Genomic DNA, 57,671 nt, shown 5'->3' with positions numbered 1-57,671 from the left:
GGGCCTTGTCACTCATACGTCGTCCTCGTCTCGTCGTCGGGAGGCCGACGGGCCGCCCCGGTCACCAGAGATGACGTCTTCCGCGCCGCCCGGGTTCCCCGCCGCCCGCCTTCCTGACAGGAGACATGCGGGACGGATCCCGGCCCGGTGGGCACTCATAGGGCGTGGCGGACATCGATGCCTTCTTCGAACGGCTCAATCCCGAGATGTGCGTGGTCACGGCCGCGGTGGGGGAGGAGCGGGCGGGCTGCCTGGTCGGCTTCTGCGGGCAGTGCTCCATGCGGCCGATGCGGTACGTGGTGTGGCTGTCCAAGGTCAACCACACCTACCGGGTGGCCCGCGCCGCGGACTGTCTGGCCGTCCATCTGCTGACCCGCGACCAGCACGAGCTGGCCGAGCTGTTCGGCGGGGAGACGGGCGACGAGGTCGACAAGTTCACGCGGGCGGGCTGGCGGCCGGGACCAGGCGGCGCGGTCGTCCTGGACGACGCGGCCGCCTGGTTCGTCGGTACCGTGCAGACCCGCGTCGACGGCGGCGATCACGTCGGTTTCGTGCTGGAGCCCGTGCGGAGCGGGGAGCGCGGCGACGGGCGCCCGCTGCTGCGCCTCCAGGACGCCCTCGACATCAGCCCCGGTCATCCGGTGGACTGACCGGCGGGCGGCGGGCCGTGGTCACGGCACCCGGGCCGTCCACTCGGGGGAGGCGAACTTGGTGCGCGCCAGCTCCTCCGCGCGGGCCAGTTCCTCGTCGGTCACCTTGCCCTGCGACAGCCCGTACCGGCCGCGGAACGACTCGATCATCCGCTCGATGACGGCTTCGCGTGGCAGACCGGTCTGCCGGCGCAGCGGGTCCACCCGCTTCTTCGCGCTCTTGATGCCCTTGTCGGACAGCTTCTCCCGGCCGATGCGCAGCACCTCGAGCATCTTGTCGGCGTCGATGTCGTACGCCATGGTCACGTGGTGCAGCACGGCCCCGGGGTGTCCCCCGGGCCCCACGATCCGCTTCTGGGCGGCGCCCGCGATCTTGCCCTGGTCCGTGGCGATGTCGTTCAGCGGCTGGTACCAGGCCCTGATCCCCATGTCGCCGAGCGCGCCGAGCACCCAGTCGTCGAGATAGGCGTAGCTGTCCTGGAAGGACAGGCCCTGGACGAGAGCCTCGGGGACGGACAGCGAGTAGGTGATCGTGTTGCCCGGCTCCACGAACATCGCGCCGCCGCCGGAGATCCGCCGGACGACCTCGATGCCGTGCCGGGCGGCACCGTCCGGGTCGACCTCGTTGCGCAGGGACTGGAAGCTGCCGATGATCACCGCCGGCGCGCCCCACTCCCACACCCGCAGCGTCGGCGCGCGCCGGCCCGCGGCCACCTCGGCCGTCAGTACCTCGTCGAGCGCCATGTGCAGGGCCGGGGGCTGCGGGCCCTCGTGGATGAGCTGCCAGTCGTAGTCGGTCCAGTCGGTGGCGTGCGCCAGGGCGCGGCGCACGGCGATGGCGATGCCCTCCGAGGTCAGGCCGTACATCACGGTCCCCTCGGGGAGCGCCGCGTCGATGCGGGCGGCCAGGCCGGCCGCGTCCGTGTCCACCGGAGCCCCGTTCAGCGCGTGGTTCACGGCGTCGAGTGCCTCGTCCGGTTCCAGGAAGAAGTCGCCCGCGACGCGCGCCCGGCACAGCACGCCGTCCTCGGCGTCCACGTCGACCACGACCAGCTTGCCGCCGGGGATCTTGTACTCACCGTGCACTCGACCGACTCCGTTCCCGCTGCTGACCCGTTCCCGATGTCCGATCGATCAACGTCCGACCGGGACGGTTGATTCCCGACATGTGCGACGGCGGCCGCGCGCGGCCGGGTCCGGGGCGCGGCCCGGGCCGGTCAGCCGCGGGAAGGAGCGGGCGGCGGCCAGGAAGCCGAGTGTCGTCAGCACGAACGGCCAGGTGAAGGTGTGGCCGCCGGACGGGGCGAGCAGCGCGGCGACGGCCGGGGTCAGGGCGGTCGCGGTCGCCGCGCCGAGCACCGCGTACAGCAGCGTGGCGGGTGCCGCCGGCAGGAACACCCCGCACAGCGCGAGCGCGACCAGCACCGCGTTGCAGCCCAGGGTGCCGTCGGCGATCCGCTCGGGCGGCGCCCCGAGCGCCCAGGCGGTCAGGATGCCCGTCGCGCTGCCGGCACAGGCCATGAGCCCGGCCGTCCGGCTGGTCAGGAAGACCGCCGCGAGCAGCAGCGCGCCCACGTGCCACCGCTCCAGGAAGAAGAGCTGGGACACGTTGTGGAAGAAAGCCCGCCCCACCTCGCCCCAGTGGAGGGCGGTCGGCCCGGAGGCGGCGCCGGGCAGCGCGGCGAGACTGCCGTCGTACGGCCAGACCCGCTGGAACGCGGGCGCGGCGACGGCGACCGCGACCGCCAGCAGGCAGTACGGCATGGTCAGCGGCGGCAGGCTCCACACGCGCAGCACGCGGACGACCGCCGCCGTGAGGACCGTGACCACGGTGCAGCCCGCGGCGGCGAGCAGCGCCGTGGACGGCCTGTCCGGGCCGAGGAGCACCGCGAGGCACAGAGCGAGGAGGGCGGAGTTGAAGCCCTCCAGCCCCGGATCCAGCCGGTCGCGGGACACCCCGAGCGCGTGTGCGGTGCCGGTGCCCAGCGCCGCGCCTCCCAGCGCGTACGCCGCGTACCGCCAGTCCGCCGTCAGCAGAGCCAGACAGAAGACGGCGCCCGTCCACGGGCCGGACAGCAACATCACCTGGGCCAGCCCGCGCAGCACCTGCGCACAGAAGCTCGAAGCGGCGCGTCCCCGACACCATCGTCGGGTCCCCTCCGACCGTCCCACGTCCCGCCCCCCTCAGACGAGCCTTTCCGCAATGCGGCATCAGTCTTCCGTCATACGGTACCGGCTCGCGAGAGGGGCGGGGCAGGGGCCATGGCTACGACGCGTCGCGGACCGCGCCGGTCACCGCCGGGCCGTCGGGTTCGCCCTCCATGTCCGTGGGCTGGAAGACCACGTACTCCGTGGGCTCGGCGAGCCGGTCGCCGACCGTGGGCACGGCCACCTCTCCGCTCAGCTCACCGGCCTGGACCGGGGCCCACAGGGAGAAGTACTCCAGCCGGGAGAGCGGCACCTCCTCGTCGGGGACCTCCCCGTAGATCTCCCGCAGCCACTCCGGGTCGACGTCCTTGGTGGACAGCTCGGGGCGGCCGTCGGCCGGCCTCACCATCAGCTGCGCCCCCAGCGGCACGTCGGCCGGCTCGGACAGCGAGACCCGCCAGCGCAGCGGCTGCCCCTCGGTGACGTCGTCCGCGACCGGCGTCACGCCGATCTCCGGCATCGGGTCGTCGTTCTGGACGGTGACGCCCCCGGCGTACGAACCGACGACCGCGCCGCGCACCGCCTTCACGAGAACGGTGTTGGAGACGTCCCAGGCGTACCGCTCGTTGCCCTCCACCTTCATCGTCACCGTCGTGCCGGGGTCGCCCGGGCGCATGGTGACGAGGCGGTGCGTGGCCGCCCCGCTGTCCGGGTCCATGACGTACATCCGCACCGTGCCGCTTCCGCCGCCCTGGCCGGAGACGCGCACGGGCACCTCGAAGGTGCGCGTGCCCGAGTCACCCTCCTTGACCGTCAGCCGGCCGATGTCGACCCGGGGCAGGGCCGCCGCCCGCACCGCGGGAGTGCCCGGGCGCCAGGCGTGGGCGTCCATGAGCCAGGCCTGGCCCGCGCGCGAACGCGGCGTCAGGTCCAGCGCGGCGACCCGGCTCAGGTCGACCCCGGCGCGGCCGGCCGCGGTGAGCGGTACGCGCAGTTCCCGCGCCCAGTAGGAGGCGGTGCGGTCGCTGCCGGGCAGGCCGTCCGCCCGGACCGTGCCGAGGGTGACGCGCTTGCCGGACGCGTCGGTGACGGCGACGTCGAGGCGGGTGCCGCTGCTGTTGGGCGGCACGATGACGCGCAGCGCCAGGCTCTTCGCGCCCTTGAGGGAGACGGGCTTGCCGGGACGGATCCGCGTCGGCGTACCCGCCTCGGACCACTTCAGCGCGACGGCGCGGCGCCCCTCCTCGCGCTCCGGCCACCAGCGCGCGAAGTGCGGCGACGAGCCGGCCGCGGTCTCGCTCAGGCAGGCCTTGCGCGGATCCGGGTCGACCGCGGAGCACAGCCGTCCGCCGGTCACCTTCACCGCGCCGTCGGGCAGGAACCCGGCGCCACGTCCCGCGCCCACCGCGTGCGTGAGGACCCGGGCGGGATCAGCCGAGGGGGCCCGGCGGCCGGTGCCGTCGATCAGCTCGCGCACCCGGTCGTCACCGGCGACGAACAGCCGCGCGGCGGCGGCGATGTAGGTGGCGCCGGCACGGTGCTGCTGGTCCGCGGTGAGGCGGGTGGGGCTGCCCGGCGAACAGACCGGGTCGCGGGCCTCGGGGTCGTCCCAGAAGTCGTCGCTCGCGGGTGCCTTGGCCTGTCCCGGTGTCCACTCGCTGTTGAAGAAGTTGTGGTTGGCGCCGGTGATGTGGACCGCGCTGTGCAGGGCCTTGCCGCGGCTCACGCCCCGGGTGCCGTCGACGTACACCTGGCCCTGGAGGTCCGAGACGTCTCCGTCGCATCCCGGCAGGATCGTCAGCGAGGGCACGTCGGGCACCGGGTTCTGGCCGAAGATGGTGGGGCCGATGAGCACGGTGCCGCGGATGGTCCAGCGGGCCCGCCCGGGAGCGCCGTCCTGGGCCGGCGGAGGCGGGTAGAGGCTGTCCAGCGCGGCCCGGTCGACGCCCTCGCCGCCGCGCGAGTGGCCGACCAGCAGGACGCGGGACAGATCGGCCCGGGGCGCCTTGCGTACGGCCGCGGGGGCGGTGGACGGCTGGGCGGACCAGTCCGCCCAGCGGGCCAGATGCGAGCGCACCAGCGACGAGCGGGCCTGCGCGCCCGCGTCCTCGGCCTCGGCGTCCTGGCCGTTGATGCCGTTGGCGGAGATCGAGACCGTCACATAGCCCTGCGAGGCCAGCAGCTTCTGGTCCCGCAGATAGCCGCGGTGACTGGGGATCGGCTGGGCGCCGGCGGCGCACGGCCAGTCGATCGTCACGTTCTCCTCGCTGCCGCCGGGGACGTAGCAGGTGGCGTGCCGGCCGTGCAGGAAGAGGGCGAGGGGACGCTTGCCGGTGGCGTTCTTGGGGGCGACGACCACACCGCGCATCTCGACCGGCGCCCGGAAACCGGGCAGCCGGACGGAGTCGAGGGCGTACTCGCCGCTGACCGTGGCGAACGGCCCCGGCTTGCCCGGGTCGACGGCGCCCGCGGGCAGCTTGGGCGGCAGCTTCGGGGCACGCGGTGCGGCGGCGTCCGGCCCGTTCGCGGCACCGGGCTTCCGGTCCAGCCGCCGCCCGCCGGCCAGCACCTGAAGGTCCGTCAACTCGCCTGACCGGGCGTCCTTCAGGGGCAGCCGGAAGGTACGGCCGTCCTCGTCCGCCTCCGGTACGCCCACCAGCCCGCCGTCGGTGTGGAACTCCACGCGTGCGTCACCCGGCGGGATCCGCCGCGGCGCGCGCCACTCCAGGGCGTCGCCCTCGTCCGTGGCGGCGATCCGCCAGCCGGGCGGCAGTTCACCGGTGCCGTGGCCCGACGCCGTGACGGAAGCGGCACCGGGTGGCTGGGGACGAGCCTGGGCCACGGCGGGTGACACGCCCATCAGCGTCACCGCCGCGAGCGCGGTCGCCCACGTTATTCGGGCACGTTTCAACTGATCTTCTCCTCGAATCCCGGGTCGGGGGACGCCGTTGACGCGGGCGCCCCTCGTGCAGGGAGAGGCTGAGGAGATCGTGCGGGTTGCCTGTGTGCCGGGAGACGGCCGGAAACAGGCGGGCCGGTCAGTCGCCGGTGGGCCGGGACGACTCCCACAGGCTGCCCGTGAGCCCCACCGGATTGCCCGACGGGACCAGTCCCGCGGCCAGTACGGTCCTGGCCAGGGGTTCGAGCAGGTCGGCGAGGCGTGCCGTGGCGGCCTCGCCGAGGGCCCTCCAGGGGCGTGCGGCTGCGGCGTCGGTCCGCGCTTCGACATCCGCGCGCACGGCCGCTCCCGCGCCGGTCAACGATCCGTCCCCGGCGAGCAGCCCGCGCTCGCGCAGCCCGGCCTCGGCCGCCTGCCACGCCGTCAGGTCCCACTTCCGGCTCTCGCGCAGCAGCGTCGCGTCCGACTCGTCGGCGGCGGCCTTCAGCACCATCGCGTCGACCGGCCCGAGGCCATGGGCGACGAGGACGGCGACATGCCCGTCCCCGCGGTGCTCGCGCAGGGTCGTCAGCGCCTGCCAGAGCCTGAGATGGGGCTGTTCCGGGCGGTCGAGGGCCTGGTTGGTGGCGCCGAGCACCCGGCCCGCCGTGTCCGCGGCCAGGGCCGCCTCCCAGGCCAGGTCCGCCGCCTCGGCCATCGCGGCGGAGCCGACGCCGTCCCGGCCGTACAGACGCGTCATGGTGGCGTCGATCGCCCGCTGCCGGGCCGCGAGCGCGTCGGACGGGGTCGTGTACCGCCACGCGTCCGGCAGCGCTCGCGCCACGCGGTCGGGGTGGAAGACGTGGAAGCACGCGGTGACGGCGGGCGCGGACGCGGGGCCCAGCGGGGCGGCGCGCAGCGCGAAGTAGCCCATCCAGAAGCCCCGCAGGCCGAGTTCGTCCGCTGCCCGGCGGGCCTCCGGGGCGAAGTAGACGATGCTGTGAACGGGTTCGTACCGCTCCCACATGGCCCGTGCCAGTACGTCGCCCACGACCGCGTCCTCCCTGTTCCTGGTCTGTCCCGGCGGTCACCGTGCCCCACGGTGACCGCCGAGCAGCTTGCGTCACGGCGGCGGCCCGGGCAAGGGGCCCTCAGACGACCGGGGGCATCTCACCGGGCCGTGAGTCGAGGCCCGTGCGGTGGTTGACCCACGAGCCGCGGGTGAAGTCCGGCACCGCGACCGGACGGCCGCCCGCCGCGAGGGACTTGACGCTCAGGGGGATCGGGGAGCACCAGACGGCGGCGTCGTAGACGTCCATGTCGGGGACGAGCCCGGCGCGCATCTGCTGGACGGTGCGCCACTGCAGGACGTAGTCCATCCCGCCGTGCCCGCCGTTGTTGGCGGCGTCGTCGCCGATCTTCAGCCACAGCCAGTGGTCGAATTCCTTGCGGTAGGCGTCGAACGCCCGCCAGGTGTGACCGCTGTGGTCGGGCTCGATGTAGACGCGGCCGCCGCTCGCGGACGTCACCCCCGCGTAGTCCTCGAAGATGCCGCGGCTGCCGGCGAGGGAGTTGATACGGCTGTACGGGCGGGGCGAGCTGACGTCGTGCTCGGCGCGGATCACCCGGCCCTGCGCGGTGTCGATCAGGCAGGTGACGAGGTCGCCGTTGATGTAGGTCTCCCGCCAGCTCGGGTGGGACTTCGGCACGAACCGCTCGCGGTAGTCGGCGAGGCCCTTCGGCTCGGTGGAGGTGGCCCGCAGGGTGGTCAGCCGGTCGCCGCGGTTGATGTCCATGGCCGCGGCGATCGGGCCGAGGCCGTGCATGGCGTAGAAGGAGGCGGTGCTGCGGGTGTGCCACAACCGCCGCCAGGAGTCGGTGTAGTACGTGTCCGAGAACAGCAGGGCGCGCAGATCGTGCAGGTATCCGCCGTGGCCGTTGGTGATCTCGCCGAACAGGCCGTCGTGGGCCATCTTCAGCATCGCCAGCTCGTTGCGGCCGTAGTTGCAGTTCTCGGACAGGATCAGGTGCCGGCGGGTGCGCTCGCTGGTGTCGACCAGGTCCCACAGCTCGTCCAGCTCGGTGGCGACGGGCAGTTCGACCAGAGCGTGCTTGCCTGCCAGCAGCGCCGCGCGGCCCTGCTCGTAGTGGAACTCCCAGGGCGTCGCGATGTAGACGAGATCGATGTCGTCGCGGCGCAGCATGCGCTGGTAAGCGTCGGCCGAGCCGCCGTACTCGGCCGGCCGGGGCCGGCCCTCGGCGACCAGCCGGTCGGCGGTCCGTCTGGCACGTTCGGGACGTATGTCGCACACGGCCGTGACGGTGCAGCCCGGGACGGCGGCCCATCCCGAGGACATGCCATGGCCTCGGTTGCCGAGACCGATCAGGCCGACGCGGACCGTCCGGTGCTCCTCGAACGGGACGTTGACCATGGATTTCTGACCCCGGCTCCGGGACGGCGTGCCGTCGGCGTCCGGTGCCGCGGGGGCGGCGGCGGGGGTGGCGGCTGGTGTGGCGGAGGCCCCGGTGCCGAGTCCGGCGACGACGGCACCGGAGGCCAGGGCCCCGCCCATGAGGGTACGGCGTGAGACAGCAGGGATTTCATGCATGGCGCGGATCGCTCCCTTATGCGTGGCCGGCTGCTCTTGCTGCCGCATGACTCTGTCCACGCCGCCCCCGTGTGTCAATAGGTGCTCGAAGAGAAGCTGTTGCGAGCAGAAATGAGCACGCGGCGATGGCTGGATTTCGCCTACGCCACCTGGCGGCCGTCCCGCATCCGCACCCGGCGGCCGGTGAACCGCCCGGCGACCATGCGGCCGTGAGAGACCATCACCAGCGCACCCCGGTAGCCGTGCAGCGCCGCCTCGACCTCCTCCACGAGCGCGGGGGAGAAGTGATTCGTGGGCTCGTCGAGCAGGAGCAGGTCCACGGGCGTGCGCAGCAGCCGGGCCAGCGCGAGCCGGCGCAGCTGACCCGTCGACAGGGCACCGATGCGGACCGGCAGATCAGCCGGGCGGAAGAGCCCGAGGCCGAGGAGAGCCGCGCGGTGCTCCTCCGGGTCGCCGGGCTGCCCGGCGGCGAAGGCGTCCAGCAGCGTGCGCCCCGGATCGGTGATCCTCGACTCCTGCGGCAGCCAGCCGATCCGCGCCGGCCGCCGGCACCGGCCGCGATCCGGGCGCAGGTCACCGGCGAGCACCCGCAGCAGCGTGCTCTTGCCCGCGCCGTTGGGCCCGGTGACCAGGATCCGCTCGCCCGGTGCGACCGTGAAGGCGGGCACGTCCAGGCGTGACCCGACCACGACCTCGTCGAGCGCCGCGAGCGGCCCGTCGTGGTCGTCGGCGCCGCCCCCGGCGACCCGGGCGGTGAACCGCAGCGGCTCCGGCGGCCGGGGCACCGGCGCCTCCTCCAGCCGCCGTACGCGCTCCTTGGCCTGCCGGACCCGAGAGGAGAGCTGCTTCTCCACGGCGCGCTGGTGGCGGCCGCCCACGCGGTCGGCGTTCGCCATCCGCCGGGCCCCCGCCGCCATGCCCTCCGCGGCGCGCCGCACCAGCTCGCGCTGCTCGGCCAGCTCCCGCTCCCAGTCGGCGTACTCCTGATCCCAGCGGCGCCGGGCCGCGGCCTTGGCCCGCAGGTAGCCCGGATAGCCGCCGCCGTGCCGGTGGACGGTACGGCGCTCGGGGTCCACCTCCCACAGGGCGGTGGCGACCCGTTCGAGGAAGACCCGGTCGTGCGAGACCACGAGCACACTTCCGCGGTAGGAGCACAGATGGTTTTCCAGCCACTCCAGAGCGCCGGTGTCCAGATGGTTGGTCGGCTCGTCCAGGAGCAGCAACTGCGGGGAGGCGGCCAGGACGCAGGCCAGGTTGAGGCGGGCCTGTTCGCCGCCGGAGAGAGTGCCGAGCAGCCGGTCGGGCGCGAGGTGGGCGATGTCCAGACCGTGCAGGGCGGCCTGGACGCGGGCGTCGGCCGCGTAGCCGTCGCGGGCCTCGAACGCCGCCAGCAGCTCGCTGTACGAGGTGAGGAGCCCGTCCAGTTCGCCGGGGGCGGCTTCGGCGAGCGCCCCTTCGGTGCTCCGCAGCGCCTGCTCCAGCGCGCGGAGGTCGGCGAGGGCGTGGTCGACGGCCCCCTGGACGGTGTCGTCCGGGGGCAGGTCGGGCGTCTGCGGGAGGTATCCGGTGCCGCCCGGGGCGTGGACGCGCAGCTCTCCGGCGTCGGGCCGGTCGAGACCGGCGACCAGGCGGAGCAGGGTCGACTTGCCGCCGCCGTTCTCGCCGACGACGCCGACGCGTTCGCCGAGCGCGACCGACAGGCGTACGCCGTCCAGCAGCGGGCGGCCTCCGGGTGCGCGGACGACGTCGTCCAGGACGACCTGGAAGGCGCCGGAGGAGGTGGGGACAGTGGGGGTGTGCATGGGTGAACCGCCGTATCGGTAGTCGTGATCTGTGGCCGGTACGGAAGGGAGGGGTCACCGGGGGCACGGCAGCGGGAATCGGCGTGCGAGGTCGGCGTGCGATCGGGGGCCGCGGCCGGGGACCCTGACGAGCGCCGGAATCACCTCGCGCGGCGTGCGCGACGGCGTCGGCGCCCGGTCTCCCGGGGCGGTATCAGATGAAGTAGAAGGCCCTGATCACCTGATCAGGGTAACAAGGCGGCCCTGCCCGCCGTCGAGCGAATTACGGCGGGCAGGGCCTGTGGTGAGTTTCGGCGGGCAGGGACTGCCTGTGGGCGGGAGCGGTCAGGCGATCTCGACGAGCAGGTCCCCGCCCTCCACCTGCTGCACGCGGTTGATGGCGAGCCTGCTCACCCGGCCGGCCCGCGGGGCGGTGATGGCGGCCTCCATCTTCATCGCCTCGATCGTGGCCACCGTCGCCCCGGCCGCGACCTCGTCGCCCTCGGCGGCCGTCAGCGTCACCACACCCGCGAAGGGCGCCGCCACATGGCCCGGGTTGGCCCGGTCGGCCTTCTCGGTCACCGGCGCGTCGGAGGCGGCCGCCGCGTCCCGCACCTGGATCGGCCGCAACTGGCCGTTCAGGTCGGCCATCACGGTGCGCATCCCGCGTTCGTCGGGCTCGCCGATCGCCTGCAGCTCGATGAGCAGCCGCACCCCGGGCTCCAGGTCCACGGCGTACTCCTTGGCGGGGCGCAGACCGTAGAAGAAGTCCTTGCTGTCCAGCACACTGGTGTCGCCGTACGCCTGACGGTGGGCCTCGAAGTCGCGCGTCGGGCCGGGGAAGAGCAGCCGGTTGAGGGTCGCGCGCCGGGACTTCTCGAGCCCCCTGCGGTCCTCGTCCGCCAGCTCCGCGACCGGCTTGGCCTCGCCGCGCCCCTGGAGCGCCTTGGTGCGGAACGGCTCCGGCCAGCCGCCCGGCGGGGTCCCCAGCTCACCGCGCAGGAACCCGATGACGGAGTCGGGGATGTCGAACCGGTCCGGCGTCGCCTCGAAGTCCTCCGGCGTCACCCCGGCCCCCACCAGATGCAGCGCCAGATCGCCCACCACCTTGGAGGACGGGGTGACCTTCACCAGGCGGCCCAGGATGCGGTCGGCGGCGGCGTACATCGCCTCGATCTCCTCGAAGCGGTCGCCGAGGCCCAGCGCGACCGCCTGGGTGCGCAGGTTGGACAGCTGACCGCCGGGGATCTCGTGGTGGTAGACGCGTCCGGTCGGCGCGGCAAGACCGGACTCGAAGGGGGCGTAGATCTTGCGGACGCCCTCCCAGTACGGCTCCAGGTCCCCGACCGCCTGGAGGTCCAGGCCGGTCGGCCGGTCCGCGTGGTCGGTCGCGGCCACGATCGCCGACAGCGACGGCTGCGAGGTGGTGCCCGCCATCGAGGCCACGGCCCCGTCGACCGCGTCCACGCCCGCCTGGGCCGCCGCGAGATAGGTGGCGAGCTGGCCGCCCGCCGTGTCGTGCGTGTGCAGATGGACCGGCAGGTCGAACTCGCGGCGCAGCGCCGACACCAGCGTCGCGGCGGCCGGAGCCCGCAGCAGCCCCGCCATGTCCTTGACGGCCAGCACATGGGCGCCGGCCTCGACGATCTGCTCGGCCAGCCGGAGGTAGTAGTCGAGGGTGTAGAGCCGCTCGCCGGGGTCGGACAGGTCGGCGGTGTAGCAGAGGGCGACCTCGGCGATCGCGGTACCCGTCTCCCGTACGGCGTCGATGGCCGGCCGCATCTGGGAGACGTCGTTGAGCGCGTCGAAGATGCGGAAGATGTCGATGCCGGTGGCCGCCGCCTCCTGCACGAACGCGTCGGTCACCTCCGTGGGGTACGGCGTGTAGCCGACGGTGTTGCGCCCGCGCAGCAGCATCTGGAGGCAGATGTTGGGCACCGCCTCGCGCAGCGCGGCCAGCCGCTCCCACGGATCCTCGGCGAGGAAGCGCAGGGCCACGTCGTAGGTCGCGCCGCCCCAGCACTCCAGGGAGAGCAGCCCGGGCAGGGTGTGCGCGACGTGCGGGGCGACCGCGAGCAGGTCCTTGGTGCGTACCCGGGTGGCCAGCAGCGACTGGTGGGCGTCGCGGAAGGTGGTGTCCGTGACGCCCAGCGTCGGCGACTCCCGCAGGGCGCGGGCGAAGCCCTCCGGGCCGAGTTCGGCGAGGCGCTGGCGGGAGCCCGCGGGCGGCGATCCGGCGGGCAGCGGCGGCAGCTTGGTGACGGGGTCGATCAGCTCGGGACGCTCGCCGTGCGGCTTGTTGACCGTGACGTCGGCGAGGTACGTCAGCAGCTTGGTGCCACGGTCGGCGGAGTGCCGCGCGGTGAGCAGATGCGGCCGCTCCTCGATGAACGAGGTGGTGACCCGCCCCTCCCGGAAGTCGGGGTCGTCCAGGACGGCCTGGAGGAAGGGGATGTTGGTGGCGACGCCGCGGATGCGGAACTCGGCGACCGCACGCCGGGCCCGGCCGATCGCGGCCGTGAAGTCACGGCCCCGGCAGGTGAGCTTCACCAGCATCGAGTCGAAGTGCGCGCTGATCTCCGTACCGGCGTGGGTGGTGCCGCCGTCCAGCCGGATGCCCGAGCCGCCGGGGGAGCGGTAGGCGCTGATCCGGCCGGTGTCCGGGCGGAAGCCGTTGGCCGGGTCCTCCGTGGTGATACGGCACTGCAGGGCGGCGCCGCGCAGGGTCAGGGTCTCCTGGGACAGCCCGAGGTCGGCCAGCGTCTCGCCGGCGGCGATGCGCAGCTGGGCCTGCACCAGGTCGACGTCGGTCACTTCCTCGGTGACGGTGTGCTCGACCTGGATGCGCGGGTTCATCTCGATGAAGACGTGGTTGCCGTCCCGGTCGAGCAGGAACTCCACCGTGCCCGCGTTGCGGTAGCCGATCTCCCGGGCGAACCGCACCGCGTCGGCGCAGATCCGCTCCCGCAGCTCCGGATCGAGGTTCGGCGCCGGCGCCAGCTCGATCACCTTCTGGTGGCGGCGCTGCACCGAGCAGTCCCGCTCGAACAGGTGCATGACGTTGCCCTCGCCGTCGGCGAGGATCTGCACCTCGATGTGGCGCGGGTCGACGACCGCCTTCTCCAGGAAGACGGTGGGGTCACCGAACGCCGAGGCCGCCTCCCGGGAGGCCGCCTCGATGGACTCGCGCAGCGCGGCCGGATCCTCCACGCGCCGCATCCCGCGTCCGCCGCCGCCCGCGACCGCCTTGACGAACACCGGGAACCCGATCTCCTCGGCGGCCCGGACGAGTTCGTCGATGTCGGTCGAGGGCGCCGACGAGCCGAGCACCGGCACCCCGGCCGCGCGGGCGGCGGCCACGGCGCGCGCCTTGTTCCCGGTCAGCTCCAGCGTGCCGGCGTCCGGGCCGACGAACGTGATGCCCGCCTCGGCGCAGGCGCGCGCCAGCTCCGGGTTCTCGGACAGGAAGCCGTAGCCCGGATACACGGCGTCCGCCCCCGCCTGTCGCGCGGCCCGGACGATCTCCTCCACGGACAGGTAGGCACGCACCGGATGCCCCGGCTCACCGATCTGATAGGCCTCGTCTGCCTTGAGCCGGTGCAGCGAGTTGCGGTCCTCGTGGGGGAAGACGGCGACCGTGCGCGCGCCCAGTTCATAGCCGGCGCGGAACGCCCGGATCGCGATCTCGCCTCGGTTGGCGACCAGCACCTTGCGGAACATCCTGGATCCCTTCGGCCTGCCGGTGAGTGAGGACCATGGTGGAGGCGCCGGCCCGGTACTGCCATGTGAACCGGGCCACTTGACCGGTTCATCAATGCCCACACCCGGGGCCGGGCCGGCGCGGCCCCTCGGGCAGACTGTGCCGGATGGACGACCTGCGCCCGGTCCACCGGGATCCCGCCCCACGGCAGTACGGACGGCTGCGTGTGCGGACCTCCGACCTCGGTCCGGCCGACTGGCTCGTCGAGCGGGCCCGGCGGCACGGCGGCTTCAGCACGGTCGCGGGCATCGCCGCGCCCGGATTCCCCGCCTACGCCCGGATCCTGCACCCGGCCTCCCTGGAGGAGCGGCCGGTGCGATGGGCGACGGTGGCCGCCGCCCAGGGGCGCGAGGTGACGGGGAGCACCCGCTGGCACGAGCTGATCGGCATGGACCGCGACTACCTGAACGCCTCCGAGTACGGCCTGCCCGGCGTCTGGGACGAGCACGCGGCCGAGGGGCCGACCCCGCCCGGCGTCGCCCGCGCCCTGATTCCCGTCCTGGCCCGGCACACCCGGACCCCCGAGCGCTGCTGGTTCGGCCTGTGGAGCGGCTACGGCCGGTGGGACTTCGACCACCTCCCCTCCTTCCCCACCCCCGGCCGCGACGAGATCCTCCTCGCCGGAACGCTGGCCGACGCGGCCTCACCCGTCCTGCTGGACGAGTTCGCCGAGCTGCCCGACCTGTGGTGGCCCGACGACCGCGCCTGGTGCGTGGGCGGCGATGTCGACCTGGTCAGCACATACGTCGGCGGATCCGCGGAACTGATCGCCGACCTGCTGGCCGCGCCGGAGCTGGAGGCGCATCCGGTGGCACCCGGCGACGCGGTCGACTGAACCCGCCGCCGGCTGTGCTGGTATGCGGCGCATGGACAACCGGAGACGCGTACTCATCGTCGCCTACGACGACGCGCAGATTCTCGACATCGCCTGCCCCAGCAGCGCGCTGGACATCGCCAACCGGTACGGCGCGGCGCCGCCGTACGCCGTCGAGCTGGGCACCGTCGGCCGCCGGGCCGCGCGCAGCTCTGCGGGGATCGTGCTGGGAGCGGGGCACCGCCTCGAGGCGGTCACGGGACGTCTGGACACGCTGATCGTCGTGGGCGGCGTCGGCTGCGAGGACGCGGCGGCGGACGAGCGGTTGCTCGGCCAGGTGCGGCGGCTGGCGGCACAGAGCCTCCGCGTGGCCTCCGTCTGCACGGGCGCCTATGTGCTCGCCGCCGCCGGACTGCTGGACCACCGGCGGGTCACGACCCACTGGGGCTGGGGGGAACGGCTCGCCGAGCGGCATCCGGCCGTGGCCGTCGACACGGGCCCGCTCTGCATACGCGACGGCAACGTCTACACCTCCGCCGGGGTCACCAGCGCGCTCGACCTGACGCTGTCCCTGATCGAGGACGACCACGGGCCGACCCTGGCCCGCGCGGTCGCCCGGGAACTCGTCACCCACCTGCACCGGCCGGGCGACCAGGCGCAGATCTCCCTGTTCCTGGCCGCCCCGCCACCGGAGGACCGGCTGGTGCGGGACCTGATGGGGTACGTCGCCGGCCATCTGGCGGAGGATCTGACGCCCACCGCCCTGGCGGCCCGGGCGGGCATCAGCCCCCGGCACCTGACCCGGCTCTTCACCGCGCATCTCGGTACAACGCCGGCGCGGGCGGTACGGCAGGTGCGCACCGAGGCGGCCGCGCACCTGGTGCGGTCCAGCGCCCTGTCCCTGGCGGCGATCGCCCGCCGCTGCGGATTCCGGTCCGCGGAGACCCTGCGGCAGGCGTTCCTGGACCACTACGGGGTCACCGGGGACAGGATTCGCAGGATGCCGGACATGCCGCGCGCACGCGTCGCGGCGGGGCAGCAGACTCCCGGCACATGACGCACTCCACGCACACGACGACACGCAGGAACGTCCTACTGGGCGCCACGGCGACCGCCGCCACCACGCTTCTGGCCGGGACCGGAGCCGCGCACGCGGCCCCGTCCCAGGACACGGGTCCCGGCAAGGGCGCGGGCCAGGGCGGGGGCCTCAGCATCGGCATCCTGCTCTACGACGGCTTCAGCCTGCTGGACCCCACGGGTCCGGCGGAGGTGCTGTCCCGGCTGCCGGACGCCACCGTGACGATGATCGCCGAGCGGCGCGGCCCGGTGCGGACGGACACCGGGGACGTGGCGCTGGTCGCCGAGCGCTCCCTCGCGGAGGTGGACCGACTGGACGTGCTGCTCGTGCCGGGCGCGGGCAACCGCGGCACCGTCGCGGCGATGAACGATCAGGCGCTGCTGGGCTGGATCCGCGACATCCACCGGCACACCCGGTGGACGGCCTCCGTGTGCACCGGAAGCATCGTTCTCGCCGCCGCGGGCCTGCTGAAGGGCCGGCGGGCGACCACCTACTGGGCGTCCGCCGAGTACTTGCAGTCCACGTTCGGGGTGACGTACCTGCCGCGGCGCTATGTGCGTTCGGGGAAGATCATCACCGCCGCCGGGGTGTCGGCGGGCGTGGACATGGCTCTCCACCTGGCCTCCCTGATCGCGGGCGACGACACCGCGAAGGCGATCCAGCTCGCCGTCGAGTACGACCCCCGGCCGCCCTTCGACTCCGGCGACGCCGCCGAGGCCTCGCCGGAACTGAAGGAGAGGGCACTGGAGTTGCTCGCCGCGTCGCAGGTGTAGGGAAAGCGCGTCATCCCTTCCCGCCCGGCCCTTGATCCGCGTCCGTTGGCGCACTCCGTCTCACGCGCTGGATCGCCACCATGGCCGCGTCGTCGCCGAGGTGGCCGCCCCGCGTATGGGCGAGGAGGTCTTCGCGCAGCCGGCGCAGGAGGCGCTGGGGGCCGCCTGCGGCGAGCGCGGCCATGCGCTGGGCGAGGGGATAGAAGACCCCGGAGTCGTCGCGGGCCTCGACGACGCCGTCGGTGTACAGCAGGAGGGTGTCGCCCGGCCGGAAGGGGAAGGCCTCCGCGGTGAAGGCCGAGTCCGCGAACTCGGTGAGGCCGAGGGGCGGCGCCGGTTCGCGCACCTCCAGCGGGATGGCCCGGCCCTCGTGCAGCAGCAGGGGCGGTGGATGGCCGCAGTTGATCAGGAGGAGATCGGCCGCGTTGTCGGGAATGTCGAGGACGGCCGCGGTGATGAAGCTCTCGCTGGGGGCTCCGGTGGAGGCCGCGGCCGCTCCCGGGTCGTCCAGGTCGGAGGAGACGGTTCCCTCCAGGTAGGCGACGAGGGAGGGCAGGTCGACCTGCCGGTGCGCGGCGGCGCGGAAGGCGCCGAGGACGAGGGCCGCGTCCCCGATGGCCTCCAGGCCCTTGCCCCGGACGTCCCCGACGATGAACCGGGTGCCGTGCGTGGTGCGCACGGCGGCGAACAGGTCACCGCCGATCTGCGCCTCCGCCTCGGCCGCCAGATAGACCGAGGCGATGCGCAGGGGGCCGACCAGGCGCGGCAGCGGTCGCAGGACGACCTGCTGCGCGGCCTCGGCCACGGCGCGCAGCTGGGTCAGCTGTTTCTCGTGCCGCTCCCGGAGGTACGCGAAGAACGTCACGCACGCCGCGATCAGGAACAGCGCGGTGATCTGGAAGCTGTGGTTGAGGTCGGTGAGACTGGTCCGCACGTCCGCGATGACGGCCTGCGCCAGGACGGCGAGCACGCCGACGCCCGCGGTGATGCGCGGCCCCGCGAAGGACGCCGTGATGGCGGGGGCCGCGGCCAGGAACGGGCCGAGGTGCACCTCGGCGGGGACGAGGATGTCGACCACCGTGACGATCGCGATGAGCCCGAGCGGTACCACCAGCAGGCCGCGATGCAGCTCCCCTGGTCCGCGGTGACCGCCACGCGGTAGTCGAGGGCCCATGAAACCTGCATACACCCGTGGGATGCCGAGCACCTCCCCAGCGGTGTGCGGACCGGGCCTCCCGGCCTCAGGCGCCGGCCGGCTTCAGGACGACGAAGTCCGCGTTCGACGGGTCCAGGCATACCGCCAGCCGGCCCACGCCCTCCGCGTTCTCCGGTCCCATCTGCACGCTGCCGCCGTTCTCGGTGACCTTGGCGACCGCGGCGTCGCAGTCCTCGACGTGGAAGACCGGGTGCCAGTAGGGCCGCCCGTTCGCCAGGGCGAGGTTCTCCCGGGGCAGCTGCATGACGCCCCCGTGCATGCGCTCCTCGGGCAGCCCGGCCGGCGTGATGAGGGAGTAGGTGCCTCCGCCACCCGGCAGCTCCATGTCGCTGAACCGCCAGCCGAGGACACCGCCGTAGAACTCCTTCGCGGCGGCCGCGTCGCTCGTGTACAGCTCGGTCCAGGACAGCGAGCCGGGCTCGTCCACCAGCTCAACGCCCTTGTTCGTACCCGGCTGCCAGACGGCGAACTGGCCGCCCAGCGGGTCGCTGTACTGCGCCATCCGGCCCCATTCGTCGAGGTCCCTCGGCTCCACCCGCACCGTGCCGCCCGCGCTGCGCACCGCCTGGGTGGTGGCGTCCGCGTCGGTGACGGTGAAGTAGATCATCCAGGCCGAGCGCGCGCCCTCCTCGGTGAGCTTGCCGAGACCGGCCACGATCTTGCCGTCCTTGCGGAACATGCCGCCTTCCATCTCACCGCCCTCGCCCATGGACTCGTAGTCCCAGCCGAGCACGGCCCCGTAGAAGGCCGCGGCGGCGCGGACGTCGGGGGCGCCGAGGTCGAGCCAGCAGGGGGAGCCGGGAGCGAAGTCCGTGGTGATCATGCCGATGACGCCTTTCCGTCGATCCTGTTTCGACCCAGCGTGACATCGGGCACTGACAATCGCCTGCCGACGGCTCTCGCCGCAGGCGGTAGGGGACGGTCTCTCAGGCGCGGTCGGGCAGTGGGCGACGGGCGATCTCGCCGGCCTCCTCGGCGGGGACGCCCAGCATGCGCAGCATCAGCTCCGCCATGCTCCGGGCGGCTTCCTCGCTGTCGCGGTCCGGCCGGCTCAGCCGCAGGTCCAGCAGGGCCAGCAGGCCGCCGCCCAGCGCGGAGAGGGCGATCTCGGGGTCGGCGAAGGTGAAACGCCCGGAGGCCGCCCCGGTCTCGAGGTCGCCCATGGCCCGGGGGGACAGGCCGCGATCGCTGTGGATGTGGTCCAGTCCGCGGTGGCGCAGGATCCGCATGAGCTCGGGGTGGGTGTCGGCCATGCCGGCGCTGAGCCGGACGCCGAACGCGATCCGCTCGGCGGGGTCGTCGACGCCGTCCAGCCGTTCGTCGATGGTCCGGCCGTACTCGTCGAGGGCGTCGGTGACCGCCTCGTCGAAGAGGGCCGTCTTCGACGCGAAGTGGTTGTAGAAGGAGCCGAAGCCCACATCCGCGCGCTCGGCGATCACCTGGATGCTCACGCCGGTGTCACCGGACTCGGCCAGGATCTGCCGGGCGGCCCGGATCAGGGCCTGCCGGGTGGCGGCGCGGCGGCGTTCGAACCGGTTGGCGGGCGGGGCTGACGGCGGCATGCGCCGATTTTAACCACGATCCACAGTCCTGATGGTTTCCTCAGGAATCTTGGACGCGTACGTTGACGAGGAATGGGTCAGAGCTGATGATTTGATCAAGTCAGTGGCCGCAGGGGTCATCCCCGGAGAAACGCGAAGTGAGCCGCGCGATGAAAACCAACCAGGTCGCCGCGGGCGACGCGACCCGGACGGCACCGGTGGTCATCGTCGGGGCGGGCCCCGTCGGAGTCACCGCCGCGATCCTGCTGGCCCGCCGGGGCGTGCGCAGCATCCTGCTGGAACGCCATCGGGACGTCTATCCGCTGCCACGCGCCGTCGCCATGGACGACGAGGTCCGCCGGATCCTCCAGGCGGCCGGGATCCACGAGCGGTTCGCCGCCATCGCGCGCCCGGCCAACGGCCTGCGGCTGCTGGACGCCCGGCACCGGGTGATGGCCGAGTTCCGGCGCGACGACCCGCACGGCCACCACGGCTTCCCGGAGACCACCCTCTTCGACCAGCCCGACCTCGAACGGCTGCTCCGGGACGCCCTGGCCCGCCACCCCGAGTGCGAACTGCGCGGCGGAGTGGAGGTCATCGCCGTCGAACAGGACGTCGAGCAGGGCGTCCCGCCGGAGGCCCCCGGCGGCCCGCGGGGCCGGGTGCGGGTCACGGTGCGGGGCGGGGGCCCGCCGACGCACCTGTGGGCGGACGCCGTGCTCGGCTGCGACGGCGCGGGCGGTCTCACCCGGGACGCGATCGGCGCCGTATGGGAGGACCTGCGCTTCGAGGAGACATGGACGGTCGTCGACGTCCGCACCCGGCTGCCGGTACGCACCTGGGAGGGCGTCGACCAGGTCTGCGACCCCGCCCGGCCCGGAACCTTCATGCGGACCGGCGAGGACCGCTACCGCTGGGAGTTCAGGCTGGGGCCGGCCCCCGTGGAGCTGCGGGAGCTGGTGGCCCCCTGGGTGGCGGTCCCGGACGGCGGCGACGGCTTCGAGGTGATACGGCAGGCCAGGTACACCTTCCGGGCCTGTGTCGCCGACCGCTGGCGCCGGGGCCGGGTCTTCCTGCTCGGCGACGCCGCGCACCTGACCCCGCCGTTCATCGGGCAGGGTCTGTGCTCGGGCCTGCGTGACGCCCACAATCTCGCCTGGAAACTGGCCCGGGTCCTGACGCAGGGCGCGGACGAAAGCCTGCTCGACTCCTACGAGAGCGAGCGCAAACCCCATACCCGGCACATGATCCGCCTCGCGATCACGACCGGATGGGCGATGACCGGCGGACAGGACAGGGCCGCCGCCGTACGGCGCACCGCGCTCGCCGCGGTCTGCCGCATCCCCGCCCTCACCTCCTACCTCGCCGCGCGCGGCCTCAGTCCGGCCCTGGCCCGCGGCCCGCTGGTGCGCTACGGCAGGCTGACCGGCCGCCGCCTGGCGGGCACCCTCGCGCCCCAGCCGTGGGTGCGGACGCGGCACGGGCGCGTCCGCCTCGACGATGTTCTCGGCGACTCCTTCGCGGTCCTGTCCGCCGCCCCGCCGAGCCCCGCCGTCCGGGCCGTCGCCCGCGCACTGGGCGCACCGGTCGTCCGCGTCGACGACGGCCGCAGCCCGGGCGGCGACACCCCGTACGGCGACACGACCGTCGTGGACGACGGCACCCTCGCCGCCTGGCTGCGCTCCGGCCGGGCGGACGCGGCCCTCCTGCGCCCCGACCGCGTCGTGCTGGACACCGTCCCGGCGGGCGCCGACGACTTCCCCGGTACGTCCGGCTGGGCACCGCTGTTGTGCCCAGCCCGCGAGGCCGCCGAGCCGGGCCCCGGCGCGAAGCCGCCGTGACGGCGCCGGGGCCCGGCCGATCTCCGCCTGCCGCCCAGGGCGGTCAGGGCGCCGGCCGGCCCACCACCCGACCCAGCTCGATCCGGTCGATGTTCGGCGCCCAGGCGCTCGCGTTGCCGAACGTCACCCGGTTCGGCCCCTCCCTCAGGTCGACGGGGACACCCACCGTCCAGTAGTCGTCCCAGCTCCAGGTGTTCTTGAAGGTGACCCTCCGGGGTGACCCGGAGCCGATCGTGATGTCGGCCGTACGGGACATGATGTCCGTGTTGTAGGCGTGGCCGTTGTCGCGCCGGTCGTTGTGCGCGTAGTGGACGACCAGCAGGTACCGCCCGGACCGGGGGGCGTCCACCGTGAACGTGGCGGTGCTCTCCGCGCTGCTGCCGAGCCACCCGATGTACGAGCCCGCGGAGGCGTACGCGGAGTCGACGAGCCGCGCACCGCCCGCCAGAGCCGCCGAGGCGCCGTCGTAGGAGAGCGTGCCGGCCGTCGAGCCCTCGCCGGACACGTCGAGGGAGCGGACGGCGGCGTGCGGGGCGGTCACCGCGACGCGGTTGTTGCCCGCCACCAGGTACAGCCGCAGCGGCCGGTCAGGCGCTGCGGTGACCGTCTCCCCGTGCAGGGCGAGCCGCACCGGCGCCGAGGCCCGCGGCACCGCCGTGTAGTAGCCGTCGCGGGGTGCGTACACGTCGAACACCGCCTTGTCGCCGGAGCGCAGGACGAGCGCGCCCGTGCCCACCCCGGCCGACGAGGAGTAGTCGTACGACGGCCTGCCACTGATGTCCGCCAGCGTCGCCTCGTACGACGCGGAGGGCGCGCCGGTCCGGGCGGTCAGGTCGACGCGGTCGAGCGTGACCTCGGCGTCGCCCTTGGCCAGCGTCAGGACGTGCGGGCCGGCGGAGAGGCGTACGGTGACGTCCTTCTTGGCGCGGTAGGTCCAGTTCTCGGTGGAGGGGTAGGTGACCGTGACCGGGGCGCCGCCGTCGACCGACAGGTGCTGCGTGGCGGGGGCGCCGGACTGGTTGCCGTAGAGGATCGCCAGGTCGTACGTGCCGTCCTTCGGCACCGTCACCGTGAAGGCCACCTTGCTGGTCGGCTGGTTGAGCGAGCCGACGTCCTTGGTGCCGGAGGCCGCGTAGCCGTTGGCGTTGCTCACGGTGCCCTGTGTGTAGACCTTGCCGTCGGTGATGGCCGCGCTCTCCGCCTCGTACGACGCCGACCAGGGGACGGAGGCGGGGGACGGTGTGCCGGTGCCGCCGGGGGTGAGGACGACGCGGTACGCGGACATCCGGTGCATGCCGCGCAGCGGGACGGTCACCGTGCCGTCGTCCGCCACCTTCAGCTTCGTGCGGGCGAGGACACGGGGCGCGGCGTGCTCGCCTTCGTAGCCGGACCAGGCGGCCTCGGCGACGGTCGCGGTGACCGTACCGCCGAAGACGGAGCGGGAGACGTTCCGCACCACGACGTCGGAGTCGCCGTCCGAGCCACCGAGCAGGACCTGTGCCTGGCGGCGGGAGGTGTCGAGCGACGCCAGGCCCTGGAGGGTGTCGATGGTGTTCGGCTGCGGCGGGGTCACCTTGACGGTGTCGCCGGTCAGCCCGGCGTACCAACGGAAGAACCACCAGCCGCCGTTGGGGATGTTCGAGCGCACGACGTGACCGCTGAGGTTGCCGGCCGCGTCCCAGTACGCCATGTTGGCGTACACCTTGTTCCGCTCGAACATCGACACCCACTGCACGAGCTGCCCCGGCACGGACAGGTCACGGCGGTTGGCGTACTCGTCGATGTTGATCTTCAGCGGCGCGATGCCCAGCTCCCGCTCCAGCGCGCGGTAGTGGTCGTAGTGCCCCTGGAAGTCGCGCAGTGAACCGGAGCCCAGCTCGTGCCAGGTCATGATCTGGGGCAGCACGTTCTCCCGCTTGGCGAAGGTGAGGAAGTCCCGCAGCAGGCGTCGGTCGTAGTACGCCTCGTTGGGACCCGCGATCCTCGCGTCGGGGTCGATCGCGCGGATGCGCTGGTACACCGTCTTCCAGTCCTTGAGGAACCGGTCGCGGTTGGCCTCGTACTGGGCCTGGTCCGAGACGTTGAGCTTGTACCAGATCCAGTCCGGCTCGTTGAACGGGACATAGACGAAGCGGTCGCTGTCCGGGTCCGCCGACACCTCCTTGGCGATCTTGTCGACCTTGGGCAGGTAGTCGTCGATGCCCAGGTCCTCGTACGGCCACTTCGCGTAGATGTCCTGCATCATCACGTTGATCTCGCCGCCGCCGTTGCGGAAGAACGACGTCGAGACCGTGAGCGCGTCGCCGTTGGGGTGCTGGGCGCCGCCCTCCGGCTTCTGCGAGATGCTGGTGATCTTCAGGGGCTCCATCGCGGCGTCGCTGGGCACCCCGTCGTCGCTGAGCCCGTACAGCGCGCCGTTGGCGCCGAGCATCACGGGGCCTTCGGAGGCGGCGAGGTCGACGGTGAGACGCTGGGGTTCAGCGGCGGCGGCCGCGGACCCGGCTGCGGGGAGGGTGGCTGCCATGGCGGCTGCTCCAAGTGCGGCTGCTAGCAAAGCGGTACGGGATCTCGTACTGGTGCGGGTGATCACGCTGCCGGCCCTTTCGGTTATTTGACGGCTCCACTGGTGATTCCGGACACGATCTTTCGCTGGCCGACGAGGAACACGGCGACCATGGGCAGGCTCATCACCACGACGTACGCGAAGACGAGATGCCAGTTGTTGAGGTAGAGCTGGGCGCTGGCGACCTGGTAGAGGTTCAGCGGGAGAGTGGCCCGCTCGCCGCCGCCGAGGACGAAGAACGCGTAGAAGACGTCGCTCCAGGCGTAGAGCATCACCATGATCGTCGCGGTGGCGATCACCGGCCGGAGCAACGGCAGGACGATCCGCCAGAAGATCCGCGCCGGCGTCGCCCCGTCCATCCGGGCCGCTTCCTCCAGTTCCGTGGGGATGGCGCGGATGAAGCCGGTCATGAAGAAGATCGACGTGGACAGGTACATGCCGGTGTAGACGGCGATCATCCCGGGCCGGGTGTTGGCCAGACCCAGCTGCCGCAGCTCCATCACGATGGTGATGACGGCGGGCGGCAGCAGCAGCCCGCTGATGCACAGCGCGTACGCCGCCGAGACCAGCTTCGACGTGCGGCGGGCGAAGACCCAGGCGGCGCCCGCGCCGAGGAGCAGCACGAGGACGACCGAAGGCCCGACGACCAGCAGGGAGTTGACGAACCCGCGCAGCATCTCGCCCTGGCTGACGGCGTCGGCGTAGTTGCCGCCGGGCTGCCAGTGCTTCGGCAGGTCCAGGTTCGGCTTGATGGCCTCCGCCTGCGGCTTGGCGGAGGTGACCGCGACCAGCCACAGCGGCACGCCGACGGCCACGGCGGCGAGCAGGACGACGAGAGAGGGGCGGCCGTGGCGCCACACCGGAGTCACAGCATCTGCTCCCTTCGCCTGAGGCCGACGACCAGCGGAATCGCCACGGCGACCACGACCAGGAAGAGGACGAGACTCATCGCGGAGGCCTGGGCGTACAGGCCTTGTCCGAAGATCCGGAACATGTAGATGTTGAAGACCTCGGTGGAGGCCGCGGGCCCGCCGCCCGTGGTGGCCTGCACGATGTCGAAGGTGTTCATCGAGCCGATCAGCGCCGTGGTGACGTTGAAGGTGACGGCCGGCGCGAGCATCGGCCAACGCACCGACCGGAAGGTCCGCCACGGCCCGGCGCCGTCCATGCGCGCGGCTTCGAGCATGTCGCCGGGGATGCCCTTCAGCCCGGCCAGATAGATCAGCATCGACAGGCCCATCCACTTCCAGCCGTGGATGAGGGTGACCACGACGAGCGTCCACGTCGTCGACCCGAGCCACGGGATGTCCGTGCCGAGGAGGGAGTTGACGGCCCCGTCCTGATCGAGCAGGGCCTGGAAGACATAGCCGGTGGCGAGGGCCGAGATGAGCACCGGGAGGAAGAAGACGGCCCGGAAGAAGCGGTTGAAGCGGGTGTCGTCCTCCAGCAGCAGCGCGAGCACGAGCCCGAAGCCGTTCTGGAAGAAGGCCGCCAGCAGCGCGTACAGCAGCGTCGTGCGGATGGCGCGCAGCAGGGAGCCGTCCTCGGCGATGCTCCTGAAGTTGTCGAGGCCGGTGAAGGCGATGTCCGTGTGGTACGAGGACCAGTCGGTGAACGGGTAGTAGAAGTTCAGCAGGTTCGGCACCAGGAAGAAGCCCGCGAAGACGACGATCGCGGGGAGCGCGAACCACCAGGGGTGGTGCACGGCGGCGCGCGGGAGCCGGCCCATGCCCTTGGGTGTGCCCAGCGCGGACGGGTGCTTGTGTGTACGTACGACCGTGTCCGCCATGGTCAGAACCCGGGCGCGCCCTGGGCCTTGGCCACCTGCGCGAACTGGTCCTGGATCGCCTGGGCGACCTGCTGCGGGCTCTTCTTGCCGAAGATCATGTCGGCGAGGTAGAGGTGCGTGTCCGGGGCGACGATCGCCTTGGCCTGGAAGACGCCGATGGCCTGGGGCAGGGCGGCGACCTGGTCCTTGGCGGTCTGTGGGAGGCCGTCGGGGGTGGGCACGGACGGCTGTACGGACGGGATCTTCATCGTCCTGATGTAGTCGGGGTAGTCCGGACCGAGCCAGAAGGCGAGGAACTGCCGGGCGGCGTTCTGCCGCTTCTCGTCCCCCGTCTTGAAGGCGACGACCCCGTTGGTCTGGTCGGGGGAGTACAGGCCGGTGGCCGAGGAGTTGGCGACCGGGAACCAGCCGATCTTCCTGTCGATCTCGGCGGTGGAGTACTTGGCCTGCAGCTGGCTCTGGAAGGACGTGACGTTGAGGACCATGCCGGCCTCGCCCTTCCACAGCGCGTCGGCCTGCCCGGTGAAGGTGCCCGTGCGGTGGTTCTTCTGGGCGAGCCCCGCGTCGAGCAGCTTCTCCTTGTACTTCTTGATCGCGCCGACCACGACCGGGTCGGTCCACTTCTCCTTGTTCCGGTTCAGGCCGTCCCACCAGGACTTGTCGAGGTCGGTGAGCTGGACCTGCATCTGCCACTGCAGCGGCCACTTGTCGCCGCCGGCCTCGTAAAAAGCGGCCGCGTCCGTCCTGTCGACGACCTTGCGACCGAGGGCGAGCAGCTCGTCGTAGGACTTCGGGAAGTCCTTCTCGGTGAGCCCGGCCTGCCGGAAGACGTCCTTGCTGTAGTAGACGCCGAGCATGGCGGGGCTGGTCACGATCGCCGCGTACCGCTTGCCGTCGATGACGCCGAGCGACTTCTCGGTGTCGCCGAGCTTGGAGACCCACGGCTCACCGTCGAGGGTGAGGAGGTTCCGCTGCGGTTGCACGAACGGCAGCGTGGAGACGGACGGCTGCCAGAACATCAGGTCGGGACGGTCGCCGGAGGCCAGCTTCGTCGGCACGTTCTGCTCGTACAGGTCCGGGATGGCCTGGGTCTCCACCGTGGCGCCGGTGGCCTTCTCGAAGGCGTCGATGACCTGCCGGGGCGCGTTGACCGTGTTCTGCGCGGTCCACATGGTCAGCTTCACGCCGTCCAGCCGGGCCGTCGGGTCGACCGGCGTCCGCTCGGCGTCCGAGCCGGAGTCCCCGGCGGTGGGGTCGCTGCACGCGGTGGCGGCCAAGGCGGAGACGCATATCAGGGCCAGCGCGGGGAGGGCTGTTCTCTTCATCACGTGCCTCAACTGCCTTTCGCGGACGGCGGGTTCAGGACGGCGGTGGCGACATCTCGGATGCGATCTCAGGCGCGGGCGGGCGGCGGCCCCGAGCTCTCCCGCACCACCAGCTCCGGTACGGAGACGGGGTGCGGGGCGACCTGCGCGGACTCCTCCACCACCCCGTGCAGCAGGGCGAACGCGGCCCGTCCGAGGCCGGTGAAGTCCAGGCGTACGGTCGTCAGCGCCGGGGTCAGATAGGCGGAGTGCGGGGCGTCGTCGAACCCGGCCACGCTGACCTCGTCCGGCACCGCGCGGCCCGCCTCGTGCAGGGCGCGCAGCACGCCGAGCGCCAGGTCGTCGTTGCCGCACAGGATCGCGGTGACGGCCGGGTCCCCGGCCAGCGAGCGGCCCGCCGCGTGGCCGCCCGCCGGGCCCCAGCTGCCCTGCACCGGGCGGGGCAGCGGCGCCCCGGCCTCCTTCAGGGCCTGCCGCCAGCCGCTGGTGCGGGCGCTGGAGCGGCGGGTGCTGGACGGGATGGCGACGTAGTGGACGGTCTCGTGGCCGAGGGAGAGCAGATGGCGGGTCGCCTCGTAGGCGGCCTCACGGTCGTCGGTCCACACCCAGGGGCGGTCGACGGCGGGCGGACTCGCGGGGGTCTCGACCACGCCGACGACCGGCAGCCCGGCGGGGACGGCATCCAGCGCCCGTACCCCGGCCGGATCGTAGGCGATCACGATCAGCCCGCCGCCCGCGTCCGCGGCCCGCTGCACCGCCGCGGCGACGGCCGCCTCCCGCGCCGACTCCAGGACGCCGATCCCGACCGCGTAGGACGCGGCGCGGGCGGCCTCCTCGATGCCCTGGAGGATCGAGGCGTAGCCGTAGTGCGTGGTGTTGGCGGTGAGCACCGTCACGGCCCGGCTGCGCCCGCTGGCCAGCGCGAGCGCGGTGGCGTTGCGCCGGAAGCCCAGCTCCTCGATCGCGGCCAGCACCCGCTCCCGGGTGGACGGCTTGACGCTGGGATGGCCGTTGATCACCCGGGACACGGTCTGGTACGAGACCCCGGCGGCGGTGGCGACGTCCCTGATGCTCGCCGGGCGCCTTGTGTGACCGGTCACATTCATGCGAGGATTGTGACCGGTCACACAATGGTCGTCAAGAGACCGTGACGAGGGATTCACGAGGGGGAAGCACCGTGAGCGATGGGGCGGACGCCGATCTCAACGACAAGCGGCCGAGGTTCACTTGGGGTCATGCGGCCCTGGAGGCCGAGTTCGCCGGCGCCTCCGACGGGACGCCGCGCCTGGTCCGGCTGGGCGACGGAGCATCCGCCGAACCGGAAGCCGCTCTCCCCCTCGTCGAGCTCACCGCCCTCGGTCACGGCAGCGGCTGGTCCGGCCCGCGCTTCACCGGCACGGCCTTCGGCGGGCGCCTGAAGTACCGGGGGCACCGCGCCGAAAGCCGTGGCGACTGGCAGTGGCTGAGCGTCGAACTCCACGACCCGGCCACCGGGTTGACGGCCTTCGTCGAGCTGTCCTCCCCGGACGGGATCGCCGTCCTGCGCTCCCGGGTGCGGCTGCGGAACAACGGCGACACACCCCTCGTCGTGCAGTCCGTCACCAGCCTGCTGCTCGGCGGCCTGCCCTCCGCGGACACCCTCGACGTGCACCGGGCGCACAACGACTGGCTGGCGGAGTGCCGTTGGCGGACCGAGCCGCTGCGCGCCACCGTCGCCGACATCAACGCGGGCGCCCACCAGCACGACAGCCGGGCCGCGCTCGTCCTCACCGGGCGGGGCAGCTGGCCCACCGACGGACATCTGGCCATGGGGGCGGTCACCGACCGCACGAGCGGCCTGACCCGGCTGTGGCAGATCGAGTCCCCGGCCGGCTGGCGCTGGGACCTCGGCGAACGCGCGGGCGGCACCTGTCTCGCGCTGAACGGTCCCACCGACGCGGAGCACCAGTGGCGCGTCCGGCTCGCCCCGGGGGAGGAGTTCACCACCGTGCCGGCGGCGCTGGCGCTCGGCTCCGGGTTCGACGAGGCGCTCGCGGCGATGACCTCGTACCGCAGAAGGATCCGCCGCCCGCATCCGGACCACGCACAACTCCCCGTCGTCTTCAACGACTACATGAACACCCTGATGGGCGACCCCACGACCGAGAAACTGCTGCCGCTCATCGACGCGGCGGCCGAGGCCGGCGCGGAGTACTTCTGCATCGACTCCGGCTGGTACGACGACGACACCGAGGGCTGGTGGGACAGTGTCGGGGAGTGGCAGCCCTCCCCGCGCCGCTTCCCCGGCGGCGGGATCCAGGCCGTCCTGGACCGGATCCGGGAGCGCGGCATGGTGCCCGGGCTGTGGCTGGAACCGGAGGTCGTCGGGGTGCGCAGCCCGGTCGCGTCCGCACTGCCGCCGGAGGCCTTCTTCCAGCGCGACGGCGTCCGCCTCGCCGAACAGGGCCGCCACCAGCTGGATCTGCGGCACCCGGCCGCCCGCGCCCACCTCGACGCGACGGTGGACCGGATCGTCGGCGACTGGGGGGTGGGCTACCTCAAGCTCGACTACAACATCGTCGTCGACCCGGGCACCCTCGCCCCCGGGGACCTCGCCCCGGGCGCCGGGCTGCTCGGCCACGCCCAGGCCTACCTGGACTGGCTGTCCGGCGTTCTCGACCGCCACCCCGGCCTGGTGATCGAGAACTGCGCCTCCGGCGGCATGCGGATGGACGGCGCCACCCTCGCCGTCACCCAGCTCCAGTCCACCAGCGACCAGCAGGACCCGCTGCGCCTCCCGCCCATCGCCGCCGCCGCGCCCACCGCGGTCCCGCCCGAGCAGGGTGCCGTCTGGGCCTATCCGCAACCGGAGTTCGACGACGACCTGATCAGCTTCACCCTGGGCGGCGCCCTGCTCGGCCGCGTTCATCTGTCGGGCCATCTGAACCGGATGTCGCGGCGCCAACTCGCCCTCGTCCGGGATGCGGTGGGCACGTACCGTTCGATCCGCGGCGACCTCCCGCGGGCCGTGCCGTTCTGGCCGCTGGGCCTGCCGGGCTGGACGGACCAGTGGCTGGCCCTCGGCATGCGGGTGCCGGACGGCCCGTCGTACGTCTCGGTGTGGCGACGTGGCGGGACACCCGAACTCCGGCTGCCGGTCGATCACTTGGCGGGGCGCGCCGTACGCGCGGAGATCCTGCACCCGTCCGCCCCGACCCCCGGCGCGGCGGCCTGGGACGGTGACGCCCTGCGGGTGTCGCTGCCCCGCACGCCCGCCGTACTGCTGGTCCGTCTCACACCGGCGGGATGAGGGCGTCCGCCGACCGCGATGTCAGAGGCGTGTGGCCGCGATGTCAGAGGCGTGTGGTGGGATGTCCGGACCACGATGCGTCGATCGAACAGGGGTTCATTCCGATGGCCGAGTTTCCGTCTCTCACCCGTGCGCTGGCCGAGGCGCTGGTCGACGTGCTGTGGTTCGTCGAGGGCTGTGAGGACGAGCAGATGGACCCGGACGACGCCGTCAAGGTCCTCGAAAGCGCCGCCCACCTGATGGGGGAGCTCTCGTACGACCAGCGCAGCGAGCTTCTCGACCTGCTCGGGTCGATGGCGGCGGAGGAGACGGACCCGGAACGGCGGGAGTTCCTCGAGGAGTTCCCGTACGGCTTCGGACTCGTGGACGATCCGGCCTGACCGACGCTCCGCCGGGGCCGCCGCCCTCGTACGCCAAGATGACCAGGCCGACTTATTGCGGCATCCGGGGGATCGCAGGGAGGCGCCGCAACCGCGACGACGGGCCGCGCGACTTCAACGGGCAAGACAGACACCCGAGTGAGGGAGATCCGCGGTGCACACCCACAGCGACACGCTCGCCCCGGCCAGGGACGTCTGGCCCGTCCGCGACCCGTACGCCGCCGACCGCGACGGCGATTACCTCCTGCCGCCCCCGAACCCGGCCACGCGGGTCGACGTCGCGCTCAGCCCCGCCGACCGGCGCCGCCTCGACCTGCACGCCGCGCTCACCGTCCGCGGCATCGCACCGCGCCCCGGCGACCAGTACGCGGTGGAGGTCATCAGCTCCCTCGGCGACGCCGTGGCCTCCGCCGTCCTGCGCTGGGTCACGAGCCCGGTCGGCTGACCCGGCGCCGTGGCCGCCGGGACACCGCCGCCCGTCCTCACGCCCTCCCCGCCGAGGACGGACCCGGATGCCCCTGGTGGATGAACGCGGCCCACGACGTCAGGCGGTCCAGCCGGGGGCCCTTGGCCAGCTCGTCGAGGAGCCGGCCGGCAAGCGAACCGGGGTTCTCCCGGTGCGGGTCCAGCATCCACATCTGCGCGGACCTGAGCGCGTCCACCGGGCTCTGGCCCTCGACGGTCAGGTAGTGGTGGAAGACGGCCATCATCAGCGCCGACGCCGAGTCACGGGTCGCCCACCGCGAGCCGACGACGTCCCGCGCGCCGTTCGCCACGAAGGCCGTCGTCAGGGTCAGCGCCTCGTCGTGGTCGCGCCGGGTCAGGTCCGTCTCGCAGGCACTGAGCACGACCAACGGCCCATCGGACCCGTCCTGTCCGGCCGTCGGCCGGTCGAGCAGCCGGGACACGGTCAGCAGACCGGCGCCGGCCCGCGCGGACGGGCCGTCCGGGGCCGCCAGTTGCAGAGCGGACTCCGTCGGACTGGTGCCGGCCGAGCCGTGGCACGCCAGGTGCAGCAGCGACGGACCGGTGCCGAGCGCCCCGAGGAGATCGTCCGGGGTGCCCGGCGCCTCCGGCTCGGCCGGCGGCTCGTAGAACTCGCCGTACAGCCGGGCCCGCGGATACAGCGCCTGCTGGAGCGCCGCCACCTCCAGCTCCGCGTGCGACAGGCTCATCGTGGGGTCCGCCACCAGCACGGGCGCGGTCGCCGGGGCGCGGCGGGCCCGCCGGACGGCGGTGAGGAACTGACGGCCGGACGCGGCGTAGCTGATCACCATCGCCTGGCAGACGTAGTCGTGCGGGGCGTCGGCCGGCAGCCGGGCCGCGTGCCACGGCACGATGCCGAGGCGGCCGCACGGCACCAGCACGATCCTGGGCGGGCCCGGTCGCCCGCGCCGGCTCTCGGTGGCGGCGAGCCGTTCCGCGATGCCGGTCATGACGGGGGCGATCACCGCGTCCGTCGCCCAGTCGCACAGCTCGGAGAGCGCCTGCTCCCAGGCCTCGGCGGCCGAGGCGTCCCCGGGCCGGCGCTGGTGTGCCGTCACCGCGTCCGCGTAACGCTCCAGCGGACCGCTCTCGTCCCCGGTCAGCAGCGGCAGCGCCCGTACACCGGTGCCGATGTCCGGGCCCACCACGATGCCCATGCCGGGAGTGCCGCCCTCACCGGCGAGCAGATAGACCAGCGCGTCCGCGTCGGCCTCCGCGAGCCCGGCTCTCAGCTCCTCGACCGTGGGGGTGCGGAACAGCCGGCCGCCGGGATCCCGGTGGCCCAGGGCCTCCAGCGCGCGGCGCCGCAACGAGCTGGGCAGTTCGCGGGGTAGCCCGTCGGAGCCTCCCTCCGGGCCACCGCCCGCCTCCCGCCACGCCTGGGCGAGCTCGTGGTGCCCGCGCTCCGTCAGCAGCTCGGGCACGGCCCGGGAGGTGGCCGCCGCCTGGAGCACCAGCGCCCGGCCCAGTTCCAGCGCGGCCACCGCCTCCTCGACCCGCCCCTGGGCGGCGGCCCAGATGGCGGCCTGCACGCCGCGGTCGGCGCCGGACCGGGCGGCCAGCAGACCGTGGTCGGGGCCGGTCTGCAGGGCCACGTCACCGGCGAGCATCTGGAGGGATTCCAGTGCCGCGTCCGTCGCCGCGTCCCGGTCCGCCGGGTCCTCGGTACGGCGCAGCCGGGTCCGGTAGTTCTCCGCCAGCTGCCACAGGGCGGGGAAGGCGATCTGCGGCGACCTGCCCTGCCGGACGTCCGCGCGGACCTGTTCCAGCGCGTCGATGGCGAAGTCCAGGTCGGCCGGGTCCCGCGACATGGAGTGCCGGAGGGTCGCCGACAGCCCGGCGAGGTAGCGGGTGTCCGCCGAGGCGTTCGGGGGCAGCGGGGCGGGGGCGGGCATCAGGTCGTGATCGCCGCCGAGCACCGCGCGGGCGGTCTGGAGCGCCTCCTGAGCGGAGGTGAAGACCGTCTCGGACAGGCCGAGTTCCCGCAGCGAGGGGGCGTTCAGGGCCTCCTGCTGCTGGGCCATGCCCCGCACGGTCAGCTCCTTGTCCCCGCTGCGGTGGCCGAGCGAGGCGAGCGCGTTGCCGTGCGCCAGCAGCACCAGCGGGCGGAACGGGTGGTCCGCCGGCGTGGACCGCTCCAGCGCATCCAGCTCGCGCATCAGCCGCTGGAACTCCTCCTGGTTCTCGGCCTCCTCCGCCGCGTGCAACCCGGCGAGTATCTTCATCGTCCGCATGGCGACCATGAGCCGGGCAGCGGCGGGATCCTCGGCCGCCAGCCGCTCGTAGTGCTCGCTGACCGACTCCCGGTGGTCCCGGGCGACCCGGCCGTCGATACGGCTGCCGCCGATCGCCTCGCCGGGCTGGAGCACCATCCCCATCACCCGCCTGATCTCGGCGGCGTCCGCATGCCCTTCCGGCAGCCCGTCGAGGTCCCTGCCCAGCCGCTGGAGCAGCCGGCTGAGGGCTTCCGGATCGCCGTTGCGCATGGCCTCGGTGGTGCCCAGGATGGCGGCGAGCCACGCGCGGGCGACGGCGGCGTCGGCCTCGGGGTCCGGCCTCCTGCCCGTCTCCTGCCCGGCGGGCCGCGGGGCCGGGTCGTCCGGCGAGGGCTCCAGCAGGGTCACCAGCATCCGCAGCTGATCGGCGAACGGGAAGTCCTCGGGCAGCATCCCGAGCAGCGCCCGGTGATCGGAGAACCCGGTCCGCGCCGCGTACGACAGCACGTCCTGGACCTGCCGCACCTGCTCCCGGACCTCCGGCGGCACCGGCAGCTGCCCGATCTCGGCGGCCAGCGCCGCGGCCCGCGCCGCCTCGGCGGCCGCGTCGAAGGACGGGATGTGCATGAAGTGGTCGAAGATCGGCCAGAAGTCCGGTGCCGACCCCAGTCCTCCGACGCCCGGCACCATCTGGCCCGCCAACGCCAGCAGGAACAGCGCCGCCCAGCGTCTGCCCTCCTCCGACATCGCCTCCCCGGCAGGCGTCGAAGGGTCCCGTACCTCGTTCAGCAGGCGCGTCGCCTCCTCGTGGTCCTCCGGCGAGCCCATCCCGGAGACGTACCGCATGGTGAGCACGGACCCGAGCCCCAGGGTGACCGTGCCGAGCAGCGCCCGGTCGTGATCCAGCAGGTGGCGCAGCTGCCGGAGTTCGGCGACCGGGCCGTCGAACTCCTCGGCGGACACCGGCTCCTTCCCCACCCGCCGGACCAGACCGGCCCCCCGTGCGGTCGCCTCCGCGGCCCACGCCCGCAGTCCCCGGACGCCGCCGCTCTCCTCGTCGCTCACCCTGCCTCCCCGCCCTCGTCCGCCGCGGTGGAACGCTCCGGTCGCTCCCGTGGCCTCATGATGCTGCGGGTCCGTGTCCGACGCGCCCGTTTCACCACAACTGCCCTGTACCCAACCGGAATTCGCCCGCCGCCCGCCCCGTTGGTCGGCGTCGGGTCGAACCCCGGGCGACGTCGGGGCCGGGTGTTCCCCCACCCCGCGTCCGCTGCTTCGCTGGTGGGGTGGCGGATCGAGGGATGGGGGCCCGGTGGACGTCGGTGTGGGGACCGCGACGCTGGTCGCGGTCGTCGGAGTGGTCGGGACACTGCTGTCCGCGCTGCTGACCCAGCGGGCGGCGGACCGCAGCCGGCAGCGCGAGCAGCAGCGCGCCGACGAGCTGTGGGAGCGGCGCAGCGAGGCCCTGGAGCTGCGCGCCTGCTACGTGGCGCTCAACACCGCCGCCCGGCACTATCTGGCCGCGCTCACCGACCAGTTGCACGCGCTGGACCGCCCCGCGGACCTGCCGTCCGTACGGCAGCGGCTCACCGCGGCGCGCGACCAGCACCGGGAGGTGTACGCCGAGGCCCAGATGCGGCTGCCGGAGCGGGTGCTCGGACCCGCCGCCACGGTCAGCCACGACCTCGGGGCGCTCTACGGCATGGTCCGGCGGCTGGACGACGGCGTGCCGCGCCCCGGCGACTCGCCGGCCGCCGTGCAGGGGAGCATCGACGCGCTGTGGGAACAACTGCGCGAGATGCGCCGGGAGATGCGGGCCGATCTGGCTGCGGCCCGGGCGGATTCCGGGCGTTGAGCGGAAGAACCGATGGAAGTCGCCTCCGCGGACCCGGCGCGTCGGCATAGTGGGGGAGATTCCACAGGCTGTCGAGGTCCCGGAGGGGCAGGGTGCCGGTGAGCCAGGAGGAGAGCGGGGGAGTCCAGGGCCTGCGCGCCTGGGCGGCGGACGCCGCGGAGCGGGTGAGGCGGCTGATGCCCGGACTGGGGGGCGGGACGCCGACGGCACGGCTCTACGACGCGTCGGTCGCCGAACTCGACCAGTTGTCGAGGCTGTTGGACCACGACCCTGGTCTGCGCGGTTCGGTGAGCGTCTGGCTGGGCGGCGCGCTGACCCTGCGGCACGCCGCCGGCTGCGGGGCGCCCGGGGACCGGGAGCGGGCCGAGCGGCTGCTGCGGGACGCCCGGGACCCCGGCACCCCGGTGGGCGCGGCGGTGAGCGAGGAGGACCGCCGGTGGGCGGCGCTGTTCCTGCTGGGCGACATCTCGCCGGTCCAGCCGCAGCAGGGGGCGCCGGGGGCGCCGCCCGACCTCTCGGGGTTTCTCGAATGGTTCACGCGGTCCGGTGCCGCCGGGGTGATGGCCGCGGTGACGGAGATCCGCACACTGATGGCGGAAGTCGCCGAGCTGCCGCTCCCGCCGGAGTTCCTGGCGCAGTTGCGCCGGATGGAGGCCTTTCTCTCGGCCCCGTCGGCGCCCGGCCTCTCCGATCTGCTGACGGGCATGATGCCCGCGGGGTCGCCGTTCGCGGACCAGGCGCGGCAGATGATGGAGCGGATGTTCGGGACGGGCGGGGGCTTCGGGGCCCCGGGCACCACCCCGCCCCCGCCCTCGAAGGCGGAACCGGAGCCGGAGCCGGAGCGCGAGCCGGAGCCGGCACCCGAGCCGGAACAGCCCCGCACCCTCGACGACTTCCGCAACATGGTCGCCGCGCTGGACGCCGTCCACGCCACCACCATGGGCTTCGACGACGTTCTCAAGAGCGGTGACCCGCGGGCCCTCAACGACCTTCTCGCCAAGCTGCGCGCGGCGCAGGACCTGCCCCTGCCGGGCCCGAACGCGGCCACCGCCCTGGAGGGCCTGAGAGCGCTCCTGCTCCACGCCAGCCCGGGCGTCGGCGGCACCTACGACGACTGGTCGGCCGGCCGCGCCCACAGCGACGCGATCGTCGCGCACCTGGAGAAGATCGCCGCGTCGCTGCCGCCGCGACTGGGGGACACCAGCGTCGTGGGCCGGGGGCTGGCGCTGTACGCCCGCATCATGGCGGCCGGGGAGGCGGAGGACCGCCGGGCGCTCGACGACCTGGTGGAGGAGGCCGAGTCCCTGGCTCGGACCGTGCCCGCGGACGCTCCGATGCGCTTCATGGCCGACTGGGTCCTCGGCGCGGCCCACGGCAGGCTCGGCGCCGTGACCCGGGACCGGGAGACCCTGCTGCGGGCCTTGTCCCACATCGAGAAGGGAGTCGCCGTAGCCAAGGAGAGCGGTTTGCCGTTCGGTACCGAGCTTCCCCTGCCGTACATGCCCGATCTCGATGTGCTCCGCGCCGCTCTGGCGGGTGAGCCGGTGCCGCAGTCCGAGCACGAGCCGCCACCCGAGGACGCCTCGACGGACGAGCTGCACGCCTCCGCGCTCGTCCTGTCCGTCCGCTACGGCCTGACCCGCGACCCCGCCCTGCTCGCCACCGTGATCGAGCAGTGGGAACGGGTCCGTGACGGCGTACGGGAGGGCAGGGCGCCGCGGATCGCCGCCGAGGCGCTGTGGCATCTGGCCGAGGCGTACCACGCTCGTTGGCTCACTCGGCGGGACGAGACCGGCACGGAGGACAGGGAGGACACCTCCGCGCTGGACACCGCCGTGGAGGCGCTGACCGCGCTGGCCGCCGACGTCCTGCTCCAGTCCGGCGCGGAACACGGCCTCATGGCGGCCCGCTCCGGGGCGAGCCGAGCCGTGAAGGCCGCCCGCTGGGCGGTCGGGTACGGCAGGGTGCACGAGGCCGTGGCCGCCCTGGAACTGGGCCGGGCCCTGGTGCTCCAGGCGGCGTCGGCCTCCGCGGCCGTACCCGAACTCCTGGAGGAGGCCGGGCGTTCCGACCTCGCCGAGGCCTGGCGGGCGGCCGGCGCGTCCCGCGGCGCGGCGGCCGACGACGCGGGCGAGGTCCCCGGCATGCTGCCCAGCACTCTGCGCCGCCAGGCCCTCGACGCCCTCGGCTACCGGCGCGAGGGCGGCCTGCTCGGCACCCCCACGCTGAGCGAACTCGCCGACGGGCTTGAGGAGAGCGGCGCGGACGTTCTGCTCTATCTGATCCCCGGCGAGCGGGAAGACCCCGGCGTGGCGATCGCGGTGGGGCCGGGGATCGGGGCGGGCGTGGGCGCCCTGCCGCTGCTGTCCGACGCCGGCAGCGCCCCGCTGGAGCGCTACCTCGACGCGGTGGCGGCCCACCAGCGGCAGCCCCGCGACCCGGCCACCACCCAGGCCTGGGAGGACGCCCTCGACGAGCTGTGCGACTGGGCGTTCCAGGTGGTCGGCCCGATCCTGGGGGACATCGAGGAGCGGCTGGCGGCCGAGCGGGGCCGGGACGACCGGCCGCTCAGGGCCGTCCTGGTGCCCTGCGGACGCCTCGGCATCGTCCCCTGGCACGCCGCGCGCTTCCCGCCTGAGGCGCCGCAGCGCCATCTCTGCCAGAAGGCGGTCATCAGCTACGCCGCCTCCGGCAGCCAGTTCCTGCGGACGCTGCGCCGGGCACCGCGCGACCCGGCGGCGGCGCCCGTGCTGGTGGCCGATCCGAACATGACGCTGCTGCACGCCGGGACCGAGGTCATGGCCCTGCACGACGCCTTCTACCCGAGGGCACGGCTGTGCGGCGACATCTACGAGCTGGACGACGAGACGCTGGTCCCCGGCACGCCCGACGACCTCCTCGGCTTCCTGGCCGACGGGGTCTCGCTGCTCCACGTCGCCTCGCACGGGTCGGCGGGGACGCGCCCCACGGTCTCGGCCCTGCACCTCGCGGGCCAGGGCAGGCTGACGGTGACCCGGCTGCTCGACCGCGAGCACCGGCGGACGGCGGACGACGGCCCGCTGATCGTGCTGAGCGCCTGCGAGACCGATCTGAGCACCCGCGACCACGACGAGGCACTCACCCTCACCACGGCGTTCGTCGCCGGTGGGGCGCGGGACGTCGTCGGATCCCGGTGGACGGCCAGGGACGGCGCCTCGGCGCTGCTGATGGCCGTGTTCCACCACCATCTCGTCGTCGACGGGCTCAGCCCGGTCGACGCGCTGCGGGCCGCGCAGCTGTGGATGCTCGACCCGGAACGGCGGAACCCGGGCTCGCTCGACGGCGAACTGCTGCGGGAGATGCGGCGACCGGGGCTCGACCGGGTCGCGCTGTGGGCGCCGTTCATCCATCAGGGACACCCGGGCCCGGCCCGGGCGACGAGCGAAGGGAGGAAGGCGTGAACGAGGAGGGCGCGGATGCGGCGGAGCGGCTGCTCGCCCTGATCGGCGAACACCGGGACACCATCCGCGAAGCCATGGACGACGAGCAGCATCGGCTGCTGCTCACCCGGCTCGCGGCGCTCGCCGACGCGCCGCCGGACGACGACAGGGCGGTCCGCAGGGCACTCCAGGGTGTCCGCCTGGCGCTGCTGCCGCTGCCGTTCGAGCATCCGGTGCGCGTCGAGATGGACTCGGTGCGGCTGGTCGCGGCACCACCCGGGCCGAAGGCCGTGGCGGACGCGCGGGAGTTGATGGCCTGGCTGTCGCCCCAGTCGCCGGCGTCGGCGGCGCCGGAACCGGCGCACGTCCTCGACGCCGACCAGGAGGTGCTGCTCCAGGCGCCGGCCCTCTCGGCGGACGAGGCGCGGGCCCGCTGCGGCGGCCCGCCCCCCGCCGAGCTGATCAGGCTGGCCGACCCCCGCGACGGCGACCGCTACCCGGAGTTCCAGTTCGCCGAGGCCGGCGGAAGCCCGCACGACGTCGTGCTGGAGGTCAACCGGCTGTTGCTCGCGGACATCGACCCCTGGGGTGCCGCCACCTGGTGGCTCAGCGGCAACACCTGGCTGGGCGGAACCCCCGCGCGGCTCCTCGGCCGGCTGCCCGACCACCGCCTGGTCGGCGCGGCCACCGCACTGGTGGAGGGAGAGGGATGAGCGGCTTCTTTCCCATGACCAAGCTGAAGCTGCGGCCCAACCGGTACGTGATCCCGGCCGGTACCGAGCTGTGGCGGGTGCACCGGACGAAGTACGCGCCGGACCAGTTCAACCCGGCGCTCGCGGACATCCACTTCGACGGAGGCCGCTTCGAGGGGACCGTGCTCGACCCGTACCACAGCCTCTATCTGGCGGAGACGCCGCTGACGGCCCTCGCCGAGAGCGTGCTGCGCTCGCGGCCCTTCGAGCCGCCGGACAGCGAGCGGCGCATCCCGTACAGCGTGGTGCGGCAGCGAGCGCTGAGCGCCCTCCGTACCCGGTGCGATCTGAACCTGGCCTCCCTGGTCACCGGCGTCGACCTGGCCGCCGTCTGCCGTGACTCGACCCTGCTGGACGACGAGAGCAACTACGCCTGGACCCGCCGCTGGTCGAGCGAGATCCGCGCCCAGGCACCCGACGCCGTGGGGCTGATCTGGGACTCCCGGCGCAACCGCGGCGAGCGCGCTCTGGTGCTCTTCCACGACCGCTGCGACCCCGGCGACGGCGGGCCGCTGGAGGTGTTGCCGGACAGAGGCATCCTCGATCTCGCCTCGGAGGAGGGCATGAAACAGGCGGACGAGATCCTGGAACCACTGCGGGCGAAGATCTCCAGACCCCTGGGGAACTGAGGCCCCGGGGGCCGCCCGGCTTCGGCTTGTCCCTCTGTGAAGAGTGGTGCCATGGTGGTCACATGGCGACGTCTCTCCCTGATTACGCGTCACTTCAGGCCGAGCTGAAGGAAGTTCGACGCGCGGGACTGGTCCGGCTGCACGGGCGTTCGCTGCCGGCGCTGGAGTCGGCGGCGGAGGCGGTGACCGCGGCCGCCGCCCGTACGCCGGGCGCGGCCGTCGAGGCGCTGCTGCGGCTCGCCGTGGCGCGCCTGGACGCGGGGACGCTGCGGACCGCCGCCGAGTACACACTCGGCCTGGCGCAGGGCACCCGGGACTGGCCGGCGTCCTCCCGCCGCGCCCGGGCGGCCTCCGTGTACGGGGTGAGCGTCGAGCGGTTCCGCAAGGACCACGAGGTGATGGTCCTCGGCCAGATCGCCGAGCACATCGTGCGGCTGGCGGGGGAGACGGCCGGGGCACCGGCCGGCGCGGCGGCGGACGAGTGGGGCGCGGGCACCCACCGGTCCGTGGCGGCCTGGGCGGGCGGCCGGCCGGTGCGGCTCACCGTCCATGTACACCCCGTGGACCTGATGCGCGACGTGGACGTGGTCGTCTCCCCGTCCAACGTGTACTTCGCGCTGCCCGAGCCGTACAAGGCGTCCATCGCCGCGTCGCTGCGCCGGGCCGCCGCCACCCACGGCGTGACCGGCGAGGTCCTGGACGACCCGCTGCCCGGGGAACTGCGCGCGTGGGCCGCCCGCCACGGCACCTCGGGGCGCGCGGTGCTGCCCGGCACCGTGGCGGCCACCAGTGCCGGAGCCCTGGCCCGGCAGGGCGTACGCCGGATCTACCACGCGGCGATCGCCGTGCCCCGCGCCGGCACCAACGACTACGACGTGCTGCCGGCCGATGTGACCCGGGCCGTCTCCCGCGCCCTGTCGGTGCTCGCCGAGGAGCACGCGCGGCACACCCCGCCGCTGCGCTCGGTGTGCTTCCCGCTGCTCGGCTCGGGGCGCGGCGGGCTGCCGTACCACGTCTCGCTGGCCGCCGTCTGGGCGGCCGTGGAGGCCGAGCTGGCGCGCGGCGCGGACTGGGACGTCCACTTCGTGGTGCGCACAGCCGAGGCGGCGGAACTCGTGGAGCGCCTCCCGGCCGGAATCCGCCCGGTCGGCGACCGAAGGCCGACCGGCTGATCCGCTGGAATGGAAGAGCGCCCCGGCGCGCACGAGGAGGCGCGCGGGGGCGCACGGGAGCACAACGAGCTCTTCCGGTGCGCAATTTCCGCTGTGGCGCGGACAGTTGATGCCGTGTCACCTAACGTGGGCGCATGAGTGGCGGGATGGAAAAGTGGGCTCATGGGGCACAGGGCCGGATCGTCACCTGGCCGGATCCGGACGCGTACGTGTTGGTCGAGGGCGTGCTGCTGCGCGTGCTTCCCGATCCGCCGGAACTGCCCCCGGGCACCGAGGTCGAGGTGCGCCACGACACGGCACGCGGCCGGCTCGTCGCACACGCCCTCGGGGCAGCGAGGACGGCCACCGGAACGAACGCGGGGCGGCCCGGACATGAGTGAGCACGACTTCGGTTTCGCGCAGGGCTACGACGAGCGGCAGCCCGTCGTCCTGATCCTGGACACCTCCACCTCCATGGGGCGGCCCGCCGAAAGTCCCCGGATCGCGGAGCTGAACGAGGCCCTGGTTCGCTGGTTCGACGGGGTGCGGGCGGAGCCGAGGCTGCTCGCGCGGGTGGAGGTCTGTCTGATGACCTTCGACTCCGAGGTGCGGGTGTTCGACCCCGTCCAGAGGCGGCTGGTGCCCGTCGAACAGGCTGCACGGGACCGGCTCTTCGTACCGGTCGACGAGATGCGTCCGCCCCGCCTGGAGGCCTTCGGCCTCACCCGGATGACAGAGGCCGTCGAGACGGCGCTCGACCTGGCCCGGGACCGCTACCGGGCGCTCCAGGCATGGAACGTGCAGGTGCGCAGGCCGTTCCTGTGGGTGCTGACGGACGGCGCGCCGAGCGACGCGCACGGGGAGCGGATGGACCCCGCGGCGCTGGCCGGCACGGCGGAACGGGTGCGGCGGGCCGAGGAGCGGGGCGAGTGCGTGTTCCAGGCGATCGGCGTGCGCGGCGCCGACCTGGAGCTGCTGCGGGTCCTCGCGCCCAAGGCCGCGCTGCTGCTGGAAGGCCTGGACTTCGGGCAGATCCTCGACCTGCTGTTCCACAGCTCGGACCGGATCGGGGCGGTGCGGGCCGCCGACGAGATCCACGGGCAGGTCGCCGATCTGGTGGACCAGCGGCGACGGCTGGAGGAGCTGGAGGAGCGATGGCGGCAGTGATCGTCGCGGGGGCCGCCGTCCAGGGGACCGGCCACCTGGCCGCCGGACAGGGCTGCCAGGACGCCTTCAAGGCCGTGCGGCTGGGCGACACGGCCGTACTCGCCGTCGCCGACGGCGCCGGGAGCCGCGAGCGCAGCGCGCTGGGCGCGCACCTCGCCGTGGACACGGCCTGCCGGGTGCTGGCCGAGAACGTCCCGGACCCCGAGGACACCCCGGCGGTGTGGACCCGGTGGATCGCCGCGGGCGCCGCCCGGCTGGTCGCGGACCATGTGCGGGCCGTCGAGGCCGTGCTGACCGCGAGCGCCCCCGCCACGCCGCCGCCGGCCGGCGCGCCGGGTGCGGGGAGTCTCGTCGCGGCGGCGTCTGCCGACTCGTCGGCCGTGAGCAGCCTCGTGGAGCCGCCGGGTGCTGGCGTGTCGGCCGCGGGGAGTCTGGTCGCGGCGCCGTCTGCCGACTCGTTGGCCATGAGCACCCCTGCCGGGCCGCCGGGTGCCGGCGTGCCGGCCGCGGGGAGTCTCGTTGCGGCGGCGTCTGCCGACTCGTTGGCCGTGAGCAGCCCGGCCGGGCCGCCGGGTGCCGGCGTGTCGGCCGCGAGCCGCCCCGCCCAGCCGCCGCCTGCCGACTCGCCGGCCGCCAGTACCCCCGCCGCGCCCCCGGACGCCGGCGCGCTGGCCGCCACCGTCGCCGCCGTCGTCGTACGGCCGCCCTGGGCGGCGTTCGTCTCGGTCGGCGACTGCTTCGGCGCGGTGCTGACCCGCGAGCCCTCCGGCACCGACGCGCCGGACCGCTGCCACCTGGTCCTGCCGCCACCCGCCCCCGGCGGGCCGGGCCCCGTCTTCCTCTCCTCGCCCGGAGCCGTGCTGCGGGCTCGCTCGTTCGTGGTGTGGGAGCCCGACCTCAGCGGCGTCGTCCTCGCCACCGACGGCTGTGCCGCCCTCACCCTCGACCACCCCTCCGTACACGGCCTCCCGCCGGGGGCGGGGCCGTTGCCGTCCGCGCGGTTCTTCGGCGGACTCGCCGCCACGCTCCGTGCCAACGGCGGCGACGCCGCACCCCTGCGGGACCTGCTCTCCGGACCGCGGGCGGCCCGCACCGGCGACGACCTGACCGTGCTCTGCGCGCTGGTGGACGGCAGGTGACGGTGGCCCTCACAGCGGTGTCCGGCAACGGCCGGGAATGGCGACTGACCCAGCGGATCGGCAGCGGCTCGGAAGGGGTCGTGTACGGCGTCGACGACCCACGCCCGCTGGTGGCCAAACTCGTCCCCGACCCGCCCGACCCGGCCGCCTACCGCCGCCGCATCGCCCGGCTGGTGCGGCAGCGCCGCGAGCCGCGCACCGTGCGGCTGCTCTCCGGAACCCCGCAGCGGGTCGCCTGGCCGCTCGCCGGGATACGCGCCGGAGGCCCCGGGGCCGACGGAGTCGACGGCTACGTCATGACCGACATGCGCCACGCCTACCAGCCGTTCACCCATCTGCTGACCCCGGCCGCCCGCCGCCACCGGCTGCCGCGGGCCACCTGGGCCACCGGGCTCGCCGCCGCCGCCTCGCTCGCCCGCCTCCTCGCGGACCTGCACAGCGAGGGCTATGTGGTGGGCGACCTGAAACCCGACAACCTCTGGGTCGACGGGCACGGCCGGGTCGGGATCGCGGACGTGGACTCCTGGCAGTTCACCGACGGCGGCCAGACCTTCCCCGGACGGATGGGCACCCCCGGCTACACGGCCCCCGAACGCATCGGCGCACCCGCGGGCACGGCACCGGACCCCGCCTCGGACGACTTCGTGCTCGCCGTCCTCGTCCACCAGGCGCTGATGTGCGGTCTGCACCCGTTCGCCGGGCACCCCGCGGACGGCACGGACTACCTCTCGTACGACGACAACGTGCTGCACGGCCGCTGCCGCCTGCTCGACCGGACGACGGTCGTCCTGCCCCGCGCCGCACCACCCGCCGACCTGCTGCCCCGACGGCTCGCCGCGCTCTTCCGCGCCGCGTTCGGCGGCATACGGCCCTCCGCGGCGACGTGGGCGGAGGCACTGGCCGCCGAGCAGGCCCCGGGCCGGCTGCGGACCTGCGCGGCGAACCCCCTGCACGTGCACACCGTCGAGCGGCCGTGGTGCCCGTGGTGCGACCTCGCCGAGCGGGGCGCGGACGGCTGTCCCGCACCGGACGGTCATACGGCTCCGCGGGGTGATCCGGCCCTCGACGGCCGAGCGAGGACCGATGCCGCCGCCGCGGACGGCACGGCGAACGGCACGTCGAACGGGGGAAGGGAGAACGCCGTATGGCAGAGGTGACGGAACCTACCCCGGTGCCGCTCCTCTCGGTGGCCAGGCGGCTCGATCGCTGCACCGTCCTCGGCCCGGGAGTGCGCGCCGTGATCTGGGTGCAGGGCTGCCCGTTGCGCTGCCGGGGCTGTGTGGCCGCGGAGACCCTGCCCTTCGAGGGAGGCACCGCCCACTCCGTGGCCGAACTCGCCGACTGGCTCTGCGGACTGCCCGATATCGAGGGCGTCACCTTCTCCGGCGGGGAACCCTTCAGCCAGGCCACGGCGCTGGCCGCGCTGCTCGACGCGGTGCGGGCGCGGCGCCCCGACTTCGGCGCGATGGCGTACTCCGGATTCCGGTACGAGGCCCTGCGCAGGGGCGGCCCGGACCGGCGCGCGCTGCTGCGGCGCCTCGACCTGCTCGTCGACGGCCCGTACGTGGCGTCCCTGCACGGCAGTCTGCGCTGGCGCGGCTCGTCCAACCAGCGCATCGTCGCCCTCACCGACCGCTACCCGGACCTGGCGGCCCAGCCCGACACCAGCGCGGGCGTCGAACTGTCCGTGGAGACCGACGGATCGCTCTCCTGGGCCGGAGTGCCGCCGACCCCCGGCTTCCGGGAGGGACTCGAACAACAGCTCGCGGCGCGGGGTTTCGTGCTGCACCCCCAGGCGCGGAGGAAAGCATGAGCGGATCACCGAAGTACACCACCGTCACGGTCTCTCCCGCCTACGCGCGGCGCGAAGCGGAACGGCGCCGCGCCCAGGCCGCCGCCCGCCGCCGGCGGGAGCAGCAGCGCGCCAGGGAACGGGCCGAGCGCGCCGCCAAGCGGGCCGCGGAGGCGGCGGCGCGCCGCGAGCGGGCCACGGCGGAGGCCGAGCGCAGGAAGACCGAGCTGGCGAACCGGCGGGCCGCCGAACAACAGGCCCACGCCGCCCGGGTGCGCCGGGAGCAGGCGCGCGCCGACGCGCGCCGCCTGGCCGAGGTGCGGGACCTGCTGTCCGGGATCCAGGGCGCCGACACCGAGATATCCGCTCTGGAGCAGGACTTCGCCCGCCTCCAGAGCAGGATCGACCGCGCGGAACCGCTCGGCGGGGAGATCGAGGAACTGCGTGGCCGGATCGTCCTGCTGGGGCACCGGAGCGAAGCCCTGGGGCAGTCCTCCGACCACGGTGCCGTACTGGCCGCACTGGAGGCGCGGCTGGCCGGGATCGGGCCGCGGGCCGCGGACCACGACCCGAACGGGCACCGGCGCTGCGTCGACCTGCTCGGCGAACTGCGCGCCCTGGCCGGCCCGGGCGGCGAGACCCGCTTCGAGGCCCTGCTCGGCACGGTGGAGCACGCGCTCGCCCGGCACGCCGCGACCGCCGCGGAACGGGCCGCCGAGGAGCGACGGCGGGCGGAGCAGGCAGAGGAGGCACGGCGGCAGGCGGAGCAGGCCCGGCGGGAGGCGGAGGACGCCCGGCGGGAGGCGGAGGAGCGCGCCGCCGCGCAGGCCGCCGCCGAAGAGGCGGAACGCGAACGTCTCGCGGCGGCGCTCGCCGAGGCGGCGGACCGGCTCGGCGTGGTCCGCCGGTCCGCCGAGGACGCCGCGGCCGACGCCCGCGCGCTCGCCGCCCCGGAACTCGCCGCACGGATCGAGGCCGCGCTCGACGCCGTCACCGGGCCGCTCGCGGCCGGCGCGGCGGCCGACGCGCTCACCGCCGTCACCGCCCTGGAGGAACTGCTCCGCGAGGCCGAACACCGGCTGGACGAACTCCACCTCGCCCACACCCGGCGGATGGATCTCGCGCAGGCGCTCCAGGACGCCATGCTCGGCGAGGGGTTCGCCTTCACCGGAGGGGAAGAGCTGGGCGAACGCCTGGTGCTGAGCTTCGAACGGCCCAGCGGAGCGACGTACGAGACGACGATCGCCACCGACGACGGCGGTACGCCCGTCCTCGTCTACCACGTCGACGGCGAACCCGACGTGACCCTGCGCCCGGACCCGGACGTCGCGGTCTGCGACAGCACCGAGGAACTCCTGGAACGGGTGCACGAGGCGATCGTCGAGCGGGACGGCTTCGTCCCCGGTGAACTCACCTGGCAGGGCAAGCCGCCGGGACGGGGCAGGCCGCCCGGACGCGAGGCCAAGCCGCTGCCGGGCACCGAAGGGTGGAGGTGGAGCCAGTGAGCACCGTCGACTGGGCGAAACGGCCGAACGGCGCCGCCGGTCCGCAGCGGCCCGACCGGCCCGGCGGGGGTGCGCGCGACGAGCAGCCGGACACCGCGGACGGCCTGATGCCGCTGTGGGCGGTGTCCCTCGGCTGGGAACTGCGGCGCGGGCGGCAGGTGATCCTCGACGGGCAGATCAGGGACCGCTGGTGGTTCGAGGACCGGCCCGCCTCCTTCCGGGAGGTGGTCGCCGGGATGCTCGCGCTGCGCGGGGCGGAGGTGGTCGGCTGGTGGGACCCGGTCGGCGGGCTGACCTTCCCGCTGGAGGGGCACGCGGAACGCTTCGACCGCCTGCGGAACGGGCGGCCGTCGGAGGGGGAGCGGTCGGGCACGACGGACGGGGAAGCGCCCGGGGAAGATCGGGCGCGGACCGCCGGGGAGACTCGGGAGCCGGCCGGGACGGCGGGAGCGCCGGCCGCGGCTGAGGCTGCCGGGGGACGGCCCTGGGAGCGGCCGGACGACGGGGAGGAGCCCGCCTCGCCGGCCGGCCGGCGGACCGCCGAGCGGCAGCGCGGCAGGGACCGGCTGCTGGCCCCACGGGCGTCGGGACGGCCCCGGACCTTCGACGACGTCGTCGCCGTCGCGCACCGCCTCGTCGCCTCGCCCGACGCCTCCACCGCCTTCGTCTTCGAGGACGTGGACCACCACCTGCCGCCCGGCCGGCCCGAGTCGCACCTCGGCTATCTGCGGCTGCGGGCCGCGATGACGGACGCCGTCACCCCGCGCACCGCCGTCGGCAAGCCCCCGCACGCCCGCAACGCCCTCCTGTGCGCCGTCGGCGACGTCGGACGGCTGCCCGGCTGGTTCCACCTGGAGGACCCGCGGATCGCCACCCTGCACATCGGCCCGCCCGACCCCAGCGAACGGCGGCTGTGGCTGACCTGGATGCAGCGTCGTTTCAACGGGGCGCGGGACGCCTCGCGCGCCGACCTGGAAAGCCTGGTGGGGGCCACCGACGGCATGGCCAGCTGGGACATCGACGCCCTGTCCAGGACGTCCTGGCTGCGCGACGCGCCCCTCCAGAAACCGGACAAGCTCCTGGAGCTGCACCGGCTCAACGTCAGCGTCGACCCGTGGACCCAGCTCGACCGGGAGACCGTCGCCCGGGCCGCCGACGTTCTCGGCAGCCGGGTCGTCGGCCAGTCCACGGCCGTTCACGCCGTTGCCTCCGCCCTCCAGTCCGCCTTCGTGGGTGTCGACTTCGGCCACTCCGGGACCGCCCGGCCCCGGGGCGCCTTCTTCTTCGTGGGCCCCACCGGCGTCGGCAAGACGGAACTCGCCAAGTCCGTCGCCGAGTTGATGTTCGGCGATCAGAGCGCCTACGCCCGCTTCGACATGAGCGAGTACCAGCAGGAGCACGCCGCCGAACGACTGGCCGGTGCCCCGCCCGGCTACATCGGCCACGAGCAGGGCGGCGAGCTGACCCGGCGTGTGCAGGAACGGCCGTTCAGCGTGCTGCTCTTCGACGAGATCGAGAAGGCCCACCCCAAAGTGCTGGACAAGTTCCTCCAGATCCTGGAGGACGGCCGGCTCACCGACGGACGCGGACAGACCGCGTACTTCTCCCAGTGCCTGATCATCTTCACCTCCAACACGGGGGCGGACGCGCTCCACAGCCTGCTGGAGAAAAGCGACGACGACCTCACCTACGCCGAACTGGAGGCCCACTTCACCCGGGCCGTCGAGGAGAAGTTCCGGCAGATCGGCCGGCCGGAGATCTACGGACGGCTCAAACCGGGCGTGGTCGTCTTCGACATGCTGCGCCGCGAGCACGTCGTCAGGATCGCCGACCGGCTGCTCGGCCAGCTCACCGAGTCCGTCCGCGAACGCCACCGGGTCGAGCTGGTCCCCGACACCGGCACCCTCCACCCCTGGATCACCGAGCGGATGGCGGACCCCGGCCACCAGGCCTACGGCGGGCGGCAGATCCGCAACGAGCTGGAGCAGGTGCGGGCGGCGGTCGTCCGCCATCTGCTGGAGCACCGGCCGGAGCCCGGCAGCCGCATCCGGGTCGACATCGCACCCGACGGCACGCCGCGCGTGACGGCCGACGGCAGGGCCCCGTTCGCGGGGGAAGGGAGCGGGGCAACGTGATCGCCATCGACCTCGGGCACCGCTTCGCACGCCTCGGCCGCTTCGGCGCCGACGGCCGCCCGGACGTGACCACGACCGAACTGGACGGGACGGACGGCGTCCACGACCCCTTCCGGGCCCTGTCCCTGCTGCTCGGTTCCACGGCCGAGCAGGACCGGCACGCCGTCCTCGGCATACCCGCCTCGGCGGGCAGCGAGGACGAGCTGCGGCGCGCGGCGGACAGCGCCGGACTCGAGGTCGAGCGCGTCCTGCCGGATGCCGTGGCCGTGGCCCTGCACTACGGCGCCATCGCCGAGGGCGTGGACCACGCGGTCCTCGTCTGTGACCAGGGGGCCACCACCCTGGACCTGACCCTCCTCGCCATCAGCCCCGACCGCACCGTGCACCTCGTCCGCACCCACAGCCTCCGCCTCGGCGGGGACGACTGGGACGCCGCGCTCGCCACCGCACTCGCCGGACGGCTGCCGGACGGAGTGGACCCGCGCCGGGCGGCGGAACTCCTGCGGCGCGCGCTCGGCGACTCGGACACCGTCACCGAGCCGGTGCCCGACGCGGCCGGCACCCCGCACCCGGTGACCCTGGACCGGGCCGCCTACGAGCGGGCGGTCGCGCCCCTGCGGGACCGCACCCTCGCCGCCGTGGCGGAGCAACTGGACACCGCGGAACCGGCGGTGGACACCGTCCTGCTGGCGGGCGGACTGTGCGCCACACCCGGCCGCCGGGCCGAGATCGAGGCCCTGCCGGCCGCACGTGACCTGACGGTGCGCTGCTTCGCCCCCGAACACGCCGTCGTACGCGGTCTGCTGGAGCTCCAGGACTTCGGCGTGCTGCGCATCGAGACCGGACTTCCCACCGGACCCTCCCGCGCGGACTTCGGCCACTTCCGCGCGCATCCCTCTCCCGCCGACACCTCCCTCGACCCGGACCCGCGCCCCTGGCCCGCCCCACCGGACGACCCCGAACCGGCGCCGCCTCCGGCGGCCTCCACAGCCGCCGATGCCCGCGCGCGGGGCGGCCCCGGGGACGGTCCCGACGCAGGGCCGCTGGGTGGTCCGGCGGCCGGGGCGGACGCGGGACGCGGGTTCCGTGCCGGGGCTGACGCAGGGCACGGCTTTCCGGCTGGGGCTGACACGGGGCACGGTTTCCCGGCCGGGAGAGATCCGGAGCGCGGCTTCCCGGCCGGACCGGATGCCGGGCCGGGCGGTCTCCCGGCCGGAGCGGACGCCGGGCCCAGCGCCCCCTCCGGCCCGCGGCCCACCACCCCCGCGGAGCCCGACACAGGGCCGCCGGGCGCTTCCCGGGCCGCCTCCGACGCCCGGCCGTCCGGCGACTCCCCGCGCGGATCCGGCGCCCGGCCGTCTGGCGACTTCCCGCACGGATCCGGCGCCCAGCCGCCCGCCGACTTCCCGCGCGGATCCGACGCTCGCCCCGGTGACCCCACGTCCACCCCCGGCCCCCGACCGCACCGGAACACACCCCCGGAGACCGATCCGGCCGGGCAACACCCCGACGCCGTACCCCCGAACGCACCGGCCGACGACGGCCTCACCGCCACCACCATCCCCGGCCCTCGCCGCCCCGACGACCCATCCCACGCCGCCGTCCGGGACGTCTCCGGCGACCCGCAGTCCCTGTTCGCCGTACCGGTCGGAGAACTCCAGGCCATCCGGCGCGGGGACCATCTGCTGGTCCTGTGGGCCTGGCCGGAGGCCGCGCTCACCGCGCGGGTCCGCTGGCGGCGGGAGGACGGCAGCGCGGGCGGCGGGCCCCGGAGCGGGGACGTCGTCTGCCGGCGCCGGGTGTACGAGCACGACGGCGGGTTCGACCTGGCCGTCGGCCGCGGCGCGGTCACCCTCACCGTGGAGGCCCTGGTCCCGGACCTCGGCCGGGACTGCGAGGGCGCGTCGTCGCTGCTCGTGCCCGCGGAGCCGCCCGTCGTCGAGTACGAGCCGGCCGTACGGTGGCGCCTGAGGGGCCGTACGGCCACGATGACCTTCACCTCCGAGACCGGCTGTGAGCTGCCCGGCCTGCGCATCGTGCACAGCCTCGGCCGGTTCCGCCCCACCAGTGCGGCCGAGGGGACCGTCGTGCACGAGCTGCCCGCGCAGCGACTGCCCGCCGGCACCCCGCTGACCGTGGAGTTCCCCCTGCCGCCCACCCGGGGCCCGTCGTGGCTGGTCTGCTTCCCGGCGGACGCGAACGCGGGCGCCGACTCCGGTATCGAGATCCGCCCGACGGCGCTGCACAGACTGCGAGTGACCTGATGGCCAGACGCCTCACCTGCCCTTACTGCTACGAGAGTTTCGCCCCGCGCGAGATCCGCTTCCGCTGCAACAGCCGCCTGAGCCGGACCGGGAAGAAGTGCGAGACCCGCCGGGACCGGGTGCTCGACGAACGGATGGGCCCGCGCCGCAGCCATGACCTCGGCCCGGACTTCGCCGCCGACGGCCGCAAGCCCACCGCCGTCTGCCCGGACTGCGACGGCGAGACCACCTACCGGATCTGCCCGGTGTGCCACTCCGCGCTGCCCGTGCAGTTCGGCATGGTGGACAGCCGGCTGATCGCCATGGTGGGCGCCAAGGCCTCCGGCAAGACCGTCTACATGACGGTGCTGCTGCACGAGATGCGCAACCGGGTGGGCGAGGCGTTCGGCGCCCATCTGATGGGCCTGGACGACGCCACCATGCGGCGCTACAGCACCGACTACGAGCAGCGCCTGTACGGCGACAACCAGCTGTTCCCCGGCACCCAGACCGCCTCGACCAACCTCAACCGGGTGGACCCGCTGGTCTTCCGCTTCGGCCTGCGCCGCCGCACGCTGCTCGGCGAACGCCCGCAGCACACCGTCCTGTCGTTCTTCGACACCGCCGGGGAGGACTTCAACTCCCGGGAGAACGTGGAGCTCAACACCCGCTATCTGGCCGGAGCCGACGGCATCGTCCTGCTGCTCGACCCGCTCCAGATGCCCGGCGCCCGTGACAGCGCCGTCGCCGGCACCCCGCTGCCGGGCACCGAGGGACTGGACGCGCCGATCAACGTCCTGTCCCGGATCACCAGTCTGCTGCTCGCCCCGCGCACCGGCCGGTCCGCGCAGAAGATCGACACACCGATCGCGGTGGTGTTCTCCAAGATGGACGCCTTCTGGCACCTGCTGGACAGCGGCAGCCCGCTGCGTGCCCACGCCACCCCGCGCGGCCGGTTCGACGTGAGCGACAGCCTCAGCGTGCACGAGGAGGTGCGCCGGCTGCTGAAGGACTGGGACGGCGTACCGATCGACAACCTGCTCGACAACCACTACACCCGCTACCGCTACTTCGGCGTGTCCTCCCTCGGCCGCAACCCCACGCCCGACGCCCGGGTCGCCCCCACCGGCATCCAGCCCTACCGGGTCGCCGATCCGCTGCTGTGGCTGCTCAGCGAGTTCGGCTCGGTGCCGAAGGCGGGCCGCGGATGACGCACTTCCAGCAGCTGTACTACACCTCGTGCGAGCACGGGCTCAGCGGTTTCTCCGGGTTTCAGTTCAACGCCGTCAGCCCCGGCGTCAGCGCCGAGACCCGGCACGCCGTCGAGGCGCTCGCCGGGTACGAGCCGCCCCGCTCCCTGGTGGAGTCGGACACCCCGGAGCTGCTGGAGCGCTGCCCGGTCAACCTCTGCTACCAGCCGTACGACCGGCAGGGCCGCCGCGCCACCGCGCTGTGCGTGCGGTACGTCGGCCGGGACTCGGCCCGCCGCTTCGGCAACTACTTCGCGCACGCCCTGCACAGCGAGGACTTCCCGGCGGCCGGGGGCGGGCTGCTCGGCATCGAGCTGTGGGACTCCCCGGTGTGGACCCGCACGGTGTCCCCGAGCACCGAGATCCCGGTGGTCGGGGCGCCGCCGCGCGGCCCGCTCGGGGTGCGGGCGGTGGGCGGCTTCCTGCGTGGCCATCCGCACGCGGCGCGGCTGCCGCAGCTGCTCGCCGCGGTGTTCGCCGCGCTCACCGAACACGGCTCGGTGGTGGTGATCGACGAGTCGACCGACCGCATCGCGCACTGGTTCGCCGCGGTCTCCTACCTGCTGCCGCCCCCGCTCGCCCGCCGTCTGTCCTTCGCCACCTACGTCCTGCGCCCCGCCCGCAGCCGGCTGCATCTGATCGGCACGGTGCCCGAGGCGCAGCTCGACTTCGGGCCGGACGACGAGGCCGCGTACACCGTCTTCGACTTCGCCCGCGGCCGGTTCCCCGAGGTCGCCGTGCACGATCTGATGCTGCTCCTCACCCGGATCGGTGTCGGTTCCGTGCGGCCCGTCTGGTCCTGGACGGCGGACTACACCCAGGGCGGGGAGGAGACCCCGGACGACTGGTACGCCCCCGTCGCCGCGGCGGCGGCCTCGGGCGGCATCACCCTCGGCGCGGCCGATGTGCGCGCGGTGATCGGCTGGCTGGGCGGTGCCGGCTACCTGGGCCCGCGCCGGGCCGCCGTCGCCGCGGACCTGCACCGCAAGCACCGGGACCTGAACGACCGTCAACTGGCGGCGCTCAGCGCGGCCGCGAAGGACGGCGGCGACCTCGCCGTGCACCAGGAGATCGAGGGGAAGCTGCACGGCTCCCGCATGCGCGCCTACATGACCGGCGCCGAGGACGCCGTCGAGCCGGTACCGCTGTCCGACCACGCGGTCCGCGCGCGGGCCACCGCCCTGTGGGAGCGGCTGCTGGAAACCGAGGCGACGACGGCCCGGCAGCGGACCCGGCTGCTGCTCTGGGCACGCGGCGCGGCCCTCACCCCCGCACCGGACGTCATCGCGCGGGAGACCCTCTCCCTGGCCCGCGCCCTGGTCGGGGCGTCCACCACCCCCGGAACCGGCTTCCGGCGCGAGGTGGCCGACCTCGTCGGCGCGCTGCCGGAGATGCGCAGCGCCCTGGTGGAGGCGGTACGGGAGGCGCTGGAGCGGCGCGACGGACAGGAGCAGCTGTTCTCCCAGTTCCCCGCCGAGCTGCTGCACGAGCGGGACCTGCGGGGCCACCCGGTGCTGCTGGAACACCACCTGCGGGCCCGGGCCGAGCGGGAGCCCGCGCGCACGGTCGACCTGATGTTCAAGATCCTGGACATCCGCGGCCTGCCGTCACCCGACGAGGACCTGCTGCGCGGGCTGTGGCGGCAGCCCTCGCGGACCTGGAGCCACCGGGAGGCCATCCGCATCGCCCAGCGGCTGCCCGCCACCGGCCCGGTGGACGAGACGGTCGGCCAGTGGCTCGACCGGGCGCTGAACCAGCCGATCGACGACGAGACCGATCTCGCGGCCTGCCTGGAGCTGTGCCGGGTGCTGTCCGCGCCGGGCCGCTTCGCCTGGCTGCCGGCCGTCGCCCAGGAGCGGGTGCGCACCACCCTCGACCTGGCCACCGCGCTCCGCGAGGCCCGCGAGGCCTCGGAACTCGTCGCCGCGTTCGCCATCCGGGGGATCGGCCTGCTGGCGGCGGCGCAGGCTCTGAAGCGGTACCGCCTGGTGCCGGCCGTGCTGGCCCTGCCTGCCGACCCCGCCCGGCTCCGCCACCGGCTCCCGGAACTCGGCCACTCCACCCTCGACCGCTATCTCTCCGAGGTGCACCGGGCGGTGATCCGCGGCGAGCGGATCGACGACGTCCTGCTGAGCCATGTCGTCGCGGCCGCCGTGCTGGACACGACGGCCGGACTCACCCAGGCGCACGCGGACGCCGTCCTCGCCATCCGGTCCCATCCCGCGCGGTACTGGCGGCTCGCGGACCTGGAGCGGCTGGAGCGGGCGATGCGGTCCCACGACGAACGGTTCGCCGCCCGCTACCGCGCGGTGGCCCAGGACCGGATGAGCACACCGCGCAAACTGGCCCGCCGCCTCCCCGGCCTGGGCCGCCGTACCGCCGAGGGCTCCCCGCCCGCCCCCGCGAGCGAGGAGCCGCAGAAGAACTCCGGGAACCCCCGGAAACCCCGGAAGAAGAAGGGGCGGTGACACCCCGTGGCCGAGATCATCGCCTACGTCCTCGTCCCCGTTCTGTATCTCGCCGCGCTCTTCGCGTATCTGCCCGTCGCCCCGTTCATCGCCGCCCTGCGCGGCCTGGCGCTGGTGATGCAACTGCTCACCGGGCACATACGCCTGCTGATCGGCGTCCTGTACCGGCGCACCCCCGAGTTCCGCACCCTGCCGCCCTACCGCCCGCAGGACGAGGAGGTGAAGGCGTACCGCAACTACTTCTTCGGCCCCGGCTTCCGCGACCTGCGCCAAGTCCTCACCCTGGAGCGACGGTCGTACCTGCGCACGGTCGGTGACGCCTTCCGCGCGGTGACCTCGCGGCAGTTCGTCGCCCCGGCGCGGACCCGCGCCCTCACCGTGCCGTACGGCCTGACGCTGTACGCGGGCCTGTGCGCGGGCGCGGTGCTGGCCCTGCCGGCGCTCGGCCTGCTGCTGGGCCTGCACGCGCTGGTGCTGCTGCTCCTGATGGGCGGGGCGCGGCTCGTCGCCGGAACCCTGCGGGCCGTCGACCGGTCGGTGCTGTGGATGAAACGGCTGCGCACCGGCATGCTCTGCCCGCACTGCTTCGAACGCGTCCCCTATCCGGCGTACGACTGCCCCAGCCCCACCTGCCGGCGCCGCCACGCCGACATCCGCCCCGGGACGTACGGCATCGTCCGGCGCCGCTGCGAGTGCGGGCAGCGCATGCCGACGCTGCTGATGCTGATGAGCCGGGACGCGCGGCTCCAGGCGTACTGCGTGTACCCGCACTGCGGGAAGCCGATGAACACGGACGCCGGGCACATGCCCGAGGTGATCCTTCCGCTGATCGGGGGACAGGCGGCGGGCAAGACCCAGCTGATGGCGGCCATGCTGCTGTCCCTGGAGAACGCGGCGGCCCGGGGCGGACCGCAGGTCACCCTCGCCGACGAGGAGTCCGACGCCAATTACCAGGTGCTCCGGGAGGTCCTGCGGATGCGGGGCCACACCCGCGCCACCCAGAAGGGCCTGCCCCGGGCGCACTCCTTCGTCCTCGGCGGCGGCCGCTCCGCACGCCTGGTCCATCTCTTCGACACGGCCGGCGAGCGGTTCGTCGACCGCGACGAGACCGACGCGCTGCGCTACGCCCGGGAGGCGCGGACGTTCGTCTTCGTCCTCGACCCCATGGCCGTGAAGGCGTTCTGGACGGCCCTGGCACCCCCGCCCGGTCCGCGGGTGGATCGCACCCTCGCCTCGACCGTCGATCCGGAGGACGTCTTCGTGCGGTCGGTGCAGGCGGTGGCCGCGATGGACGCCCCGCTGAAGGACTCCCGGCTGGCGGTCGCCATCAGCAAAACGGACCTGCTCACCGAGCACGGCCTGGTCCCCGACCGCCCCGACGACAGCGACAGCGCCCGCGCCTGGCTGCGCGAAAGCCTCGGCCTGCGCAGCCTCGTCGAGGCGATGGAGGACCATTTCGCGCAGGTCCGCTTCTTCTGCACGGCCGCGGTGCTGGACGACGACGACCAGGTGGACACGAGCGTCGGACGGCTCGTCCAGTGGTGCCTGCGGGCCTGAGGGCGGACGTCGAGAAATATCCGGGAGAAACATCCGGCGCGGTTGTCGTAGCCTCCGTCTAGACTGGACGTCCAGGGGTTGGATGAAGAGTCCAAGGAGGCGGGCATGGCCGGGCAGGATCTGGAGGCCGAGCGGGACGCGATCATCGGCGCGCTCGGACCGGTCGTCGACGGGCTCGTGGCGACCTTCGGCCCGCTGTGCGAGGTGGTGCTCCACGACTACCGGCACCCGGAGAAGTCGGTGGTCGCCGTGGCCGGTTCGGTGACCGGGCGCGAGGTGGGCGGGGCGATGAGCGAGATCGGCATGCGCGTCCTCGCCCGCGGCGACGAGGCTTCCGACGAGCTGAACTACCTCACCCGGACCCGCTCGGGCGACCTGGTCAAGTCGTCGACGATGGTGCTGCGGGACTCCACGGGCGCGGTCTTCGGCGCCCTCTGCGTCAACCTCGACGTCACCGCGGTCCACCGGGCCCACGCCCTGCTCGGCGGCCTCGCCGGCCTCGGCACGGACCCCGCGCGGACACCGGTCACCACCTTCGGCAACGACATCGACTCCGTCGTCGACGCCATCCTCGACACCCACCAGCTGCGCCGGCACCACAACTGGGCCGGTCTCGACCGCGAGCGCCGCCTGGAGCTGTTCCGCAGCCTGGACGAGCACGGCGTCTTCGCGGTGCGCCGCGCGGTCGAGCAGGTCGCCGCCCGCCTCGGCATCTCCCGCGCCTCCGCCTACAGCTATCTCTCCCAGGCCAGAGCCAAGGCCGACCCGACGTCCCAGGGAGGACACCCGTGACGACCGCCCCCTTGCCGGTCACGCTCGACGACGTCCGCGCGGCAGCCGCGCGGCTCAAGGGCGTCGCCCACCGCACACCCGTGCTGCGCTCCCGCACCCTCGACGCGCTGGTCGGCGCGGAGGTCCTGCTCAAGTGCGAGAACTTCCAGCGGATGGGCGCGTTCAAGTTCCGTGGTGCCTACAACGCCATCTCCCGGCTGACGCCCGAGCAGCTGACCCGGGGCATCGCCGCCTACTCGTCCGGGAACCACGCGCAGGCCGTCGCCCTCGCCGCCCGCGAGCTGGGCACCACCGCGGTGATCGTGATGCCGGAGGACGCCCCGGCCGCCAAACGCGAGGCGACCGTCGGGTACGGCGCCGAGATCGTCACCTACGACCGCTACACCGGCGACCGCGTCGCCATCGCCGAGGCGCTCGCCGCGGAGCGCGGACTCACCGTCATCCCGCCGTACGAGCATCCGCACATCATCGCCGGTCAGGGCACCGCGGCACTCGAACTGCTGGAAGAAGCGGGGGAGCTGGACGCCCTCGTCACCCCGGTCGGAGGCGGCGGCCTGATCGCGGGCAGCGCCACGGTGGCCAAGGGCCTGCGGGCCGGGGTCCGGATCATCGGCGTCGAGCCGGAGGCCGGGGACGACACCAAGCGGTCCCTGGAGGCAGGCCGGCGGATCAGCATCCCG

43 protein-coding genes (2 of these 43 cut by a window edge) are annotated in these 57,671 nt (G+C 73.8%); 26 read left to right on the top strand and 17 right to left on the bottom strand.

Features of this window, described 5'->3' with window-relative positions; genetic code table 11:
* A protein-coding gene (locus ACZ42A_RS36150; RefSeq protein ID WP_468531581.1) for an EF-hand domain-containing protein crosses the window boundary here: on the bottom strand, window positions 1-16 show its beginning. The gene continues 239 nt to the left of window position 1, outside the view; only the first 16 of its 255 coding nucleotides appear in the window; it begins with the start codon at window positions 14-16; the stop codon falls past the left edge of the window.
* 148 nt (window positions 17-164) lie between these two features.
* On the opposite strand from ACZ42A_RS36150, the gene ACZ42A_RS36145 reads away from it, so the two are divergent.
* Window positions 165-650, top strand: a complete 486-nt coding sequence (locus tag ACZ42A_RS36145) for a flavin reductase family protein (RefSeq protein ID WP_468531580.1) — start codon at window positions 165-167, stop codon at window positions 648-650.
* A gap of 21 nt (window positions 651-671) precedes the next feature.
* On the opposite strand, the gene ACZ42A_RS36140 is transcribed toward ACZ42A_RS36145, so the two are convergent.
* The 7 genes from ACZ42A_RS36140 to ACZ42A_RS36110 form a co-directional block, all read right to left on the bottom strand.
* Window positions 672-1,736 carry a lipoate--protein ligase family protein gene (locus ACZ42A_RS36140; protein ID WP_468531579.1) on the bottom strand — a complete coding sequence of 355 codons (1,065 nt, stop codon included), beginning with the start codon at window positions 1,734-1,736 and terminating at the stop codon, window positions 672-674.
* A gap of 48 nt (window positions 1,737-1,784) precedes the next feature.
* Window positions 1,785-2,756 (bottom strand): urea transporter, encoded by a 972-nt coding sequence (locus tag ACZ42A_RS36135; protein ID WP_468531578.1) that lies wholly within the window; start codon window positions 2,754-2,756, stop codon window positions 1,785-1,787.
* A 160-nt stretch (window positions 2,757-2,916) separates the two neighbouring features.
* Complete coding sequence (locus ACZ42A_RS36130) at window positions 2,917-5,709, bottom strand: alpha/beta hydrolase (RefSeq protein ID WP_468531577.1); 2,793 nt, start codon at window positions 5,707-5,709, stop codon at window positions 2,917-2,919.
* Window positions 5,710-5,836: 127 nt separating this feature from the next.
* On the bottom strand, window positions 5,837-6,727 hold the full coding sequence (locus tag ACZ42A_RS36125) for an SCO6745 family protein (protein WP_468531576.1): 891 nt from the start codon (window positions 6,725-6,727) through the stop codon (window positions 5,837-5,839).
* Between the two features lie 100 nt (window positions 6,728-6,827).
* The gene (locus tag ACZ42A_RS36120; RefSeq protein WP_468531575.1) at window positions 6,828-8,285 is read right to left on the bottom strand and encodes a Gfo/Idh/MocA family protein; all 1,458 of its coding nucleotides are present in this window, start codon (window positions 8,283-8,285) and stop codon (window positions 6,828-6,830) included.
* 140 nt (window positions 8,286-8,425) lie between these two features.
* Complete coding sequence (locus tag ACZ42A_RS36115) at window positions 8,426-10,087, bottom strand: TlrC/CarA/OleB/SrmB family ABC-F type ribosomal protection protein (protein WP_468531574.1); 1,662 nt, start codon at window positions 10,085-10,087, stop codon at window positions 8,426-8,428.
* A gap of 324 nt (window positions 10,088-10,411) precedes the next feature.
* Complete coding sequence (locus ACZ42A_RS36110; RefSeq protein WP_468531573.1) at window positions 10,412-13,786, bottom strand: pyruvate carboxylase; 3,375 nt, start codon at window positions 13,784-13,786, stop codon at window positions 10,412-10,414.
* 146 nt (window positions 13,787-13,932) lie between these two features.
* Between ACZ42A_RS36110 and ACZ42A_RS36105 the strand changes: the two genes are divergently transcribed.
* The 3 genes from ACZ42A_RS36105 to ACZ42A_RS36095 are packed head-to-tail and all read left to right on the top strand — an operon-like array spanning window position 13,933 to window position 16,491.
* The gene (locus ACZ42A_RS36105; RefSeq protein WP_468531572.1) at window positions 13,933-14,661 is read left to right on the top strand and encodes a hypothetical protein; all 729 of its coding nucleotides are present in this window, start codon (window positions 13,933-13,935) and stop codon (window positions 14,659-14,661) included.
* Window positions 14,662-14,683: 22 nt separating this feature from the next.
* The gene (locus ACZ42A_RS36100) at window positions 14,684-15,697 is read left to right on the top strand and encodes a GlxA family transcriptional regulator (RefSeq protein ID WP_468531571.1); all 1,014 of its coding nucleotides are present in this window, start codon (window positions 14,684-14,686) and stop codon (window positions 15,695-15,697) included.
* Window positions 15,694-16,491, top strand: coding sequence for a DJ-1/PfpI family protein (locus tag ACZ42A_RS36095; RefSeq protein ID WP_468531570.1), 798 nt, complete (start codon window positions 15,694-15,696; stop codon window positions 16,489-16,491). The genes ACZ42A_RS36100 and ACZ42A_RS36095 overlap by 4 nt, the downstream gene beginning before the upstream one ends.
* Window positions 16,492-16,501: 10 nt before the next feature.
* Here the strand turns inward: ACZ42A_RS36095 and ACZ42A_RS36090 are convergent, their stop codons facing one another.
* The 3 genes from ACZ42A_RS36090 to ACZ42A_RS36080 form a co-directional block, all read right to left on the bottom strand.
* Window positions 16,502-17,665, bottom strand: a complete 1,164-nt coding sequence (locus ACZ42A_RS36090) for a PP2C family protein-serine/threonine phosphatase (RefSeq protein ID WP_468531569.1) — start codon at window positions 17,663-17,665, stop codon at window positions 16,502-16,504.
* Between the two features lie 67 nt (window positions 17,666-17,732).
* Window positions 17,733-18,530 (bottom strand): VOC family protein, encoded by a 798-nt coding sequence (locus ACZ42A_RS36085; RefSeq protein WP_468531568.1) that lies wholly within the window; start codon window positions 18,528-18,530, stop codon window positions 17,733-17,735.
* A gap of 103 nt (window positions 18,531-18,633) precedes the next feature.
* Entirely contained in the window at window positions 18,634-19,269 is a 636-nt protein-coding gene (locus tag ACZ42A_RS36080) for a TetR/AcrR family transcriptional regulator (protein ID WP_468531567.1), read from the bottom strand.
* Between the two features lie 149 nt (window positions 19,270-19,418).
* On the opposite strand from ACZ42A_RS36080, the gene mhpA reads away from it, so the two are divergent.
* Entirely contained in the window at window positions 19,419-21,089 is a 1,671-nt protein-coding gene (gene mhpA, locus ACZ42A_RS36075; protein WP_468531566.1) for a bifunctional 3-(3-hydroxy-phenyl)propionate/3-hydroxycinnamic acid hydroxylase MhpA, read from the top strand.
* 43 nt (window positions 21,090-21,132) lie between these two features.
* On the opposite strand, the gene ACZ42A_RS36070 is transcribed toward mhpA, so the two are convergent.
* From ACZ42A_RS36070 to ACZ42A_RS36050, 5 genes are all read right to left on the bottom strand, one after another.
* Window positions 21,133-23,613, bottom strand: a complete 2,481-nt coding sequence (locus ACZ42A_RS36070) for a CBM35 domain-containing protein (RefSeq protein WP_468531565.1) — start codon at window positions 23,611-23,613, stop codon at window positions 21,133-21,135.
* A gap of 83 nt (window positions 23,614-23,696) precedes the next feature.
* A complete protein-coding gene (locus ACZ42A_RS36065; protein ID WP_468531564.1) occupies window positions 23,697-24,521 on the bottom strand; it encodes a carbohydrate ABC transporter permease in 825 nt (274 codons plus the stop codon).
* Complete coding sequence (locus ACZ42A_RS36060; protein ID WP_468531563.1) at window positions 24,518-25,441, bottom strand: carbohydrate ABC transporter permease; 924 nt, start codon at window positions 25,439-25,441, stop codon at window positions 24,518-24,520. Before ACZ42A_RS36060 ends, ACZ42A_RS36065 begins: the two co-directional genes overlap by 4 nt.
* Before the next feature lie 2 nt (window positions 25,442-25,443).
* Window positions 25,444-26,766, bottom strand: coding sequence for an ABC transporter substrate-binding protein (locus tag ACZ42A_RS36055; RefSeq protein WP_468531562.1), 1,323 nt, complete (start codon window positions 26,764-26,766; stop codon window positions 25,444-25,446).
* Between the two features lie 68 nt (window positions 26,767-26,834).
* On the bottom strand, window positions 26,835-27,872 hold the full coding sequence (locus ACZ42A_RS36050; protein ID WP_468531561.1) for a LacI family DNA-binding transcriptional regulator: 1,038 nt from the start codon (window positions 27,870-27,872) through the stop codon (window positions 26,835-26,837).
* Between the two features lie 71 nt (window positions 27,873-27,943).
* Here ACZ42A_RS36050 and ACZ42A_RS36045 point away from each other — a divergent pair, with 71 nt between their 5' ends.
* From ACZ42A_RS36045 to ACZ42A_RS36035, 3 genes are all read left to right on the top strand, one after another.
* Window positions 27,944-30,055, top strand: coding sequence for a glycoside hydrolase family 36 protein (locus ACZ42A_RS36045; protein ID WP_468531560.1), 2,112 nt, complete (start codon window positions 27,944-27,946; stop codon window positions 30,053-30,055).
* A gap of 104 nt (window positions 30,056-30,159) precedes the next feature.
* Window positions 30,160-30,435: a hypothetical protein gene (locus tag ACZ42A_RS36040; protein ID WP_468531559.1), complete on the top strand. Its 276-nt coding sequence runs from the start codon at window positions 30,160-30,162 to the stop codon at window positions 30,433-30,435.
* Between the two features lie 154 nt (window positions 30,436-30,589).
* Window positions 30,590-30,880, top strand: coding sequence for a hypothetical protein (locus ACZ42A_RS36035; protein WP_468531558.1), 291 nt, complete (start codon window positions 30,590-30,592; stop codon window positions 30,878-30,880).
* 37 nt (window positions 30,881-30,917) lie between these two features.
* On the opposite strand, the gene ACZ42A_RS36030 is transcribed toward ACZ42A_RS36035, so the two are convergent.
* Entirely contained in the window at window positions 30,918-34,202 is a 3,285-nt protein-coding gene (locus tag ACZ42A_RS36030; protein ID WP_468531557.1) for a CHAT domain-containing protein, read from the bottom strand.
* A 247-nt stretch (window positions 34,203-34,449) separates the two neighbouring features.
* On the opposite strand from ACZ42A_RS36030, the gene ACZ42A_RS36025 reads away from it, so the two are divergent.
* The 18 genes from ACZ42A_RS36025 to ACZ42A_RS35940 form a co-directional block, all read left to right on the top strand.
* The gene (locus tag ACZ42A_RS36025; protein ID WP_468531556.1) at window positions 34,450-34,992 is read left to right on the top strand and encodes a hypothetical protein; all 543 of its coding nucleotides are present in this window, start codon (window positions 34,450-34,452) and stop codon (window positions 34,990-34,992) included.
* A gap of 98 nt (window positions 34,993-35,090) precedes the next feature.
* Complete coding sequence (locus tag ACZ42A_RS36020) at window positions 35,091-38,432, top strand: CHAT domain-containing protein (protein WP_468531555.1); 3,342 nt, start codon at window positions 35,091-35,093, stop codon at window positions 38,430-38,432.
* Complete coding sequence (locus ACZ42A_RS36015) at window positions 38,429-39,124, top strand: hypothetical protein (protein ID WP_468531554.1); 696 nt, start codon at window positions 38,429-38,431, stop codon at window positions 39,122-39,124. The genes ACZ42A_RS36020 and ACZ42A_RS36015 overlap by 4 nt, the downstream gene beginning before the upstream one ends.
* Window positions 39,121-39,792: an RES family NAD+ phosphorylase gene (locus ACZ42A_RS36010; protein ID WP_468531553.1), complete on the top strand. Its 672-nt coding sequence runs from the start codon at window positions 39,121-39,123 to the stop codon at window positions 39,790-39,792. Before ACZ42A_RS36015 ends, ACZ42A_RS36010 begins: the two co-directional genes overlap by 4 nt.
* 62 nt (window positions 39,793-39,854) lie before the next feature.
* A complete protein-coding gene (locus ACZ42A_RS36005; protein WP_468531552.1) occupies window positions 39,855-40,964 on the top strand; it encodes a macro domain-containing protein in 1,110 nt (369 codons plus the stop codon).
* A gap of 134 nt (window positions 40,965-41,098) precedes the next feature.
* Entirely contained in the window at window positions 41,099-41,344 is a 246-nt protein-coding gene (locus tag ACZ42A_RS36000; RefSeq protein WP_468531551.1) for an NfeD family protein, read from the top strand.
* Complete coding sequence (locus ACZ42A_RS35995; RefSeq protein WP_468531550.1) at window positions 41,337-42,110, top strand: vWA domain-containing protein; 774 nt, start codon at window positions 41,337-41,339, stop codon at window positions 42,108-42,110. The genes ACZ42A_RS36000 and ACZ42A_RS35995 overlap by 8 nt, the downstream gene beginning before the upstream one ends.
* Window positions 42,098-43,249, top strand: coding sequence for a protein phosphatase 2C domain-containing protein (locus ACZ42A_RS35990; RefSeq protein ID WP_468531549.1), 1,152 nt, complete (start codon window positions 42,098-42,100; stop codon window positions 43,247-43,249). Before ACZ42A_RS35995 ends, ACZ42A_RS35990 begins: the two co-directional genes overlap by 13 nt.
* Window positions 43,250-43,251: 2 nt before the next feature.
* Window positions 43,252-44,406: a protein kinase domain-containing protein gene (locus ACZ42A_RS35985; RefSeq protein ID WP_468531548.1), complete on the top strand. Its 1,155-nt coding sequence runs from the start codon at window positions 43,252-43,254 to the stop codon at window positions 44,404-44,406.
* Entirely contained in the window at window positions 44,394-45,062 is a 669-nt protein-coding gene (locus ACZ42A_RS35980) for a 4Fe-4S single cluster domain-containing protein (protein ID WP_468531547.1), read from the top strand. Before ACZ42A_RS35985 ends, ACZ42A_RS35980 begins: the two co-directional genes overlap by 13 nt.
* Complete coding sequence (locus tag ACZ42A_RS35975) at window positions 45,059-46,546, top strand: hypothetical protein (protein WP_468531546.1); 1,488 nt, start codon at window positions 45,059-45,061, stop codon at window positions 46,544-46,546. Before ACZ42A_RS35980 ends, ACZ42A_RS35975 begins: the two co-directional genes overlap by 4 nt.
* Window positions 46,543-48,681: an AAA family ATPase gene (locus ACZ42A_RS35970; protein ID WP_468531545.1), complete on the top strand. Its 2,139-nt coding sequence runs from the start codon at window positions 46,543-46,545 to the stop codon at window positions 48,679-48,681. Before ACZ42A_RS35975 ends, ACZ42A_RS35970 begins: the two co-directional genes overlap by 4 nt.
* On the top strand, window positions 48,678-50,945 hold the full coding sequence (locus ACZ42A_RS35965) for an Hsp70 family protein (RefSeq protein ID WP_468531544.1): 2,268 nt from the start codon (window positions 48,678-48,680) through the stop codon (window positions 50,943-50,945). The genes ACZ42A_RS35970 and ACZ42A_RS35965 overlap by 4 nt, the downstream gene beginning before the upstream one ends.
* Window positions 50,945-52,135, top strand: coding sequence for a TRAFAC clade GTPase domain-containing protein (locus ACZ42A_RS35960; RefSeq protein WP_468531543.1), 1,191 nt, complete (start codon window positions 50,945-50,947; stop codon window positions 52,133-52,135). The genes ACZ42A_RS35965 and ACZ42A_RS35960 overlap by 1 nt, the downstream gene beginning before the upstream one ends.
* Window positions 52,132-54,642: a GTPase-associated protein 1-related protein gene (locus ACZ42A_RS35955; protein ID WP_468531542.1), complete on the top strand. Its 2,511-nt coding sequence runs from the start codon at window positions 52,132-52,134 to the stop codon at window positions 54,640-54,642. Before ACZ42A_RS35960 ends, ACZ42A_RS35955 begins: the two co-directional genes overlap by 4 nt.
* Before the next feature lie 6 nt (window positions 54,643-54,648).
* A complete protein-coding gene (locus ACZ42A_RS35950) occupies window positions 54,649-56,199 on the top strand; it encodes a TRAFAC clade GTPase domain-containing protein (RefSeq protein ID WP_468531541.1) in 1,551 nt (516 codons plus the stop codon).
* Between the two features lie 105 nt (window positions 56,200-56,304).
* Window positions 56,305-56,991: a helix-turn-helix transcriptional regulator gene (locus ACZ42A_RS35945; protein ID WP_468531540.1), complete on the top strand. Its 687-nt coding sequence runs from the start codon at window positions 56,305-56,307 to the stop codon at window positions 56,989-56,991.
* Window positions 56,988-57,671, top strand: partial view of a threo-3-hydroxy-L-aspartate ammonia-lyase gene (locus ACZ42A_RS35940; RefSeq protein WP_468531539.1) — the 5' portion only. The gene runs 297 nt beyond the window's last position; the window shows 684 of its 981 coding nt (coding positions 1-684); the start codon lies at window positions 56,988-56,990; its stop codon lies off the right edge, out of view. The genes ACZ42A_RS35945 and ACZ42A_RS35940 overlap by 4 nt, the downstream gene beginning before the upstream one ends.

The organism is Streptomyces sp. NPDC030838 (assembly GCF_055572035.1).
Note: the sequence above shows the minus strand (reverse complement) of the source record. Positions and strands in the feature narration are given on the sequence as shown.

What these genes read in the sequence shown, in the direction of transcription:
- ACZ42A_RS36050 (WP_468531561.1), bottom strand. Translation starts at nt 27,872, where the DNA reads ATGAATGTGACCGGTCACACAAGGCGCCCGGCGAGCATCAGGGACGTC.
- ACZ42A_RS36095 (WP_468531570.1), top strand. Translation starts at nt 15,694, where the DNA reads ATGACGCACTCCACGCACACGACGACACGCAGGAACGTCCTACTGGGC.
- ACZ42A_RS35945 (WP_468531540.1), top strand. Translation starts at nt 56,305, where the DNA reads ATGGCCGGGCAGGATCTGGAGGCCGAGCGGGACGCGATCATCGGCGCG.
- ACZ42A_RS36010 (WP_468531553.1), top strand. Translation starts at nt 39,121, where the DNA reads ATGAGCGGCTTCTTTCCCATGACCAAGCTGAAGCTGCGGCCCAACCGG.
- ACZ42A_RS36110 (WP_468531573.1), bottom strand. Translation starts at nt 13,786, where the DNA reads ATGTTCCGCAAGGTGCTGGTCGCCAACCGAGGCGAGATCGCGATCCGG.
- ACZ42A_RS35990 (WP_468531549.1), top strand. Translation starts at nt 42,098, where the DNA reads ATGGCGGCAGTGATCGTCGCGGGGGCCGCCGTCCAGGGGACCGGCCAC.
- ACZ42A_RS35955 (WP_468531542.1), top strand. Translation starts at nt 52,132, where the DNA reads ATGACGCACTTCCAGCAGCTGTACTACACCTCGTGCGAGCACGGGCTC.
- ACZ42A_RS36115 (WP_468531574.1), bottom strand. Translation starts at nt 10,087, where the DNA reads ATGCACACCCCCACTGTCCCCACCTCCTCCGGCGCCTTCCAGGTCGTC.
- mhpA (WP_468531566.1), top strand. Translation starts at nt 19,419, where the DNA reads ATGAAAACCAACCAGGTCGCCGCGGGCGACGCGACCCGGACGGCACCG.
- ACZ42A_RS36105 (WP_468531572.1), top strand. Translation starts at nt 13,933, where the DNA reads ATGGACGACCTGCGCCCGGTCCACCGGGATCCCGCCCCACGGCAGTAC.
- ACZ42A_RS36060 (WP_468531563.1), bottom strand. Translation starts at nt 25,441, where the DNA reads ATGGCGGACACGGTCGTACGTACACACAAGCACCCGTCCGCGCTGGGC.
- ACZ42A_RS35960 (WP_468531543.1), top strand. Translation starts at nt 50,945, where the DNA reads ATGGCCAGACGCCTCACCTGCCCTTACTGCTACGAGAGTTTCGCCCCG.
- ACZ42A_RS36090 (WP_468531569.1), bottom strand. Translation starts at nt 17,665, where the DNA reads ATGGGCCCTCGACTACCGCGTGGCGGTCACCGCGGACCAGGGGAGCTG.
- ACZ42A_RS35980 (WP_468531547.1), top strand. Translation starts at nt 44,394, where the DNA reads ATGGCAGAGGTGACGGAACCTACCCCGGTGCCGCTCCTCTCGGTGGCC.
- ACZ42A_RS36085 (WP_468531568.1), bottom strand. Translation starts at nt 18,530, where the DNA reads ATGATCACCACGGACTTCGCTCCCGGCTCCCCCTGCTGGCTCGACCTC.
- ACZ42A_RS36040 (WP_468531559.1), top strand. Translation starts at nt 30,160, where the DNA reads ATGGCCGAGTTTCCGTCTCTCACCCGTGCGCTGGCCGAGGCGCTGGTC.
- ACZ42A_RS35995 (WP_468531550.1), top strand. Translation starts at nt 41,337, where the DNA reads ATGAGTGAGCACGACTTCGGTTTCGCGCAGGGCTACGACGAGCGGCAG.
- ACZ42A_RS36120 (WP_468531575.1), bottom strand. Translation starts at nt 8,285, where the DNA reads ATGCATGAAATCCCTGCTGTCTCACGCCGTACCCTCATGGGCGGGGCC.
- ACZ42A_RS36080 (WP_468531567.1), bottom strand. Translation starts at nt 19,269, where the DNA reads ATGCCGCCGTCAGCCCCGCCCGCCAACCGGTTCGAACGCCGCCGCGCC.
- ACZ42A_RS36000 (WP_468531551.1), top strand. Translation starts at nt 41,099, where the DNA reads ATGAGTGGCGGGATGGAAAAGTGGGCTCATGGGGCACAGGGCCGGATC.
- ACZ42A_RS35975 (WP_468531546.1), top strand. Translation starts at nt 45,059, where the DNA reads ATGAGCGGATCACCGAAGTACACCACCGTCACGGTCTCTCCCGCCTAC.
- ACZ42A_RS36055 (WP_468531562.1), bottom strand. Translation starts at nt 26,766, where the DNA reads ATGAAGAGAACAGCCCTCCCCGCGCTGGCCCTGATATGCGTCTCCGCC.
- ACZ42A_RS36100 (WP_468531571.1), top strand. Translation starts at nt 14,684, where the DNA reads ATGCGGCGCATGGACAACCGGAGACGCGTACTCATCGTCGCCTACGAC.
- ACZ42A_RS36005 (WP_468531552.1), top strand. Translation starts at nt 39,855, where the DNA reads ATGGCGACGTCTCTCCCTGATTACGCGTCACTTCAGGCCGAGCTGAAG.
- ACZ42A_RS36070 (WP_468531565.1), bottom strand. Translation starts at nt 23,613, where the DNA reads ATGGCAGCCACCCTCCCCGCAGCCGGGTCCGCGGCCGCCGCCGCTGAA.